Raw genomic sequence first — 57,671 nt, forward strand, 5'->3', positions numbered from 1 at the left:
GTTTCTTATCCTAGTTAACGTCATCTTGCTAATTGTTGGTCTCTTCCTTGAAGGGATCGCCGCCATGCTGATATTGCTACCGATCTTACATCCTATTGCAATGAGCTTAGGCATAGACCCTGTCCATTTTGGTATTGTGGTGATTTTTAACCTGATGATTGGTCTAATAACGCCCCCGATGGGAATTTGTTTATTCGTTTCCAACTCCATTGCAAATGTCGGTATTGCAGCTATTTCAAGACAAATCATGCCGCTTTTCTTAGTAGAATTGGCTGTCTTGATATTGATTACCTTTGTGCCCACTACCGTTACGTTTCTACCTCAGCTACTCGGCTACTAAAAAACGCAAAACACTGGACAAAAAAAACGACGCACACCGCGTCGTTTTTTTTGTTCATTTAAAGGAGTGTGGCAAACGGCTTTATAGCTGAGACAAAACGTACTCAGCCGAGTCTCACTTTATATTCTCCTGGGTTATCTAACCACAATTGCTGAACGATGCCATTTGATACCAACATGGCATAACGACGACTACGAATGCCCATTTTTGCAGCAGAAATATCCAACTCTAGCCCCATGGAACAGGTAAATTCAGCCAAGCCATCTGCGGCCATAATGAGATGCTCGGCATTATTCGCTTTGCCCCAGGCATTCATCACAAAAACATCATTGACAGAGAGACACACTATGTCGTCTATTCCTTTCTCTTTTAACGCATCATAATGCACGACGAAACCAGGCAAATGACTGGCACTACAAGTTGGAGTAAAAGCGCCCGGTACAGCAAACATCAACACGGTTTTACCCGCAAAAAATTCGCTCACATCCACGGTTTCAGGGCCTTCTTCTCCCATCACTTGAAACGTACCATGAGGCAACATATCACCCACAAGAATCGACATAGACTTTATCTCCTGAGAATTAAGATACCCCAATATTAACGCAACCTATCTCAAAAACACCATCAAACAATCTTAAATTGACTCAGTAAATCTTTCTGGTGAGACGCCAATGTCGATAATCCCTTGCTGTCTTTCTCACTCTGATCCGCTCCTAAAGAGGCTTGCTCAGACATTGCCGATATATCTAAGACATTTTGTTTGATCTCTTGCGCGACCGCCGATTGTTCTTCCGCAGCCGTTGCAATTTGGGTACTTAAATCTCGAATCTCCGCCATGCTACTTTGCAACTCAGCCAATGACACACCTACCGAACGCACATCCTCAACACTGGCGTTCGCACTTTGACGGCTGGTTTCCATACTATCGACTGTTTTGGTCACGCCTTGCTGCAATTGAATAATCACTTGCTGTATTTCTTCCGTCGATCTGTGCGTTCGTGTTGCCAAAGTACGCACTTCGTCGGCCACGACCGCAAAGCCTCGCCCCTGTTCTCCTGCACGTGCAGCCTCAATCGCGGCATTAAGCGCCAATAGATTGGTTTGCTCCGCAATTTCCTGAATGACATCCAAAATCCGATCAATACTTTTGGAATGTTCATCAAGCTGATTCACCACAGTCGTAGACGCTTCTATCTGTTCAAGAAGGCATTCCATCTGGGTGATACTTGCGTCCATCTGATCACGATTCTGATTGGCTCTTTGATCTACTGACTGTATTTGATGCAAAATTACTTCCGAGCTTTTCGCGACTTGATCTACTGTGGCCACCATTTCTGACATCGACGACGCGACTTCTGTTGTTCTTCCATTTTGAGTCACCATTAAACGTTTTGACTCGCTCGCTAGGCGGACATTGTTATCCGCTGACTCCGCCACTTCATTAGAAGCCTGATCAATTTCAGTCATGACGCTTTTTAACTTAGCCACAAGGCTATTAACCCAAGCAGATAATTCACCAAACTCATCCTTTGTTTTTACTGAGCTACGCTGGGTGAAATCGCCATCCGACACTTTCCCTAGCACTCTCATAACCTCTTTTAATGGCAAACGGATACTGCGGCTCACCCAGAGAGCCACCAGCACAGCAATCACAATAGAAATCATCAAAACAATGCTGATAATCAAGGTCGACAGCGATGCGGCGTCAGTGGCTTCAGCTTTGGCGTTATTACCCATTAAAGATGCTTCAGATAGCAATGTCTGTACAGACACATTTACCAACTCCATGCTGTCTGACAATTGTTTGGCTAATACTTCAGATTCTTGAGTTAGGCGTGCGTTTTCGTAAAATTTTGCAACGACACCATCATCCGCCATCACACGGTTTTCTATCTCACTGATTAAGCTATTGATGTTCTCGTCATTCAAATACGACTGTTTATCCTTCAAACTAGTAATAATCGACGCCATGGCATCACGTAATTCCTGCATTTTAGCCAAGTTACGCACATCAAAATAATCATTTATTGATACTTGTAGGCTTTCTATCTGACTGTGCATATAAGAAGCCGCAAACTGAATTTCAGAGGTATCTCCATCTGACACAAGAAGAGCAAGATCTTCCGCGGCAAAATTAATTGCGTCTTTCAGATCAAGTTTTTCATCCGGCACTACCGCCTGAAGCTCCAACATCGTCTTATGGTTCGAAAACGCCACATCGGTGTAACCAAAAAACCGCGCCACTTCGACATTAATACTTTCAAGCACTTGTTTCATTTCAGGAAATGCACGCAATTGCACAGACAATTGCTGTGAAATATCACCAAATTCCTGTTTATGTTTCAAAAAACGTGCGGATAAAGCCTCCAAAGAGTCCGGTTTTTTACTCAATAAATACTGTAAAACGGCTGCGTTCGCTAAACTTACATCCTCTTTAAGAGTATTACTAATGGACGAAATATCAGCGACTTCTCCGGTCACAACATTTAATCTGTCTTCAATCTTCTGAATCCCGAAAAAACCCGATGCAGCGATCAACAATAGAAGTAACAACAAAACACCAAAGCCAAATAAAATCCTTTGAATAACGGACAACGACATAATCGACCCCTAATAAAAGCCTACTCTAGATTATCTAACATGTTCAATATTGACCAAGTATACAGGAATACCATAACACTTTATTTACAATTCGCGACACTCACCAAACACCAAACCACAACCAACTAACTTCGTTGAATCAGCATAGATTTCTTTCAACCTACCAATCTGGTAAATTAACCATCTCTTTATCAATTCGACCCACGCTTTATGGATTGCCCCTTATACGAAAAAATTGCCAACCAAATTGAACAACAAGTTCATGAGGGGATTTTCTTACCGGGCGCCAAAATTCCTTCTGTGCGAAAATCCAGCAAACAAATGGACGTTAGCGTTGCTACCGTACTACAAGCCTATAGTTTGCTGGAGGATAGAGGGGTTATAAAAGCACGCCCTCAAAAAGGCTATTTTGTTCAAGAGAATCAGCTTCAGCAGCTTGAGTCTGCAAAAATCGAACCGACTAAGAACGATGGCTCCATACACGCCTTATTACGACGTTTATTACACGTATCACAAGACGACAGTATCATTCAGTTTGGCGCCGCTATTCCCAAAAGCCCGTTTCTTCCTATACGTCAATTACAACGCTCGGTGGGGCGTCTGATGCGTTTAGAAGCCCGAAATATGCGCCGCTTATGAGTTCACTCCAGGATCATTAAGCCTCCGCCGCCAAATCGCCATTCGCATGTTAGACAGCGGCTGTCAGCTTCAACCTGACGACATTACTATTACACTAGGCTGTCAAAACGCCTTGATGCTGTCCTTGCAGGCGGTGGCAAAATCAGGGGACACCATTGCCATCGAAAGTCCCGCCTACCATGGCGTGTTGCAAATCCTCGAAGTGCTCAATTTAAAAGCCATAGAAATACCCTGCTCAGCGCAGCATGGTATCGATTTACATTTACTGGAAGAAGCCGCAAAAGAGTGGCAAATAAAAGCCTGCGTGGTGACACCAAATAACCAAAACCCAATAGGTGCAACACTCAATACGCAAGCCAGAAAGCGCCTTATTCAGCAATCTATTCAATACGGTTTTACACTTATTGAAGATGACGTGTATGGCGAACTAAGCTATAAGGACAAACGGGAGCGATCACTCAAAGCCGATGACACACATAATACCGTGATTTACTGCAGCTCTTTTTCCAAAAGCATTGCGCCAGGATTTCGTATTGGTTGGGTGGTTGGCGGTCAATTCCAAGCACAAATAGAACACTATGCTTATGTACAATCACTGGCGGTTCCAACATTGACTCAGATAGCCATTGCCAATTTCCTCGAAAACGGCGCCTATGATCGTCATTTGCGAAAAACACGACAGTCTTATCAGGACAATTTGGCTCGCTGCCAGGCTCTGATTCAAGAATATTTTCCTATCGGTACGCAAACCTCCACTCCAAACGGTGGTTTTCTGTTATGGATTACTTTACCCGATACTGTTGACGCCATGGCACTTCATGCCCAAGCATTGGCTAATGGTATTGGACTATTACCGGGACTAGCCTTCGGTTTAACCGCTCAATTCAGACACCATTTTCGCTTAAACTACGCACTAAGTTGGGACAATCAAACCGATGCTGCACTAAAAAAGCTAGGCCAACTTTGCCACCAACAACTCGATTCATATCCTTAACAAAAGCCACAAAATATATGACTCGATAGAACACGTTTTTGCATATAAGCAGAGGTTATGAACTTTCATTTAGGCATCTTAAAATTCATCTGTACAGACAGAGCAAAAAGCGTACAATTCGCATTCTTTTTTAAACACTCTGCCTTCTTGGCCGATAACATGAACATCTAAAATAGTAGCTGGCTTGTTGCGATGGAATTTGTTGCACATCCGAGAGACCTTCCATTAGAGATTACACTAATAGAAGATCAGCCTTTCCCTCCAATCTGTGAGGAAAGAGCTGGGTTTGTCGGTATTACTTATGTCACCCTTCGTCCTTTCGATTATGGACGCTCGGTAAGAATTACATTGGAAGAAATAGACCCAAACTTTTGTGTATCAGGTCGCATTGCTTGGTGTCGTCAAGAAGCTGACGGTTACCATATCGCCATTGAATTCCCTACTAAAGAAGAGTGCTACTGTGTTCGCATGATAGAGCAACTCTCGCAGATAGAACATTATCGACGCCAAGCAAAAATGGCAGGACGACGATTGAACTACAACGAAGCTGCTGCTGAATGGATACAAAAATTTGCTGCAAGTTTCCCCGCGTTCACCATTTAACTCTTCTTTCTACGAAGACACTATCCAAAATAAGTTACTATGAAAAACATACTTTCACAGCGTGATTTAGACATCATCACAGCGCAACTTGGACGTACTCCAAGCGGTATCAATGCCATCGCTCATTATTCACCTAACGGCACGCCACAAGTATTGGAAATGGAAACTTGGGTATTCGATCAACCCTTCCCGACCCTATATTGGTTGTCCAGCAAAGCCATCGATAAAGCCCTCGCCAAAATAGAAAGCCACGGCGTGGTAAAAGAGCTCGAACAACGCATCAAAGAGGATGAAAGCTTAAGAGAAGCACACTATGCCTCTCATCGAGACTACATTGCCAGACGTTGGGCCGTCATGAGTCTCAGAACACAAAGCTATTATTGAAGAAAAAGGCTTTAAGCCACTGTTCGACAAACTCGGCATTGGCGGTATTGCAAATTGGGATCAAGTTCGATGTCTACACATGCAATATGCCCATCATCTTGCTGGTGACAATGTAATCGGCCGAATTCTAGACGAAGAATATGGCATGAAATTGATTGCTGATGCGGAATAACAAAAAAGGGGCAAGCCGATAGGTTGCCCCTTTTTTGTCAATGTTAAAATAAGCAGTTAAAAACGCTTACTTTAGGCTTTTTAAGATAGCTCGAAGCTCTTCCGGTGTTGACACTTTTGGTAACACTTCACGAATACGATTAAAGGCAGCCTGAGCAACCGCCGCTCGTTGAGCATAAGTTGTCAACGCACCACCAGTCCAACCTGCCAATTTCACCATTTCATTTTTGAAGTTATTACCACCGACACCATGTCCACCAAGGGCCATCAAAGCGTCTTCAATTTCTAAATAGCTTGGACGAAGCCCCACCAAACTTCATAAAATCATCTTGCTGTACTTCGGCAAACTGTTTTGACATTCTCTAGACCTTATTTAGAAAAACACCTACCATTAAAGTTAGCGATATTTACTCGTCGACACAAGACAAAGCATGTATAAAATCGTAAAAATTATGCCCTCGTTCGCACACGATCCACCGCTTTTTGCCAACCTAGATACAATTTATCCCCTGTGCCTTCAGCCATAGTAGGTTCAAAACATTTATCCGCCTTCCACAAAGCCTCAACCTCATCCAAAGACTGATAAAGACCAACCTGCAACCCTGCCAAAAATGCCGCCCCCAACGCCGTGGTTTCGGTAACACAAGGACGCTCTACGGTAATTTCTAATAAGTCACTTAAGAACTGCACCATTACATCATTTATGACCATACCGCCATCGACACGCAAAGAACTAAACGTTGCTCCGTCCTGCGCCATAGCCCCAACAAGATCCTTGGTTTGATAACATACTGAACGTAGGCCAGCACTGACGATATCAGCAACGCTTGTATCTCGAGTTAACCCTATCATCGCACCACGTGCATCAGGATCCCAATAGGGAGCGCCTAGCCCTGTAAAAGCGGGTACGAGATACACCGAATCATCATTCAAAGCCTGCTTTGCCAAACTTTGCGTTTCTTTGGCATCGGCGAAAAGCTTCAAGCCATCCCGCAGCCACTGAATGGCCGCACCCGCTACAAAAATACTGCCTTCCAGGGCATAGGTTACTTTTCCATTTAAACGATACCCAACTGTAGTAAGCAATTTATGTTCTGAACGAATCGCCTTATCACCGGTGTTCAAGATCATGAAACACCCTGTACCGTATGTACTTTTCACCATACCCGGCGCAAAACACGCTTGACCAACCAAAGCCGCCTGCTGATCACCAGCCACACCATTTACAGGAATAGCGGCGCCTAACCAAGACGCATCAATAACACCAAAATCCGCGCTACAATCCATCACCTCGGGGAACAACACATCACCGATGCCCAATAATTCAATCAGTTCATCATCCCACTCTTGAGTATGGATGTTAAACGCCATCGTACGGGCCGCATTGGTTGCGTCCGTCTTATGGGATTGTCCATTCGTTAATCGCCATAATAAAAAACTGTCCACTGTACCAAATGCTAAACGCCCAGCCTGTGCTTTCTCACGAGCACCATCAACGTTATCCAATATCCAGCGAATTTTGGTAGCAGAAAAATAAGGATCGATCAGCAAGCCGGTTTTTTCCTGTACTTTTTCGCTCAAGCCTTGCTCGCTCAATGTTTGGCAAAAACCACTGGTACGTCTATCCTGCCAAACAATGGCATTATAAACTGGCTTTCCTGTGTCGATATCCCATAGGATCGTTGTTTCTCGCTGATTGGTGATGCCGATGGTTGCTATCGCTTGGGCATCGATCCCTGTATCCTTCAGCACAGATTGACACACAGATAGGGTAGATGACCAAATGTCTTCTGGATCATGCTCAACCCAACCATCGTTTGGAAATATTTGCGGGAACTCTTGCTGAGATTGGCCGACACGAGTGCCTTTTTCATCAAATAAAATAGCCCGAGAACTGGTGGTACCTTGATCAATTGCAAGAATATAATGGGTCATGGTGAATTCTCTTTGAAATCACAGCCACCCAAAAACTGAGCGACTTTAAATTAATTGTTGTTTTGTTTTTTGAACATGAATATTCAAATACGAATATTCTCTATTAAAAACCAATGCGCACTCGTTTAGCAAGCCTCGTTTAACAAGTAATGTCTTTTATCAGGAGAAGAAAACAATATGGGCCAACTCTCTCGCCAAGATAATATTGTCGCCATAGTAAAAGAAAAAGGCTATGTGACCATTGATGAATTGGCTAGCCAATTTGCCGTCACACCTCAGACAATTCGCCGCGATATTAACGAGTTAGCAAAAGCGGACCTCATACGCCGTCATCACGGTGGCGCCAGTTACGATTCCAGTACAACGAACGTAGCTTATGCAACACGACAAATTTTACAACTTCCGGCAAAAGAGCAAATTGCCAAGCGTATTGCGGCAGAAATCCCCAATAATGCTTCCCTTTTTATCAATATCGGAACCACAACAGAAACCGTGGCACGAGCCTTACTCAACCATCAAGGCTTACAAGTTATCACTAATAATCTCAATGTTGCGGCCATTTTAAGTGGAAAAGAAGACTTTACCGTGATTATTGCCGGCGGAACGGTACGTTCAAGAGACGGTGGTGTCATGGGAGAAGCGACAATCGACTTTATCAACCAGTTTCGTGTCGATTTCGGCATTATCGGCATCAGCGGGATTGATCCGAATGATGGCTCCTTGCTCGATTACGATTACCAAGAAGTACGCGTTGCGCAAAGTATTATTAATAATTCTCGCAACGTTTTCCTCGCCGCCGACAGCGCAAAGTTTGGCCGTAACGCGGTTGTTCGATTAGGTAACATCACACAAGTTGATCGACTTTTCACGGATGAAAATCCACCTAAAGCCATCATTAACCTTATGAAAGAACACAAAGTCCGCCTAGAGATCTGTACGCCCAAGTAACACTTGGGCGTCACGTATGTCGAAGAAATAGCCTATTAAACGCGACCTTTTCTTCTCTTCACACTTCCAAAAGCTCAAATATTCACCAAAACTTCACAAACCCTAGTTGTCATAATGCCCTTAGAGGTTTAATATCGAACACAAATGTTCACTTTCGAACATACACATTCGCATTTTAGATCGTGAGGCTTAGTATGAATCACTCCCATTTTGACCTATTTGTTGTTGGTGGCGGCATTAACGGCACAGGAATCGCTGCGGATGCCGCAGGACGAGGCCTAAATGTTGGCCTTTGCGAAATGGGAGACTTAGCTCATGCCACTTCATCATCAAGCAGTAAATTAATCCATGGCGGATTACGCTACCTTGAACATTATGAATTCCGTTTAGTAAAAGAAGCACTAACGGAGCGTGAAGTATTGCTGAAAGTCGCACCACATCTTGTGACCCCAATGCGCTTTCAAATGCCGCACCGCCCTCACCTCCGTCCAGCTTGGCTGATTCGTATTGGTTTATTCCTTTATGACAATCTTGGCAAACGCGAGACACTATTAGGTTCAAAAGGCGTCAAGTATGGTTCTGACAGTCCACTAAAAGACGATATTACACAAGGCTTCGAGTACTCAGACTGCTGGGTAGACGATGCTCGTTTGGTGGTTACCAATGCACTCAGTGCGCAACAAAACGGCGCGGCTATTTTTGCCCGTACTCGCTGTGTCGCAGCAAAGCGTGTTGATAATCAATGGCACATCAGCTTAGAAGATCAAATTACAAAAGAAACCCACGACATCACCGCAAAAGCATTGGTTAACGCGGCAGGACCATGGGTGTCATCCTTCATCGAAACCAAACTGGAACGAAAAGCGCCTTACGGCATTCGAATGATCAAGGGCAGCCACATTGTTGTGCCAAAACTTTATCAACATTCAAATGCTTTTATCATGCAAAACACCGACAAACGCATTGTCTTCGCCATCCCTTATCGCGAACAATACACCCTCTTAGGCACGACCGATGTTGAGTACAAAGGCGACCCAAATAAAGTCGCTATTTCTGAAGAAGAAACAAAATACATATTGAAAGTCGCCAATGACCATTTCAAAAAGACACTCACACCAAGCGATGTCATTTGGAGCTATTCTGGGGTGCGACCACTTTTAGAAGATGAGTCGTCAGACCCATCTGCCGTGACTCGCGATTACACCTTGCATCTTGATGATCAAAACCATCAAGCACCATTACTGAGTATTTTTGGTGGCAAAATCACCACCTACCGTAAATTGGCCTTGTCCGCAATGAACAAGCTGACACCTTATTTCGAAAATCTTGGTGGTGAATGGACACACAGTAAGCCACTACCAGGGGGAGACTTAGGCATGTCTCTGGATGCCTTCGGCATGAAGCTGCAGCGGGATTATCCTTTTATTGGTGCGCATCTTGCCCGTCGTTTTGCCAATAGCTATGGTACGTTAACTCATATACTGCTGAATAAAGCCAATTCTGAACAGGACCTTGGGCAAGATTTTGGCAATCAGCTATTCCAAGTCGAAGTGGATTATTTAATCAACCATGAATGGGCTCGTTCAGCACAAGATATTCTTTGGCGTCGCACCAAACTGGGTCTTGAATTCACATCAGACCAAGTCGCGACCCTTGAAAACTACATTCAAACAAAGATTTAACTCAACGTCATAGCACAAACCAAAATTACGACTGATTTGCCCACCTAAATGATTGTCTAGGTGGGCTTTTTTTGCTCTACTAAAAAGCACAGCTCACCTCTTCTACAGGAATAAACACACAATGGACTTTGCCTTTTTTGATATCTCTATCTGGATTTACCTAGCTCTATTTGGTGCGGCATTCTTTGCAGGCGTCATCGATGCTATTGCAGGCGGTGGTGGCTTAATTACTGTGCCCGTTTTATTGGCGGCCGGACTTTCGCCAGCGGAAGCGCTTGCCACCAATAAATTACAAGGTTGTGCTGGCACCGTGTCTGCGTCGTACCATTTTATCAAAAAAGGCCAAGTGAAACTGGCTGATATGTGGTTACCAATCGCCATGACAGCTATAGGTGCCATTTGCGGTACATTACTGGTGTCTTACTTAGACAGCAGTTTATTGCTCAAAGCCGTGCCTATCATTCTGATTGCGGTCGCTATTTTCTTTTTCTTTTTGCCAAAAGTTCAACCCTATATTGCCAGTAAGTTTTCTCTGACTCATGTGCAATTTGCCTTAATTATTGGCACCAGTATTGGCTTTTATGATGGATTGATCGGTCCTGGTACTGGCGCCTTCTTTTCAACAGCGTATTTGTGTCTAATGGGGCTTACGGTTGTCTCAGCAACTGCCCATACAAAAGTACTCAATGCCACCAGCAATTTAGCCTCTCTTGCGATGTTTGCTTTCAGTGGGCACATTATTTGGGCGCTGGGTATCGTCATGGGCATGGGGCAATGGGTTGGCGCGCAGATTGGTTCTCGCCTAGTCATCACCAAAGGGGCAAAATTAATTCGCCCTATGGTCATCATTATGTGTTTGGCTATTTCTATTAAACTACTATTGGATAACTAATCTTCAAAGTTCACTCGGTGTTGTCAACGCATCTTCCGATGAGTATTGGTAACACTGAGTGACCAACCAACTAAGCAACTGCTGAACGGGTTCGCGCTGGCGTTGTATTTCTGGACAAACAAACAAATAAGCATGACCTTCATCGAGAGCCTCTGAAAACGGTCTCACCAATCTTCCCTGCTGAATATCATCCATGACCAAGGGTGTCCGTCCTAAAGCTACACCTTGTCCAGCAATCGCCGCTTGCACGGCAAGATCACCACGGTTAAAGCTAATGCCACGCGAAGGCTTAACCCCTTTTGCATTCACCAATTGCAACCACTTCTCCCATTCGGCATAAGGGCTGGAAAAGCGCCACTCTGAGTCATCGTTTAACAATGGCACATGAGCAAGTTGACTCGCTTCCGTCAATACTCGTAACTCAGCAAAAGCCGGACTACAAACGGGAAACACTTTGTCCTTCATTAAAGGAACAATATAGCCCTTGGAACTGTGAACATGACTGTGCACGATCGCTACATCTATTCTGTCACGCTGGAAGTTAACCTCCCTATCATTGGCCTGAATCCTTAGCTGCAAATCAGGATACGCTTCTTGCAAACTGCCTAGTCGGGGAATCAACCACTTGGTGGCAAAAGAGGGCATGACAGAGACAGTCAAAATATTAGACGTTTCTTCCTCTTGCAGCTCTAACACCAAATCATTAATTTCATTAAAACTATGGTTTAACTGAACAGCCAAACGGGCTTCCCGCTACTGTCAACTCTAAGCGCCGATGATAACGAACAAACAAAGTGAGCTTTAAACGCTCTTCGAGCTGTCGAATTTGTTGACTAACCGCGCCCTGCGTAAGATGCATCTCTTGGGCAGCTTTGGTAAAACTCAAATGACGAGCCGCAATGGCAAACGTGCCGAATCCAGCTAAAGGCAAAGATTTCATAAAACCACCACCATAAGACAATGTCAGCTACTGCAAAACATCCAAAAAATACTTAACTAAAAAAACAAAAAATATCTGAGCAATAAATATAAACCTTATAAAACATATGCTTAAATTAAAATAAAGTAATGATCAAGCCACATTCATCAACAAACCACATCGTGATCTCTATTTTGCATTAATTCAGCTAATCCAACAAATCAATTTATATCGTTTGTAACAGACAAGCAAAACGATAGAATTACTGTATCTCTTAGGTTGAACAGCGGCCTAATATTTACCGATACAGCCCTAACTGTATCTTATCTAAAAGTAGTCCCACAGCTTACTTTTAGATGAATATCAGCATTCCCCACAGGATGATGTTATTCGCAACTGCTAGTTACTTTTTTTGAAACCGGACGCTTGTCCGGTTTTTTTGCCACATTTAGACCATTACGTCATAATCTACCAGCAAAAAAAACGGCGCCCCGAAGGTCGCCGTCAACTAACACACGTAAATGTGTCCGATCATTCATTAAGCTGCTTTTGCCTTATCCTCACGCAATTGAGCTTGCATAAAATTTGCTTGTGCAAGTTTCTCCATGAGACGCACTACCTGACAGCTGTAACCATATTCATTATCGTACCAAACATAAAGAATAGCTTGATTACCACGTACCTTAGTCGATAAAGAATCGACAATCCCCGCCTGCTGAGAGCCAATGAAATCAGAGCTAACAGCATCCGCACAATCACTGTAACCAATTTGCCCGGTTAGCTCGGCACGAGTGGAGGCCGCTTTCAGTAGCTGATTGATCTCTTCAACCGAAGAGGCTGTTTTTAGATTCAAACTTAATACAGCAATCGAGACGTTAATAACAGGAACACGAATCGCACTACCGCTCAATTTACCTTCTAGAGAAGGGATGGCTTTTGACACAGCTTTCGCTGCGCCAGTTTCTGTCATAACCATGTTCATACCCGCAGCACGACCACGACGATCGCCTTTATGGATATTATCAATTAGGTTTTGGTCATTGGTGTAAGCATGAACCGTTTCTACGTGACCAGACTCAATTCCAAAGGCTTTCTCAAGTACAGACAAAATAGGCGTAATCGCATTCGTCGTACAAGATGCAGCAGATACAATGCGATCAGCATCAGTGATATCACTATCGTTCACACCAAATACAACGTTCTTCATTTCTTTACCAGGAGCCGTCAATACAACACGCTCAATACCTGGACGGTTCAAATGAACACTCAAACCGTCATGGTCACGCCAGCGGCCAGTGTTATCAACCAACAAAGCATTATTAATTCCATAAGCTTGGTAATCCACTTCTGCAGGGTCAGAAGCATAAATCACCTTCACCGATGAACCATTAATAATCAAGGCTTGATTCTCTTCGTCAACCTTAACCAATCCGTCGTAAACACCGTGGACAGAATCGTATTTCAACAAGCTAGCACGCTTAGACAAATCGTTGTCGCACGCTTTACGTACCACAATGGCCGCCAATGACATACCTGGAGTAGTGTGACCAAGAGTGCACATACGACGAGCCAACAAACGACCAATACGACCAAATCCGTATAAAACTACTGGAGTTTCAGTACCGTCGTTTGACTGAGCAGCCAATACAGCGTCAACATCCGCTTCAGCGATTAAAGACTCAAGCTCAACTACTGTATGAGCGACATCACTGGCTAACACTTGCTCTAACACTTGATAAACTTGAGCAAGGTCTAGCTCTGGATGCTGGTCAAAAGCCGCCATCAATCCAGTGACAGAATCCGCCATGAGTGTGTTGCCTGCCAACTGAACTTTTACCGCTTTTTCACGGCCAAGTTTACCCAAAAGAGGAATCATAGATTCTGCTTGCGAAAGTGTTTGTAACCAAGTGCTTGTCATTTTCTGCCCCCGAAAAAAGACTCTGTTGTATCAATATGGGCGCAGTCTAACGGCACTTCAGAACAAAAACAAATTGTAATAAGGCAACAAAAAACCTTTAAAATCTTATATTTAGCGTGATTTTTTATAGAAATAACGAAATAACCAGAAAGGTCTAGAAACTTTACTACATAATCATAAAATAAAACGCCACATCAGCCTAAACCGTTCGGTTATGTTGTAATTTGGCAACGAAAACTGACAGGAAATTTCATGAATTATTTTACAAATGACGCTTTCTCTCGGCCAAAATCCCTAAAACACAGAAACAACCGATCACCAAAGCAGGTCGATAGACAAACTCCACCTGCGTAATTCCCCAATACACCAATGGCTGGCTCCATAAGGTTAACAGTCCATAACCAAAGGTACACATCAAAATAAACGCACTCACCCTAGCAATGAATACCCAAGAGGCAACCAACCGCTTAAGGTAAGCATTCACCTTATCCCCATATATCACCAAACATGTTGCCACGAACGCGAGAGAGATATCCTGAAGATGGGGCTGAATAAAATGCGCCACCCGTAAATTAAGATCCACAATAAACATAAACAACCACTATTTTTTACGAGATAAGGCTTCGACATCAATTTGACCAGAACGCGTCACTTCGCGGGGATGCTCATCAACATACAGAATAGACACATCAAATGTACTGTTATGCAGTTCAATCAAGGTGCCATCTTTGAACAACCAAGTTGAACGACCAATTCCCTTGTTTAGATACCCGCCACTAGGCGCACCGTATTTTTTTTCCAATAAATCACCTAATGCTTTGCGCTTTTCATTGCTTTCGACAACACCAGATAACAAGGCTTGGCTAACATAACCAGACGAATTGGAATAAATAGTCGCATTGGTCACACCGAAAATACCTTCCGGCCCCAAACTATAGCTGACCACACCTTCTTTATAAGAGGGATAACTACGCAACCCCATGGTAGTAAGTTGCTTTTCTAAACGCTCCAAACTCAAATCATTTAAAGACAAACCAAACAACTCTGCGATGCTAGAAGCACGAGAGGTCATGTCATTTGACGTATTTGCCGACACACTGGCCACAGAGAACAAAGCAAGCACACTAGCAACGCAAAACGACAAGGAAATTCTTCGCATTCCTTCTTTCCTTTACGATATGAAAATTTAGTTTTACAGGCAAAAAACACGTAACCTGATATATAATACAACAGTATAAACGCCTCTAGTTCAAGGCGGACAAAAACTTTATTTACTGAGGTAATACATGGCTCTTGTTATTGGCATTACAGGCGTATCCGGCAGCGGAAAAAGCCGACTTTGTTCTCTATTAGCAGAAGGTCAAGATGACAAAATCACCGTTTTGTGCCAAGACAGTTTCTACAATGGATGCGGCAGCATTGACCCAGATGTGTATAACTTTGACGATTTAAGTTCGTTAGATCTTGAAAGCCTCACTTTAGCCATTCATAACTGCAAAAATCGCCAGCAGCCTAATGAAATTCCGGTTTACGACCATTCTCAGCACAAGCGAGTGGGCTACCGAAATTTGGACCCTACACATGTTGTGCTAGTGGAAGGTCACATGATGTTCCAAGATCCGGGTATTCGTGACGCGGTTGATTACCTTCTATACGTCGACACAGACATGGACATAGCCATTGTGCGCCGCCTAAAGCGAGACATCGCAGAACGTGGCCGCGACGTCAACGAAGTCACCAGTCGATACATGCGCCATGTGCGCCAAGCGTCATTAAAAACCTTAGAGATCCGCAGCAAAGCGGACTTTATTATCCCCAATAACAAAAGTTTTACCAATGCGGCCAACTTATTACGAAGCCATATTGATTTCTTACTAAAAAGAAAAAGGCGCCAAATAGGCGCCTTTTTCTATACAGAGACTAAGAAAGCCGCTGTGATTACTTTTTAATGTCGTCGAAAAAACGTTTCACACCATCAAACCAGCTTTTTTGCTTAGGCGAGTGATTGGTGCCCTCACCCATGCTTTCAGCCAATTCGGTAAGCAGTTCTTTTTGACGAGACGTCAGGTTTACTGGTGTTTCAACCACAGCCTTACAAATTAGATCACCAACTGGACCGCCACGTACAGGTTTCACGCCCTTATTACGAAGACGGAATAGTTTTCCTGATTGACACTCAGCCGTCACCTTCAAGCGTACGCGTCCATCAAGTGTCGGTACATCAATTTCACCGCCCAATGCCGCCGTTGTGAAACTAATAGGCACTTCACAGTAAAGATTCGCACCATCGCGTTCAAAAATACTATGAGGCTTCACGGACACTTGAACAAACAAATCACCTGCAGGACCGCCATGCGTACCCGCTTCGCCTTCGCCAGACAAACGAATACGGTCACCCGTATCGACACCGGCTGGAATTTTGACATTCAATGTTTTGTATTCTTGTACGCGGCCTTGACCATGACAATCTGAACATGGATCAGAAATAACCTGACCGGCACCATGACATTCTGGACAAGTTTGTTGAACAGAGAAAAAACCTTGTGACATACGTACTTGACCCGCACCACCACAGGTACCACACGTCTTAGGCGTTGAGCCTTTTTTCGCACCTGAACCATCACAGGTTTTACAATTTACTAGGGTTGGAATGCGTATTTTTCTTCGCACCCCCACACCGCTTGCTCAAGATCCAGCTCAAGAGTGTAACGTAAATCGGAGCCTCGGCGCGTTCGGCTTTGTCCACCACCGCCACCAAAAATATCACCAAATACATCACCAAAAATATCACTAAAACCGCCCGCGCCTGCGCCACCGCCATAGCCACCAGCTTGGCCATTCACGCCATCGTGACCAAAACGATCATAGGCTGCACGCTTGTCATCGGAAGACAAGATTTCGTAAGCCTCAGCAAGTTCTTTGAACTTTTCAAGTGCTTCTGGGTTATCTGGATTCTTGTCTGGGTGGTACTTATTCGCCAAAGAACGATAAGCTTTTTTAATATCTTTCTTATCCGCGCCTTTGGCCACCCCAAGAACGTCGTAATAGTCTCTTTTGCTCATCGCAGCAATTCCTGAATTTAAAAGCCTGAATTAAAAAGCCTGAATTAAAAAATCTACATCTAAAAAACACCAAACTCATATTGTGCAAATAGCAAAGCACGGTCAAAAACCGTGCCTGCCATACACAGCCCCACTAACGAGGGCAAAATAAGAGCTTAACGCTTATTTTTTATCTTCTTTTACTTCTTCAAACTCAGCATCAACAGCATCGTCTTGAGACTTAGCTTGCTCGCCTGTTGCAGATTGAGCACCCGCTTCAGCATCGGCGTACATCTTCTGAGCCAAAGTGCCAGACGCCTGAGTCAACGCATTGGTTTTCTCTTCAATCTTCTCTTTGTCATTAGATGTCAACGCTTCTTCAAGCTCAGTAATCGCCGTTTCAATCGCCGCTTTCTCTTCAGCAGACGCCTTATCACCGGCATCCGCTAATGTTTTACGCGTCGCATGGATCATGCCGTCGGCAGTGTTACGAACTTGTACAAGCTCTTCAAACTTACGGTCTTCTTCTGCATTCGCTTCGGCATCACGAACCATTTTTTCAACTTCTTCATCGCTCAAACCAGAAGACGATTTGATCACGATAGATTGCTCTTTACCGGTCGCTTTGTCTTTCGCAGACACGCTCAAGATACCGTTCGCATCGATGTCGAAGCTTACTTCGATCTGTGGCACACCACGTGGAGCAGGTGGAATGTCAGCCAAGTCGAAACGACCTAGAGATTTGTTCTGCGACGCTTGTTTACGCTCACCTTGCAATGCATGAATCGTTACCGCATTTTGGTTGTCTTCTGCTGTAGAGAAAGTTTGTGATTTCTTCGTTGGGATCGTCGTGTTTTTCTCGATCAACGTCGTCATCACACCACCCATTGTCTCGATACCTAGAGATAATGGTGTTACGTCTAGAAGAAGAACGTCTTTCACGTCACCAGAAAGTACCGCACCTTGGATAGAGGCACCGATCGCAACCGCTTCGTCAGGGTTCACGTCTTTACGTGGCTCTTTACCGAAGAATTCAGATACCTTCGCTTGTACCAATGGCATACGTGTTTGACCACCAACCAAGATTACTTCATTGATATCAGCCGCCGTTAGATCAGCGTCTTTCAATGCTTGACGGCAAGGCTCAAGCGATTTCAACACAAGCTCTTCAACCAAAGACTCCAACTTAGAACGCGTCAATTTCACGTTCAAGTGTTTAGGACCTGTCGCATCGGCCGTGATGTAAGGCAAGTTCACTTCTGTTTGAGAAGAAGAAGACAACTCAACTTTCGCTTTCTCACCCGCTTCTTTCAAACGTTGTAGCGCTAGTGGATCGTTGTGAAGATCGATACCAGACGATTTTTTAAATTCTGCAGCCAAGTACTCGATAACACGCATATCGAAGTCTTCACCACCTAGGAAAGTATCACCGTTTGTAGACAATACTTCGAATTGCTTCTCGCCATCTACGTCAGCGATCTCGATGATAGAGATATCGAATGTACCACCACCAAGGTCATAAACCGCGATAGTAGAGTCGCCAGTGCTCTTGTCTAGGCCATAAGCCAACGCCGCCGCTGTTGGCTCGTTGATAATACGTTTAACTTCTAGACCTGCGATTTTACCCGCGTCTTTGGTTGCTTGACGTTGAGAGTCATTGAAGTAAGCAGGCACAGTGATAACCGCTTCAGTCACTTTCTCACCCAAGTAGTCTTCCGCTGTTTTCTTCATTTTCTTCAAAACTTCAGCAGAGATTTGTGGTGGCGCTTTCTTGTCGCCTTTCACTTCTACCCACGCATCGCCGTTATCTGCAGCAATAATTTTGTAAGGCACCATAGAGATGTCTTTTTGAACCACGTCGTCTTTAAATTTACGACCGATCAAACGCTTAACCGCAAACAAAGTATTTGTTGGGTTGGTAACCGCTTGACGTTTAGCTGATTGACCGACAAGCACTTCACCATCTTCGGCAAAAGCCACGATGGAAGGTGTGGTGCGATCGCCTTCCGCGTTTTCAATAACGCGCGCTTTCTCGCCGTCCAACACAGCAACACAAGAGTTCGTTGTACCTAAGTCAATACCAATGATTCTACCCATGGTTTGTATCTCCAATAAATTCGTTTATGACGATGATAATTCTGTATTTGGGTACGCTTAAATGTATTTCAAGCGTCCGGTGTCAAAAAAATGACAGTAAATTAAGCTGCACTTGAAACAACGACCATAGCAGGACGCAACAAGCGGCCATTAATGGTGTAACCCTTCTGAACAACGTCCATGACGGTATTCGCTTCTAGTTCAGGGTTTGGCACCATAGTGATGGCTTGGTGTAACTCTGGGTTAAAGGGTTCACCATGTGGATCAACCACTTTCACTTCAAAGCGAGCCAATGTTTCAAGCAAATCTTTTAGCGTCAGCTCAACACCTTCACGAACAGGGTCAGATTCACCTGTATCTGGTGCAGACGCCAGTGCGCGCTCAAGATTGTCTGCCACGTTCACAATCGATTTAGCAAACTTTTCTAAACCAAACTTGTGCGCTTTTTCGACATCTTGTTCAGCACGACGACGTACGTTTTGCGCGTCAGCATGGGCACGAAGTGCCGCTTCTTTATACTGAGCGACTTCTTCTAGCGCTTTTGCAAGCTCATCATTTTCAGTAACTTCTTCTAAAGTCTCTACTTCAGGCTCTAAAATCTCTTCTACTGTGTCGTTCTGTGTTTCGCTTTTCAAATCTTGCTCCGCTTCTAGATTAGGATCTTTTTGCTGCTCACTCATTCTTCAACTCCAAATAACAGAAACAATTCTTTGTCTGTGCCACTTATATGGGGACAGCTTTTTCGCTTTCAACAGTCAAAGCCGCATTAATTTTATGGGAATTAAATTTACGAACAGCACTTGTCAAAAAACAACCAAGTACTGTATAAATAACCATATAAATATATTTTTCTTTGGAGCACTCTATGCTGACCAGCATCGCTATTTCCAACTTCGCCATCGTTGAATCTTTAGAACTGGAATTCAAAAAAGGCATGACTGTGATTTCAGGTGAAACCGGTGCCGGTAAATCCATCATGGTGGATGCTTTATCGCTTTGCCTCGGCGATCGTACCGATGCGGCTGTCGTTCGACATGGTGAAAAAAAGCGGATATTAGCGCCAGCTTTGACATACAACAGTACCCGCATGTACAAAAATGGCTGGAAGAAAGAGACCTAGAACACGACCAACATTGTATTTTGCGTCGTGTGATCAGCAAAGAAGGTCGCTCTAAAGCGTACATAAACGGTCGCCCTTGCACATTGAACGACTTAAAAGAAGTCGGCAGTCAACTGGTCGATATCCATGGTCAACATGAGCACCAGTCTCTTCTGAAAAAGAACGCCCAAAGACAACAGCTTGATGAATATGGTCGCCTTACCGAGTTAAGCAAACAAGTCAGCCAACAGTATTCAATATGGCGACAGCTGAAAGAAGAGCCTCTCTGCACAACAAAATAGATCCGCAGAGCAAGATGCTAAAATCCAGCTTTTGTCTTATCAGGCTCAAGAACTACAACAGCTTGATTTAAAAGAAGGCGAAATCGAAGAATTAGAAAACGAGCAGGCCTTTTTGTCGAACATTGCCGACTCTCAATACAAAGCGTACCAAGCCAGCGGCATTTTAATCGACAGTGACGAAGGCAATGTTTGCTCTTTATTACATCAAGCTATTAACAGTGCCAGCCAAATCCGCCCAGCCACCAAAGAACTGGAAAACGCACTGGAAATGATGAATGTGGCTTTGATACAAGCACAAGAAGCGGCAGACAGTTTGCATCATTACCAAGACACCTTAGAACAAAACCCTGAGCGTCTTGTAAATGTAGAGCAGCGTTTATCGGATATTTACGATACGGCTCGCAAACACAGAACCTTACCTGAGGGCTTGTTGGCCTTACGAGAAAGTGTCGAAGCAGAACTAGACAGCTTACAAAGCAGCGAAGAAAGCTTAGAGTCATTAAAAGAAAAAGAAGAGCAAGCCTATGAAAAGCTCACCGCACTTGCGACAACATTGACAGAGAAGCGCATTATTGCCAAAGACGAGCTAGCACAAAAAGTCGAAGAACAGATACACGGGCTTGGCATGCCCCACGCACGCTTTTTTATTCAGTGCCAACCCCTTAATCAAGTATCAGCCAATGGTTTTGAGGACATTGAATACATGATTGCCTCTAACCCTGGCCAACCAGCACAGCCGTTACGAAAAGTCGCTTCGGGTGGTGAGCTGTCACGTATCAGCTTGGGAATTCAAGTAGTGACCGCACACACATCGATTATTCCGACCTTGGTTTTTGATGAGGTAGACGTTGGCATCAGCGGCGGCATCGCCGAGGTGGTAGGTCGTATGCTGCGCTCTGTTGGCAAACGTGGCCAAGTCTTTTGTGTGACTCACTTGGCGCAAGTGGCCGCACAAGGCAATCAGCATCTACGAGTCAGCAAACTGGTTGAAGACGAAGCAACCTCTTCTCAAGTCGAGTTACTCAAAGATCAGCACCGCACTCAAGAGATCGCTCGCTTGTTAGGCGGACTCGAACTCACTGAGCAAACACTCGCTCACGCCCGTGAAATGCTTGGCAATGTCCAATTGCAATAACCCACTCAATAAAAAGGGCCTAAACTCGTCGTTTAAGCCCTTCTATGTATCACCCAAAGGTCATATGAACGATTATTTTTTCTTTGGACGCACGTAAATAATCAAGCTATGGTCCTCAATATCAAAACCATGCTCTTCTGCAATTTCGCGTTGACGCTTTTCGATAATAGGATCAACAAATTCAATCACCTTGCCGCTGTCTAGACAAATCATATGATCATGATGATCGCCTTTCGCCAACTCAAACACAGCCGTACCAGCCTCAAAGTGATGGCGTTGTACTAATCCTGCAGTTTCAAACTGGGTTAGCACTCGATAAACCGTCGCTAAACCTACGTCTTCACCTTGATCTAGTAAAGTGCGATACACATCATCAGCACTCATATGACGGTCGCCCGCACCTTCAAGAATTTGTAAAATTTTCACTCGTGGTAGAGTTACCTTGAGTCCCGCTTTCTTTAGCTCTTGATTTTCGCTAGTCATGAGTCATTCTCTATTCGATCTTGTTGATAATTACTTTATCATTAGCACACCAGAGTAAGGATAATACAAATGAAAAAATCAGTTTTAATATTATGCGCAGCGCTTTCACTCGGCGCATGCAGTTTATTTCCACCACCTTACAAGGTTCCAGTAACACAAGGAAACCTTGTCACCAAGGAACAGCTATCACAGTTACAAATTGGCATGTCTGAATCTCAGGTCACTTATCTATTGGGCAACCCAATGCTAAGAGACACCTTTAAACCAAACGAATGGCATTACCTATACACAACACTATACGCAACGCCAGACACCAAACAAAGTGATGCAGACGACCTGGTGCTAATTTTTAGCGATGGCGTCTTAACACAAATCAAAAACAACTAATCCTTAGTTGTTTTTTGCTGCACGGTTGGCCCTAGCTTGTTTTGGGTCAACCTTCAGCTCACGATACAGCTCAACTCGCTCGCCTTCTTTTAACACTTGCTCTTCTGCGTTTCTTACCGCTTTACCAAAAATCCCCACCTTCACCGTTTCTACATCCACATCCGGAAAAAAAACTTGGATATTAGAACGACGAACCGCATCGCGCACTGTGCAACCTTCTTCAACCTCTAAAGTGATAATTTTCTGCTTTTCAGGTAGAGCATACGCTACTTCCACTCTCATCTTATTCACCGTACACCACTTTGGCCCGCTTGCTAAAAGAATCCACCATGGTGTTGGCAATTTGACTAAACACCCCACCAAAGGCAAATTTCAGCATGCCGCTCAGTTCAAAATTAATACTCAGCATAATTTTACAGCTTGTCGGAGACAACTCTGTGAACGTCCATACCCCATGCAAACGTTTAAATGGCCCTTTCACCAAAGTCATCTCTATTCGACTGTAATTTTCCAAAAAGTTCTTGGTTGTGAAAGATTGTCTTACCGGCCCTTTTCCCACTTCCAAAGAAGCCACGATTTCTGTTGGCGTTTTTGAAATGAGAGTAGAGTCCCAAGCAACCCGGTAAAAACTCAGGATAACCATCGATATCATTCACCAGTGCAAACATTTGCTCACAACTGTAATTCACATGCGCGAATCGCTCTATATGGCTCAAATTACACTCCTATCCAGCCAGCAAGAGTAATCACTATCATTGCTGGAATACTTATGTATTTCAATGTCTTATACCACCATTGAAAGTGATTTGCTTGCTTTGTAATCATCTCATTTTGCAGCATAGGACGAGGAATAAACCACGCCACCAAAACGGACAACAAAATCGCCCCAACAGGCAAAAGAATCAGGGATGTAAATTTATCCAATAATTCAAACAGATTTAGTCCAAACATCAGCTTGCTGTCCCAATGATTAAGAGACAACAACACGGCAATGCCCACAAACCAAACCGCCATGCCCATTAATAACGCCGCTTTTAAACGGGCAATGTAAAATTTTTCATGCAACCAAGCGACAAACAGTTCCAACATGGAAATCGCCGAGGTTAACGCCGCCACCACAAGCAATAAAAAGAACACCCCTGCAAAAAACTGCCCGCCTAACAAATTACCAAAAATGATCGGCAAAGACACAAACGTCAAACTTGAGTCCGCCTGAACATCAATATCAAACGAGAAAACCAACGGAAAAATCACCAGCCCAGCTAAAAGAGCCACCAACAAATCCACGCCCACCACAATGCTACAGGCTCGAGCAATGGACATACGTTTACTCATATAGGCGCCATAAGCAAACATGGCTCCCATGCCAACACTTAAACTAAACAACGCCAAACCGACAGCGGCCAATACCACATCAAAGGTAATATTCTGCCAAGACCAGCGGAACATAAAGTTCAATGCCTCGCTCATATTGCCGATCATCATCGAATAACACGCCAGTAATAACAGTGTTACCACCAACACGGGCAATAAAATGCGTACTACAGCGGACAAACCGCGCGTCACCGATTGGCCAACGGTCAATACCACCAATACCATAAAGACCGAATGCCACAATAACATTTCACTGGGCGTCGCTAACAGTTCATTGAACATGCTAGACGCGCCCACCTGAGTAATATTATCAAATCCCCCCGTGATAGCTCGGTCCAAATAAGCAATAGACCAGCCAGCAATCACACTATAAAACGTCAAAATCAAAAAACCTGTGATCCCCGCTAACCAAGGCACCAACACCCAAGCAGGGTGCACAATGCGGCGTTCACTTAAATCATTTACCGTATCAATAGGATTTGAACGCACTGTTCGGCCAAGCGCCACTTCTGCGATCAGTACCGGCAAACCCACCAGCAGTAGACACAGGCAATACACTACCAAAAAAGCGCCGCCACCGTTTTCACCAAGCACATAGGGAAACTTCCAAATGTTGCCTAATCCCACAGCAGATCCGCTGGCCGCAAAAATAAATATCCATGGACTTGACCAGATACCTTGTAAACATCGACTTTCAGGCATAAATTTAGGCTCTAAATACACAAGATGTGTTTTAAGGATAGGAACAAAATACGAACATAAGCAACGTACGTGACACCTAACCAGACAAATTTAGTTAACAGGTACGAATTTTCCAACATTCAGGCGCATACCTCAAGAAAAGCATAGGTTTTTGCCTCTATCGACCGTATAATTTCCAACTATGAGTAAAGTAAAGAAAAAATCCAGCAGCACGGGCACCATCGCGCTTAACAAACGTGCAAAATACGACTACTTTGTCGACCAGAAGTTCGAAGCCGGTTTGGTTTTATCTGGTTGGGAAGTAAAAAGCCTGCGCGAAGGCAAAGCCCAATTAGTAGACTCCTTCGTCATCATCCACCAAAACGAAGCGTGGCTTGTCGGTGCGCGTATTACGCCACTGCTTAGTGCCTCAACGCATGTTGTTTGTGAACCTTTGCGCCAACGTAAATTACTGTTGAACCGCAAAGAGCTTGATAGGATCATCCAAGTCACCGAGCAAAAAGGCAAAACCTGTGCGGCCATGGCACTGTACTGGAAAGCCAACAAAATCAAATGCGAAATCGCTTTGGTAACAGGTAAAAAAGAACACGACAAACGTGATACTGAACGTGATCGTGATTGGTCAAGAGACAAAGAACGATTAATGAAACACAGTGCCTAGTCTGACCCATTCATAAAGGTTATTTAACCGTGTAGTGAATAGGAACAAACTAAGCATTTCAGCGTTATCTCTAGCGTAAGCCAATAGTTTGCGTTAAACTAACGTTACTTTTTGGGGGCGACATGGTTTCGACGTCGGTTACAAACCCAAAGGTGCATGTCGAGAGTGATACGTGATCTCGTTAATCCCCCGTATCAATTTAATAGTCGCAAACGACGAAAACTACGCTTTAGCAGCCTAAACCGCTGCTAGTGTGCTGCCCTCAGGTTGCTTGTAGCCAGAGATTCTGCAGTATCATAAATTACAAGATGCTAACTGATGCCCCGCCTAGGGATAAGGTTATAAGATTAAGTAGGCTCGCCATTAACACCCTGTCCTTCGGGCGGTTCGTGGTCAAATAATAGAAGTGACTATGCATGTAGAGCCGATGGCAGAGGACTGACGGACGGGGGTTCGACCCCCCCGCCTCCACCAATTAAAGGCTTGATTTTAAAAGGGTTTGCACTTTTTAAGATGAAGTCGACACACAAACGACACACTGTTTGTGAGTCATATAAAAAACCACCTTCGGGTGGTTTTTTATTGCCTTAAATTTACCACTCCCACCTCTTTCTACCAAAATCACCCCATTCAGCGAACCATCCCCTCCTTATCACTTAACGAAAATAGCGACTCCTCTAGAGAAAACCTTTACACTTTTCAATTAGCAAAGAGTAACAGCGGTGTACCTCATCCCCTAGGATGGAGACTTATTTGTAAAACGAGTGCAAAAACAGCTAGACGGCTTGGTTGCTATCACCTCAGACAACAAGAACGACTGAGACATGACATGCCAACTCAGGACTTGAGCAAACTTAAAATAGTTGGCCGCGTTGTGTAGTCTGGCAATACGATGATTTAGGAGAGGAAGGAAAAATGAAAAAAATAATTACCTTCATAACTGATAATTTCACTTTATCGGGAGCACTTTTTGCTGTTTATTTTTTTATAATTCATAAATATTTTGATATAAGCCTAGAAGACCTTAAAAGCATCGAAATTAAGGATGTTGGAGGATTTTTAGGCGGGATTTTTTCCCCACTTGCATTTCTAATGTTGATAATTGGATATATAAAAGAACATAAAAATTCTGAATTTACAAAAAATTGGCTTATACAGGAACGAATATCTCAACAATTATCCATACAACCAGATTTTAACTTTAGGTCTGTAAGATTTAACTATTCAGGCGAAAACTACACCAATGACACCTTTTCATCAACACCTGTCAATGAAAAAGAATTATTACACTTAGACATTCAAAACATTGGAGAAGAAGCAACCAGATTAAAATTTACAGTAAACAACAACAAATATGAATTACCTATATTAAAAAAAGATCAAATTCATAAATTTTCAATTGATCTCCCTGCTATAGAAATACATAAAAGTGAAAAATTTAACGCCACTTTATTAAGTAGAAAAAGTAATAAAATAGAATTGAAAATCAGCTATACCGACAAAGATAAAATAATTAGAGAGGTAATCTATTCTTGTGAAATATTAAAAGAGGAGGATAACCTATCACGCCATATAGTTAATATAACAGAGACATCTCCCGCAATAATTAGGACATTAAGAAATGTCAATTAAAAAATAACTAATGGCTAAGAAGTCCGCTTTCGTGTGAATGGTCGTGGCAGTCGCGAGCATAAGCGAGTCTTTCCCACTAAGGCCGAGTGTGAGCGGCCCCAGCGTTACACTATCGCCCAGCTTGAAACCCAAGCGGATGTAAAGCCGTAGTTCGAAAAACATAAGGACATGCACAGCCTGTCTAAATTGGCTAAGCTATTGGACGCAAACACGGCCATTTTTTACGCGACGGCAAACGTCGGAAAAGAAAACTGCTAATGAACTAACAAAAGGCCAAGCAGCCCACGCTTTTTTTCAAAAGGGTCGACACACATTCGCAAGTCATTTCATGATGAACGGCGGCAACATCTTGACCTTACAAAGGGTACTCGGCCATAGTGACATAAAAAAGACCATGTGCTGCGCACGCCTAGCGCCCGATTTTTTAGAAGAAGCTACAAGATTGAATCCACTTGCAGCAAAAAACGAGTCCTGAACGAATGGCGAAAAGAACAACAGACCAACCTCAATGGAACGAGATAGGGCTAGAAGATTTACGAAGTCTGCCACCCGAGCATAGGCTACACAGCCCCGAAGTAATAGAAGAGGCAGAAAGCCTTGATGAGGCTATAAATATCTTAATGCGTGAATTTGGGTTGCTGCATGAGAGCGATATAAAGCAACTTGAAACACCTATAGGACTAATTGATATAGAGGCTAAGCATTTAGGCCATATAGTCGAAAAACGAATGGATGCACGAGAACGCTATATTCATTATGCCTTAGCAACAATCAGTGACCCTTTTGAGGTATGGCGCTCTCAATATGATAACGACACAGTCAAACTACAGTTTATTGGAACCTACACAAGCCGATATCAAATGCTTGTTGTTGTCGCTCAACACGAGACACATACACTATGGAACTTCATGCAGATAGACGCGAAACGTCTCAATAAACACAGGTCGGGAGAAATAATTTACCAAAGAAAAAGGGTAACAGAATGAACTGTTACCCTTTAAAATATGCGCCCTAATTATCCATGGGCAATGGAGAAAGGTCCCACCCTGACACAGACACTTACTTATCTATGGGGTCCTTCCACAAGTTATAGGCAGTAAGGCCAACTTGCTTCTCGCTTTCACTACAAATACTAGTTTATACATAAACTAAAGTAAACCAATTCTTAGTTTATACGTGAACTAAAGAACATCATAAAAGACACACAACAGACACACCGAACTACTAAAAAATATATTATAAATCAATGCTTTATTTATTTCACAAGTGTTTTATACAGGGTTCGCCCCTCATTTCTACCACTTAAGTGGTTGATTTATCAGAAAAGCATAAGTCAAAGAGTGTAGACACCACAGAGTATCTACAAAAATTAAAGATGTGATGTGTTAGGCAAGATTTGTCGACCTAAAGGCACAACCCACAAGGCCGACAAAAGTCGCTTAGCGACAACTTCAACAGTTTTTTCAATATCGTGGGATATTTGGCTCGCTCTTGTACAGCCGTCATTCTCTGATGAAACGCTAAGCCAGCGCCCTGCCACTCAGCTATTAAATGGCGACATTTATTCAATTGCGACGCAATAGTAAGTTTTTTGAAAAACGTATGAAAAGAGACGGACACACCTCGGCTTTGCGTGTTATCTATGCTTTCATATTGATCGGATAATTTTTTCTGATAAGCAGTGGGGAATACTCTTATGAAATGGTTTGCTGTGTTTGTGCTGTTTTCAGCGCTGTTATCTGGTTGCTCGTCCAGTGTTAAGCTGTCAGGCCACAATGTGAGCAATGTGAGTTCAAACATTAACATTGATAGCTCTGCAACGATTGCGGTACTCCCCGACCCAAATGGCGATGCGCTGACGAATGAACGCTACCTTCCCGATATTGTTGCGGCTTTCAAGGAGCGCGGTTTTACCAATGTATCCGAGTCCCCCAGCGATCCGGATTATAAACTAGTGGTAAACTTTACCTCTGAGGCGAAGGTAGAATCGACGCAAGTGCCAGTGTTTAACAATGAACACAATCTGCCTTACACCATCTGCCATAAAGAACCAGGGTCTGACACGCGCACGTGTTTCACTCGTTATCGCAATTTTATGGAACCAATTGTCAGTGGCTACAAAACAGTAGAAAGCCAAACCAATGTTTATAGCTTTCATTACACGCTCACCGATAGACAAAATAAGTTGCTGTTGGATTCCACCAATACCGTGGTTCATGCCAGCTGTTCAAAATGGAAAATGTTTGAATTTTTAGCCAAAGATGCCATTGCTCGCGCCAATTTTAACAATCCTGTCGACACGCCTTATGCCGTAGAAATGCAGGAAGACTACAGCTGCGAATAAGCCTCGCGGCGCTTTTCAGGGCTGACATGGTGTTCAGCCCTGCTCTATTCCGCCTTGTTTTACTCAAACCTAGTAGCGTTGTACTACGTCTGCTTACATCTAAATCGCATTACTAATACCTTGTTTATAAAAAAACGTTATCACCTTTTACGCTTATTTTTGCGTATAGATCTATACTCTGTATAAGCCACTTTGTTTGGGCGTGGCTGTATCAGGAGTTTTTCCAAATCCATTATGCTCACTCTGTGAGGCAAGGGGGAATCCATGATCAATCATGTTTGGGGTCTTATTCATCATCCAGATAAAGAATGGCGCGCGATTAATGAGGAACATGAATCCGTCAGCCATATGTATTTTCATCATGTACTTTGGATGGCGGCCATTCCGGTCGTCAGTACCTTTATAGGTACCACTCAATTTGGCTGGACGTTTGGTGGTGATGAAGCCATTAAAGTGTCTTTGATGGACGGTCTTGGTCTGGGCGTATTGTTTTATGCGCTTATTTTAGTGGCGGTCGCCATGGTTGGTAGCTTAATCCATTGGATGGCGCGTAATCATTCTAGCCGTCCACCTCGTCAAGAATGCATTGTGTTTGCGGGGTACATTGCAACACCGATGTTTTTAAGTGGGATATTTGCCATTTATCCTATCATTTGGTTGTGTTTATTAGCCTGTGTGATTGGGGTCGCGTATACCGGCTATCTTTTATACCGTGGTACGCCAAGCTTTTTAGGCATTAGTCATAAACAAGGCTTTATTCTTTCTAGTACGACGTTGGGCATAGGGGTTTTGGTGCTCGAGGCTTTGCTCGCTGCCGTTGTGTTGTTGTGGAGCCTTGGCTCAGAACACAGCATTGTGTGGAAATTCTTCTAACCTAATTGAGTCAGACAGTGTAAGCCCTTATCCATTTAAACCCGCCATCAGAGGCGGGTTTTCTTTACCTAAAATAATTACGTGTCAGTGGATTACATTTTTCTACAGATACTTACGCTTCTCTTGATCCGCCCCATGCCAACCGTTTGACTCTTTCTATATACTGCCCCAAATACATTAACAAAACAGTCTAATGCCGACGGAGTAGGATAGATGTTCTTTTCTTCCACCTTAAAACAACGAATTCACACTTTAGAACAACAACTTGAACACGAAAAAAGAGTACATAAAGAACATATATCGGCCATGGAAGACCAGCTTGTCAGTCTGCGCAAAAAAGCCTCTGAACAAGTCGGCCAGCATGACAGTGGACAAGAGCTAATTCGTTACCAACTTCGTGGTGGTGACATGCTGAATTCAATTCGCTTTGGTTTGGCAGAGAGTGCAGAAAGCCTGATTCATGAACGCCAAGAAATCAAACAACTCGACAGTATGTTTGATCAGACAAGAAGCGCATTGGTACGACTCAGTGAGCGAGCCTCTTTAATCAATCAGCAAGCCAGCGCCAGTATGGAGGCCACTCAGGTGCTCGATACAACCGCCAAAGGCATTAGCCAATTAGTATCCAGTATTCAAGAAATATCTGATCAAACCAATTTACTTGCGTTAAATGCCGCAATAGAAGCGGCTCGCGCTGGCTCCGCAGGGCGTGGTTTTGCCGTGGTGGCCGATGAAGTCCGCAATCTTGCCAGCAAGACGCACTCTGCCAGTGAACAGGTTGAGAGTTTGGTTCGCCAAGTGATTAGTCAAACCGAACAAATTAAAACCATGGTGGAACAAAATCAGCAAAGTGCCATGGAAGTGGCGACCTCATCGTCTCAGATTGATGCGGTTGTAGAAAATGTTATAGAGCGCTCTGATCACATGCAACAGGTGATTAAAACCGCGGCCACGCACTCTTTTTTAAATACCGTGAAACTGGATCATGCAGTTTGGAAAAATGATGTCTACAATCGAATTGATAAGAAGAAATTTACCGAAGAAGTAAACATGCACACAGAATGCCGACTTGGAAATTGGTACTATAAAGGCTATGGACATAAACATTATCAACATTCAAAAAGCTTCAAAGCCATTGAAAAACCACATCAGGCCGTACATGAGTCTGGTCGTGCGGCATTAAAAGCGGCCGCTGCGGGTAATACAAAGGACATGTTGCAAATGCTCGATAGAATGGAAGTAGCGAGTTTAGAGGTTGTAGTCAATATTGAAACATTGATGGCAGAAGTGACTCACGCGCGGTAAAAACGACTATATAGTCTTGATCCACTCTATAACCAAGCAACTCGCGGAACTTTTTACGCCAGTTGCTTTCTTATGCTTGTCTGTTTTTGTCACATACGCGTGATAATTTCTTTTACTGTAAGGAGTTTTAGGCTATTGATTACATTAGTAAAAGGCTATGCTTGTTAAGTCCATTCTCTGGGCCATACCAAAAACCATACGTAGAGACCGATTGTTAGGACAACACCATGCTTGTACAGCTCATTTTTATTCGATTTCCATTCGCTAGAAAGGAGTTTTCATCTTGAACTCACTTATCTGGTTGCCGTTTTTGCCTTTATTAGGCACGTTAATTCCTCTTATTACCGCTCGCTTTAGTCGCACCGCTTGTGCCTTTATGACGGCAGCGTTGCCTGCTTTAACTTTGTTCTTAGTGCTATCGCATGCTGGAGAGATTTTTCAGAGTGAGCGTTTTCAAGCGGTCGTGCCATGGATTCCTGCAATTGGATTGGAACTCGCTTTTCGCTTAGATGGTCTGGCCCTGCTGTTTGCGATTTTGATTTTAGGCATTGGTCTTTTGGTCATATTGTATGCCCGTTATTACTTATCAGCGAAGGACTCCATCGGCAAATTTTATGCGTACCTGATCTTATTTATGTTTGCCATGCTCGGCGTGGTGCTGTCAGATAATTTGATTCAACTTTGGTTTTTCTGGGAATTAACCAGTATCAGCTCCTTTTTGCTCATCAGCTTCTGGGGGCATAAAGCGGAAGCCAGAAAAGGGGCAAGAATGGCGCTCACTGTCACGGGTGCGGGCGGTTTGGCACTCTTAGCAGGTTTGTTGATTCTTGGTAATACGGTTGGCAGCTTTAGCCTACAGGACGTTTTAGACAGCGGTGAGTTAATCAAGGCCAGTACGAATTATCCGGTTATTGTGGTACTGGTATTGCTTGGCGCATTTACAAAGTCCGCTCAATTCCCGTTTCACTTCTGGCTGCCAAATGCCATGGCAGCGCCAACACCAGTGAGTGCTTATTTGCATTCGGCGACCATGGTAAAAGCCGGTATTTTCTTAATGGCGCGTTTTTACCCTGCGTTGGCGGACACCAATTTATGGTTCCTAATCGTCAGCCTGACAGGCTTAATTACCTTCTTAGTTGGCGCCTATATCGCATTGTTCCAACATGATTTGAAAGGTCTTTTGGCGAACTCGACCATCAGTCATTTAGGGTTAATCACCTTGCTGTTGGGCATGGGAACAGACCTCGCCGCTGTGGCCGCTATTTTCCATATCATTAACCACGCTATTTTCAAGGCATCCTTATTTATGGCGGCAGGTATCATTGACCATGAATCTGGCTCTCGCGATATGCGTCAGTTAAACGGTCTGTGGAAATACATGCCTTATACGGCGACATTGGCGATGGTCGCGTCAGCCTCTATGGCTGGTGTGCCATTGATGAACGGTTTCTTGTCTAAAGAGATGTTCTTCACCGAGACTCTACACCAAGCGTCCCTAGGTTCTTTATCTTGGTTCATTCCAGTGCTGGCAACATTAGGCGGTGTGTTTGCGGTGGCGTATTCCACTCGCTTTATTCATGACGTGTTCTTTAATGGTGAACCAATCAACTTACCTAAAACGCCCCATGAACCACCACGCTACATGCGTGTGCCGGTCGAGATTTTGGTGGCCCTATGCTTAGTTGTGGGTATTTTTCCAAGTTTAGTGGTGGGCGATCTGTTATTTGCCGCGGCTAATGCCACGCTGAATGGCCCAGCGCCAACCTATAGCTTGGCGATTTGGCATGGCTTTAACTTCCCCCTATTGATGAGCGTGATTGCCTTGATTGGCGGTCTTTTCATGTACTACAACCGTTCACACTTATTTAAGTTTCAAGCGCAGTTTCCAACCAGTGATCCTAAGCTAGTCTTTGAAGGCATTGTTCAGTCATTGGTGGTTAAAGCGCAGCGTGTCATTACTATGACTGAAAACGGTTCTTTGCAGCGCTATGTGTTCTTTACTTTAGGGTTTGCGGTGATCATGACGGCGTCTTCATTAATGAAGCTTAATGCTACGGCAGGGCAGCGTCCTGAAATCCCAGTAGATGCGTTGTCTATCACCTGCGCGGTATTGTTGTGTATTTCTGCTTTGGCAACGGTGATCTGGCACAGAAGACGGGTCGTGGCCTTGCTGACACTATCCGTTGTAGGTTTGATCGTGTCTCTGGCGTTTGCTCAGTTCTCTGCGCCGGATTTGGCTCTGACGCAGTTATCTGTTGAAGTCGTGACGGTGATTCTATTGATTTTGGCACTGTTCTTCTTGCCCCAAAAGACCCCGAAAGAGTCTTCTCCGCGTCGTGTCGTGCGTGATTTAAGTCTGGCCTCTTTAATTGGTGGCGTGATTGGTACTATCAGTTATGCGTTGATGACACGTCCTCTCGATACCATTTCGACCTTTTTTACAGAAAACAGTAAAACCGGTGGTGGTGGTACCAACGTGGTCAACGTGATATTGGTGGATTTCCGTGGTTTCGACACGCTTGGAGAAATTACCGTTTTAGGGATTGCAGCACTCGGTATTTATAAGCTCATTGCCAAAATGCGTTTATTCATGCCCGCCACAGACGATAATGGTTTGCCGTGGTCAGAAGATAGGCATCCCATTTTGTTAACCGTGATTTCTCAAAGTTTATTGCCTTTAGCATTATTAGTATCCGCCTATATTTTCTTACGTGGACACAATATGCCTGGCGGCGGTTTCATTGCAGGCCTGATCACGTCTGTTGCCATTATCCAACAATACATCGCCCACGGTGTCGAATGGATCAAGACTCGCATTAAACTAGATTATCAAATCATGATTGGTTCGGGGATTGGTATCGCCACGCTAAGCGGCTTGGGGAGCTGGATCTTTGGGCACACTTTCTTGTCATCCTGGTTCGATTATTTCTACTTGCCAGTGATTGGCAAATTTGAGCTAGCCAGTGCCATGATATTTGATCTTGGTGTTTTCCTTACTGTGGTGGGGGCGACTATGTTGATTCTTGCAAATCTTGGTCAATTAACCACCAGTGAGCGTCCTATTCAAAAGGAGCATGATTAATGGAAGGTATGTACGCATTTTGCGTTGGTTTATTAACCGCTTGCGGCATTTTTCTGGCCTTAAGAGGCCGTACTTTTTCCGTGGTTATTGGTTTAACCCTGTTATCTTATGCGGTGAATTTATTTTTATTCGCCAGCGGTAGATTAAAACTGAATGCCGCGGCTGTACTTGGGCAATCAGAACAATACAGTGACCCTCTTCCACAAGCTCTGGTGCTAACGGCGATTGTTATCGGCTTTGCCATGACCGCTTTTGTGGTAATTTTAGCCATGCGCGCCAGAGCCGATTTAGGCAATGACCATGTTGACGGTACTATCCCTGAGCAACCAAATAGTACGACGCAAAAATCCGGAGGGAACCAATAAATGCAACATTTAAGCATTTTTCCCATTCTGATCCCTTTGTTGTTTGGCACTATTATGTTGCTGCCACCCATTTCTCGTGACATTCATGCGCAACGTGTCACCTCCATCATTGGAACCTTGTTTTTACTGATTTCTTGCGCCTTTTTGCTTTATCAAATTAATAACCAAGGCGTACAGCTCTATGCTTTAGGTGGCTGGCAGGCGCCTTTTGGTATTGCTCTAGTGGCCGATAAAGTGTCTGGATTACTGGTATTGCTAACAGCATTCTTAGCGTTTGCTGTCATGCTGTATGCGGTTGCAGGACAAGATAAGGGGGGCGCTTATTTTCACCCCTTGTTTATGTTCCAAGTCATGGGCATTAACGGTGCTTTTTTAACCGGCGATATTTTTAACTTATTCGTCTTTTTTGAAGTCCTATTAATCGCCTCTTACGCTCTATTAATTCATGCTGGCGGTAAGCAAAAGACCCAAGCCGCTTTACACTATGTGATTCTCAACCTTGTTGGTTCCAGTTTATTTCTATTCGGACTTGGTATTTTGTATGGCACGCTTGGCACGCTCAATATGGCAGACATGGCCATTAAGGTTGGTCAGCTACAAGGGGAAACCGCAACATTGGCAAAAACAGGCGCCTTGTTACTGTTAGTGGTGTTTGGTTTAAAAGCCGCCATGCTGCCCATGCATTTTTGGCTGCCTAAAACCTACGCCAGTGCGAGTGCGCCAGTCGCTGCACTTTTCGCTATTATGACCAAGGTTGGGGTTTACAGTATTTTCCGTGTTTATACTGTTATTTTTGGCGAACACGCTGGAGAACTCGCAAATATTGCCACGCCTTGGCTATGGCCTCTCGCGTTGTTAACCATCACGATTGGCAGCATTGGTGTGCTAGCCAGCCCAGGTATTAAAACGCTCAGTGCGAATTTGGTTATCGTTTCCAGCGGTAGTTTACTCGCTTGTGCAGCAATCAACTCCGAAGCCGCCACGTCTGCTGCATTGTATTATATGGTGCACAGCACATTGGCGTCAGCTGGACTGTTTTTACTCGCTGACATTATGGCTCGTCAGCGTGGTAAAGCGGAAGACCGATTCGTCCGTTCTCGTCCATTTGTGCAGCCGAGATTGCTTGGTTTTGCTTTCGCTATTCTCGCCTTAGCCTTGGTAGGTATGCCACCTCTATCCGGTTTTGTAGGAAAAATTATGATACTGCAAGCGACTCAGTCGACAGCACAAACCATGTGGGTATGGCCGTTGATTTTGCTGGGCAGTTTAGCTGCGTTAGTCACTTTCTCCAGAGCTGGTACCACGCTGTTCTGGCGCCACAATGGCACGGTATTAGCCGAAGCAGAACCAGCTAAACCGATGGAAATTGCCAGTATTGCTCTTTTATTACTGGCTGCTCCGGTTTTAGTATTGTTTGGCGGCGCAGTGAGCGAGTTTACACTACAAGCAGCGCATTATCTGCATGACATTCAGTCTTCTGCCTATGGATTACTACCAGGAGTCACGCCATGAAATTATTCCCAATGCCATTTCATAGCCTATTACTTTTTGTGGTCTGGTTGTTATTGAATAATTCCATCAGTGCCGGTCACATAGTACTGGCTACCTTCTTTGCCATTACAATACCTTGGCTTGTTACAGGAATGCGGGATGAACACCCTAAGATTCTTAAGCCTTGGTTGGCTATTCGTTATGTGCTGATGGTCATGAAGGACATTTTGACCGCCAACGTAGAAGTCGCTTTGCTGATTATTGGACCAGTCAAAAAGTTAAAACCTGGCTTTGTCGCCATCCCAATCGAGGTCGACTCTGATCTAGGCATTACCATTTTAGCGAGCACTGTTTCACTCACGCCAGGTACTGTCAGCGCAGAAGTATCGAAAGACAGAGCGTGGCTTTATGTTCATGCCCTTCATTTAGAAAATGAAGCAGAGCTGATTGAATCCGTTAAGCAACGTTATGAAAGGCCAATCAAGGAGATTTTCGGATGTTAAGTTATACCATCATTATTGTGGCCATTTGTATTTGCATCGCTTTGATTCTGAATTTATGGCGCTTATTACAAGGGCCAACAGCATCAGATCGCATTTTGGCATTGGACACCATGTACATCAATGCCATTGCTCTGATTCTGTTATACGGAATACACGTGAAAAGTGCGCTTTACTTTGAGGCAGCGGTATTAATCGCCATGCTTGGATTCGTCAGTACCGCTGCACTTTGTAAATACTTACTTCGCGGCGACATCATAGAATAAGGACAAGTTATGCCTTTTTATCTCGAAATTATTATTTGCGTATCCTTACTAACTGGCGGTGCTTTTTTGTTAATCGGTTCTTATGGGCTGGTGCGTTTACCTGATATTTATATGCGTTTGCACAGCCCAACGAAAGCATCCACCCTTGGTATTACGGGAGTGTTGGTAGCATCAATGATTTTTCAAAGCCACCTAAAAGGGTTTCTTTCGATTCAAGAACTCTTGATCACGCTGTTTTTGTTAATCACCGCACCGGTTGCTGCCAACATGATTGCCAAAACGGCGCTACATTTTCGCACTAAACCTATCGATAAAACGCAAGGCCAGGAGCTAATGGAGACGATTCGAGATCGAAAATCGACTAAGCCTCCACACACTCCTCGCTAAGTAATAAAGCGACTTCATTACTTTTCATTGGCTTATAGAAATAATAGCCTTGAAAAATCTCGCAACCTAATGACTGTAGCATATCGGCTTGCTGAGCGGTCTCAACACCCTCAGCAACGATCCCGAGTTCCAAACTTCGTGCCAGGTGAATAATCGTTTCACAGATTTTGGCGTCTTCTGTGTGACTATCACACTCTTCCACAAATGATTGATCAATCTTCAAAATATCTAAAGGAAGACGTTTTAGATAACTCAAGGAAGAATACCCCGTGCCGAAATCATCCACCGATATTTTAATATCTAAGGCTTTAAGTTCAGCCATCACCGCAATGCAACGCTTAATATCTTGTAATAACACACCTTCAGTAATTTCAACTTCCAACAGATTGCCTGCCAAATCGTATTGCGCTAACTTTTCTGAAACATAAGCAACTAGTGAATCTGAAACCAAATGCCGTCCAGAAAGGTTAACCGATATGGGAAGATTCACCAGCCCCTGGTCACGCCATATTTTTTGTTGCTGTAACGCTTGGTCAATTACCCATTCGTCAATCTTAACAATTAGGTTAGATTCTTCTGCAATAGGAATAAAGTCAGCAGGTGAAATGACCCCCTTGATCGGGTGATTCCAACGAATTAGCGCCTCTAGACCAAGAATATGACCTTTCTCCATCAATACTTTCGGCTGATAAACTAGGGAGAATTGGTCATAGGCAAGCGCTTCATTGATTTCTTTTTCAAAACCAAATTTTTTCGTCACGACATTGGCCATCTCTGGGGTGAAAAACTGCGCATTATCACGCCCTTTTTCTTTTGCCCAGTACATAGCAATATCCGCTTGTTGAATCAGCTTATCAGCATCCAAACTGTGCTCTTTGGTATAGGAAATGCCAATACTCGTTGGAATAGTGAAGTACTGTTCATTTAAATGAACAGGGACTCGCATGACTTCTAAGATTTGCTGAGCACGTTTGGCCAAGCGGCTCTCCGTTACATTATCAGTCATCATGAAAACAAACTCGTCACCGCCCCAACGAGCAATCACATCAAATTGATCCGATACAGCAATCAAACGTCTGGCTACTTCACACAGTAATTCATCGCCCGCTTTATGACCTAGGGTATCGTTGATAATCTTAAAATTATCCAAATCTAAGAACAGCAAACCAACCGATGTTTTTTGTTTGGTTGCAAACAACAAAGCACTAACAAGAGAATCCATGAGATACGTACGATTGTACAAACTGGTTAATGGGTCACTGTAGGCCAGAAATTTTAAGCGCTCTTGCAGTTTAACGTGGCGCGTCATATCTCTAATATGAAGTGTGTACTCACTTTCTTGTGAGGCATCTGTATTAGCTTTTGTAATGGCAATCTCTGCCGGAAAATCATTGTTAGGACTACGTTGCAGACGAAATGGATTGCGTCGATTTAAAATCAAACCATTGGACGTCGAGAAGCCAGAATTTAGACTTTCAAAAATCTTTTTCCTATCCGCTTCAAGAATAAACAGACCAATAAAGCTTTTTCCTTCCACTTGTTTTTTAAGGCAACCAAAAGTGCGCTCCGCAGCGGGATTGAACTCCATGACGGAACCAAAACGATTAATGGTAACAATACAATCCATGGACGAATTCAGAATTGCAGACTTGCGCATTTCACTTTCTTGAAAACGCATGAGAGCATCATCCCGTTGCGCAATTTCGCTATTAACACGATGAATTACCTGATTATATTTACGGGCGATTTGCCCTACTTCGGTAAAAGGCTCTTCCGGTACAGGGGTAGAAAAATCCGCATTATTCTGTTGGTATTGCATGGAGGTTAGCAAGTCAAACAGCTCAGTCGTAGCACGGTGTTCAGCGACATTTAGACCTTGCTCTTCCTGCTCTTTGCTGGCACGGAGTGACATGAATCGATTGAGTATCCACATAGCGGCATAACCCACCACAAAACAATACAAGCCAATCACTACAATACCCAAAGCCTGTATGCCAAACTGATCTAAAGCACTCAGACCATTATCAATCCTGTCAGTTTGACCAAATAAGGCCACACTCAACGTTCCCCAGATCCCCGCGAACAAATGTGCAGGCACTACATCAAGTGCATCATCAAGACGCCAACGCGCCATCAACAAACTGCCGTAATACACGATGACCCCAGATACACCACCGATAATGACAGACGCGCCAGGTGAAACAACATGACAAGAGGCCGTAATCCCCACCAAACCCGCAATGGTGCCATTTAACACAAACCCCACTTCGACATAACCGTCGCGCCAGTAATTAATTGACGCCGCCACCAAACCACCCCAAGCAGCCGAAATAAATGTGTTCAAGATGATTAGCGGCACATCGTTATTTAATGAAAGCGTACTACCACCATTAAAACCAATCCAACCAAACCATATCAATAGAGTCCCTAATGCTGACAAGGGGAGGTTATTTCCTGGTGGTAAACGAATCCCTTCTTCAAAACGTCCTATACGAGGACCAATAATCATAATGGCCGCTAACGCCACCCAGCCACCGACAGAATGCACCACGGTAGAACCTGCAAAATCGATAAAACCTAGCGCTTCAAGCCAACCAAGAGGCCCTTCTGAGGGATAAACACCAGACCACACCCAATGCCCAACAATAGGATAAATCAACGCACTGAGTACAAGGGTAATGGCTAAATAACCGATAAAAGTCATGCGTTCTGCTACGGCACCAGAGGTTAAGGTTGCCGCTGTTCCACAAAACATCATTTGAAAAATAAAGAAACTAATTTGCCAAGGTGAGTGTTCTGCATCAAAAAAGAAGTCACTGACACCAAACAGTCCAGCCACAGAATCACCAAACATGATGCCAAAACCAAATAGCCAGAAAATAGCAGTCGAGATAATAAAGTCTGATATATTCTTTGCCGCAACGTTGATGCTATTTTTACTGCGAATGCGACCGCTTTCCAAACACAGAAATCCAGCTTGCATCATGAAAACAAACGCAGAAGCAATCAATAACCAGTAAAATTCTGCCATATCCACCCCATGCGGTGACTACCGCACCAAAAAGATTCACGCCAAACAACATGGTGCAAAACCGCGCACAATACCGCGCGTAACGCGGACATACAAAGGTATATTACGAAGCATTCGCACCAAACAAGCATACAAATATAAAAAGTAGGCGGCGATAAAGACCTACCTCTGATCATTCAATAGTTAAGCCAACTATGGCGCCTTTTTTATTTCGCCTGTAAAAAAAGGCAACTCTGTGTGAGTTGCCTTTAAAACATAATATTAATAGTCAATCATTAGCTATTAAGTGTAAGAACATTGGTTTTACTAATGCGATGACGATAAATTTCACGCAAATATTTGATCGCATTTTTCACGTTATCAATGTCCAAGCGAATATCATTGATCGAGACAAAACGCTGATTGTTGTCGATTAGCTCACGGTATTTTTTCTCATACATTGGCTTAATCGCATACCAATTTGTGTCTAGGATTTTCGCTGGGTTCTCATACGTGTTGAAAAACTTGTCAACTAACGCTTCATCAAAATCCGTCTCTTGGATCATTTTAATAATTTCTTTGTCTATTTCATCCGTGTAACGGTAATCGTCACGGGCAAAACAACGCTTCATGTAAGCGACCATTAAGGTTAAAAAATCATCACTCAGACAAGGGCTTTTTGCGATAAGCGTGGTTAATGACAAGTTAGCCGATGCACCAATAACCAGAGCATAACGTTTTAATGTTGTATTAGGACATAAGCGGTTCAGGTGCATTTTGAGACGATTTAATGCCGTGAAAGATAATTTGTAATCTCGCGGCAAAGAAATAATCGACACAATAGACGAACAGTTTTTAAAGAAATGCAGATGATTCAACGTGGTCGCATCGTAACCGCTTTTTCGATAGTTCTTAATCGCTTCACGGTATCGCTCGGATTCAACCGGCAATACACTTACCCCTTCAATCGCTGACGTGTCACTGTTAAAGTGTGGCAGCTCAATGGAACGACAAAATAGATCGTCAATATCCACACTGTCTTGCCGCGTACTTTCATTTACAACACTTTCTGCATAGGCAACAGCAACAGGACCCGCCAAGCTCATGAATAAGTCGTTTGCATCCAGACGAATAGTCTCAGCAATATCAATACCAGCGCGACGGAAGTAATCTTCATCGTAATCCGTTGTGACGGCTTGAGCGGTTAAGATATTGAAGATTTGTTGAGAGATATACTGGTTGGCGTACTTTTCCATGGTGTTAACATCAATACTGTCTGCATCGCCACCATCTTCCTCTTCTGCATAACGCATGATGTCATTAGAGATTAACATCATAGAGTTCCATGGACGAATGCGCTCCATGACGTCCGCAGGCACTTCATCTTCTTCACGCTCTTCGTTGTACGAAAAATTCCATTCTTCCGATATGTATTTCGTTAGCAAACGTCCGGCGTTAATATGTAGCGCCTCTGAGATTTCAACATTTTTTCCAGATATGTTCGGTAAAATACAAATACCTGATGTGAAAATTGGCTCAAACACAAAGCTATGACGTTTATCCGCCATTTTGCTTTGATCGGATCGGTAGTCGAAAGTCTTACTCAGATAGGAAAACTGTTGTGCTAGACCAAACTCAGACGCCATGCCTGACCCTGTTCCACCACCTGCACTGAAAATATAAAAGTATAGACGTGATTGGTTGGCTTTGATGCCACACGAATCCACCAAATAGGAATGCATCTGTTTCCAATTTTCGTTGCGGAAGGTAGTGGCATCTTTATTCAAGATAATTTTGGCAAGATACTGCCCTAAAATTGGCGCATTACCGGCACCACCAGCATGCACTTCAGACAGATCCATAATCTGCAGCTTGGTATACTCTTCTAAAAACTTAGCCCTGCCTTCTTGATTAGAAAAACGAATTCGCCCTTCTATATCCTTATCCAAATCCCCCAATAAAACGATTGGCTCAATCAAGAAAACAGGTTTAAAACCATCTTTGCCTTCTAACGGCAAATGTTTACGAATCCAACGCATGGGACGGAATTCGCTTTCATTTTCCAGTATTTCTTGGCTTTCTACTTCTCGCATATAGTTGGTTCTTGCATCGTATACCAACGACGCTACATCCAGTGCGATATTTGAACCACATCGCCCTAGACCAATAAGGCAAACAGATGGAAACACCTGTTCATTTACGCCTTCGTCATCCGCTGCTTGTGGGTGTATTCGATTACGAACAACATCTAGATTCTCTAAAATTTGTTCTAGGTTTGTCTCAGTGAAATAAAGATGTTCTATTGGAAGATTTTCTTGGCTCATGCGGCATCCTTTTTGAAGCAAACGACTGACAACAGATAATCATTCGCGCGATTTACGCGATAAAGCAGACCTTATACTGTTAAATGCATTATTGTTCTTTAGTCATCAAATTGATAACAATGTGCAAACAATATCATCCTTGTATGGCAATGACACTAATATGGTGAATGAGAAGATAAAATAAATCTAAATTGATGCAGATCTATCGTCATACGAGCATAGTAATGGATAAAAACACATGACCCCGCTATTTCTAGCTTATGTATGGAATAATATCGCAACAAAAATACACATTGATTGTTTTTTATACTATCCTTAAAGCGCATCTTTTGACTATTATCAGGTGGCTGTTTTGTCAGTATCCTCCATCTCAAACAATCGTTTTTATTTGCCTGTGCAATTCGCTCAAACAGACAGTAACGTGCGCACGGATGTTCAACGACAACAGGATAATGTTCAGTTATCGGACAGTGCTAAACAACAGTTGATGTCATCACAGCTCAATACTTTAACCGATAAAAACGAAGAAAAAGAGCAGGAAGGAAAAGAGTCGGTCCAAGTGTCTTCGAGCATTGGGCGACTCTCTCGCATTACAGGATTACAACGAGAAGAAGTCGCCGCGTTGTATCGATCAATTGATAAATTAACTTGATCATAATGTGACTCAGGTTAATGTTAACTGAAGGTTAGGCTGTATCCATCGACCAATAAAGACTCAGCTTCGCGTTGTAGGTTAGCAAGTGTCAAGGGGCGGTTATTCAACCACTCCGGTAAAAATTCAGCATGCAAACTTTTTTCACTCGCTTTTAAAGTGAAGATAGGCATATCACCCTCTTTTCTATCATGATGCAGCAATATTGAAAGCCTTAACAATATAGACAATCGATCTAAATCTTGCTGATCACTTTTGGTAAAGCGGTAATCTAAAGATTGAGTGAACTTACGGCGATGTCGTAGAATTAAATTGGCCAGCGCCTGTTGCTCTTGTTGAGAAAAACCTGGCATATCAGATTCACTAATAATGTAAGCACCATGTTTATGGTAGCGGCTATGCGAAATACCTGCTCCCACTTCATGAAGTAGCCCAGACCAACGCAATAGGTCTTCACTGGAAATGCTATTCAGATTCCAATCGTCTTTCACTTGAGCTAATGCCGATAACGCGGTATGCGTAACCAGTTTCGCTTGCTCTGTATCAATGTGGTACTGATTCAACATGTAGTTAACGGTACGTTCACGAATATCGGTCTCAGCGTAACGACCCATAATGTCGTAAAGCACACCCTCTCTTAACGCACCGTTAGAAAAGTCCATCTGCTTGATATCAAAACATTCAAACACCGCCGTTAAAATCGCAATACCAGCCGCGAATGTCGCTTTACGTTCAGGCTTAAGACCAGGCAAGTCGAGCTTATCAATATGCCCTGCGGAAAATAATGCTTTTTGAATTTGTTTTAGATTTTTTAAGGTGATGCCTTTCTTGCTCCAATTGTTTTCCTTAACAATGTTAAAAGCCGCTTTCACTGTCCCCGAAGAGCCAATAGCCACATCCCATGTCTCATCAAGGTAATCATCTTGGATACTTAAAAGTTCTAAGCGAGCCGCCGTTACCGCTTTCTGGAAGTTAGACTTATTAATCGAGCCATCATCAAAAAAGCGCTGTTTAAAACTTACGCAGCCCATATGAAGGCTTTCCGTTAATATTGGTTCAAGCTGTTTACCAATAATAAATTCCGTACTACCGCCTCCAATATCCACGACCAGCCGTTTTGCATCACCATGATCCATGGTTCTTGATACGCCAACATAAATCAGACGAGCCTCTTCTCGACCCGCGATGATTTCTACTGGATGGCTCATTATGTCCATGGCCTTACCAATGAAATCGTATCGATTTTTGGCGACCCTTAGCGCATTCGTACCAACCACGCGAACAGATCCGGGCGGTAGGTCTTCGATCACTTGTGCAAACTGAGCTAAACAATCTAAGCCTCGTTGCTGCGACGCATCATCTAAGCGCCCATTCACTAGGCCAGCTGCCAGCTGAACTTTTTCACCAAACTCACCGGTGATTCGTAACTGCCCATGAGTCACTTGAGCGATCACCATATGAAAACTGTTTGAGCTCCAAGTCTATAGCCGCAATTTTTTCAAACGGAAAATCATGAGATTGTTGCAAAAAAAGTGATTGCATTCAGAAAGCCTTATCTTGCAGAAGTCTTAATTAAGGCAAGAGTATATCAGTTCCGTGCCTATGTCATTGGCAACATGGCAGCAAAAAGCCTAGAGTTTTTTATGAATTTTTTACGAAAAATGCCCAATTTTTCCGAAAAGCAAGAGGCATTAAGTACTTAACATGAAAATTGCCCCCTTTTGAAAGCACAAAAATCCTGAGTTTGATCAAAAAATTACCAGAAATTGTTTTTTTCCTGAGTTTCACTATAGACCTCGCCTTTAAGTCGAACTATAGTATGGATGGTCTCGATAGTGACAAAGCAACAAGCAAGTCACCTCTAGATCCCAATCAAATTGTTTCGCGCTGTATTGGCTTTGCCCTATCCGGGCTGATCTAAACCAAAACAAAAGTTTTATAACCGCGTTGTTTTGTGTTTTTTTATGCCGAATAGCTGATACATTGTAAGATACTTCCAGACACACATTATTGTTACTTATTGATTAACTCTAATTCCGTCAATATTCCTCAAATGAGCTAATACAAAACCCGTTTATGAACCTTACCGACTTAAAACAGAAATCAGTACACGAACTTTTAGACATCGCATCAGAGATGGGCCTAGAAAATATGGCTCGCTCCCGTAAACAAGATGTTATTTTCTCGATCCTAAAGCGTCATGCAAAAGGCGGGGAAGACATATACGGCGACGGTATCTTAGAGATTCTTCAAGATGGCTTTGGCTTTTTACGTTCACCTGATAGTTCATACTTAGCAGGTCCTGACGATATCTATGTATCGCCAAGCCAAATTAGACGCTTTAACCTACGAACTGGGGATACTATCTCCGGGAAAATCCGCCCTCCAAAGGATGGTGAACGTTACTTTGCGCTACTAAAAGTCAACGAAATCAACTTTGATAAACCTGAAAGCGTTCGCAATAAAATCCTTTTTGAAAACCTTACTCCTCTTTTCCCAGATGAACGCCTATTGATGGAAGCCGGCAATGGCTCCACCGAAGACGTTACTTCACGCATCATTGATCTTGTTGCGCCAATGGGTAAAGGTCAGCGTGCTTTGGTTGTATCTCCGCCAAAAGCGGGTAAAACCTTCATGCTGCAGAATATTGCCAACGCTATTACCCGTAATAACCCTGAATGTCACCTCATCGTATTACTGATCGATGAACGTCCTGAAGAAGTAACCGAGATGTCTCGTACCGTTCGAGGTGAAGTGGTTGCTTCTACGTTTGATGAGCCACCAGCACGCCATGTTCAAGTGGCTGAAATGGTAATCGAAAAAGCAAAACGCCTCGTTGAACACAAACGCGATGTTGTTATCCTACTAGACTCCATTACTCGTTTAGCACGTGCCTACAACACAGTCATCCCTTCATCAGGCAAAGTATTAACTGGTGGTGTTGACGCAAATGCATTAGAGCGTCCAAAGCGTTTCTTTGGGGCGGCACGTAACATCGAAGAAGGCGGTAGTTTGACTATTATCGCAACGGCGCTTGTTGATACAGGCTCCAAAATGGACGAAGTTATCTTTGAAGAATTCAAAGGTACTGGTAACTCCGAATTGCATCTAGACCGTAAAATTGCAGAAAAACGAACATTCCCTGCAATCAATATTCGTCGCTCAGGTACTCGTCGTGAAGACTTGTTAACCTCAGAAGATGAACTACAACGTATGTGGATTCTTCGTAAACTATTGAATCCTATGGAAGATGTAGCAGCAACTGAGTTCTTGATTGATCGCCTCAAAGTCACTCAAACAAACGATGAGTTCTTTGAGTCAATGAAAGGCAAAAATAAATAGGCAGATCACTCTGCCTGATAAAAACCACTTCATGAAGTGGTTTTTTTTACTTGCATGATCAATATAGTGCATCATCAATGTCCACGGACTTTCTTGATAAGTAAGTGCGACACAGATTGGAGTAATTTAAATGAAAGAGATGAGCGCATCGGTAAAGGCTGTTGAATTAATTAATCAGAATGTATACCGAGTCAGCCTAGAAGCCGATGATCTGACCTTCATAGCAGGTCAGTATTTAATGGTCGTATTGCCAACAGGTGAAAAAGTTCCTTATTCCATTGGCAGTGCACCACACGAACTCCCGAATTTGACACTGTACATTTTAGTATCGGATCCGACATCACTCGCTAGCAAGGTCGTAGAATACATTCAATCCAATACCAGCATTGTAATCAAAGCTCCAGGCGGTGACTGCCACTTACAAAATGGGGTATTAGACACCCATCCAGAGCATATTTTACTCATCGCTGGCGGGACAGGCTTTGCTCAAATCAAAAGCCTATACAGCGAATTAGTAGAGCAGAACTTTACCGGAAAGGTATCCTTTTACTGGGGATTAAGAACCGCTGAAGATGTGTTCGCCCAAGACTGGTTAGAAGAGGCACACAAATACACGCCCTTCACGTTAGATGTCATCGTTAACGAGGCAAGTGATCAGTGGCATGGAAGAAATGGTTGGTTATACGAAGCCGTATTAGCAGACCACCCCGATTTAAGCCAAAGTGTGGCGTTTATCAGTGGATCTGTTGGCATGGTATACGGGACATTTGATCATCTAGAGCTCAAAGGACTAAGCAAAGAGCGTTGTTTTTCTGATGTATTTGCTTACGCTCCACACCCAACAAAACCCGCACTTTAAGCCTATAGCATTCATCTACTTTACCTATCTAGATGAATTTGAATATAGGCAAAAAAAGAGAGGTCTAATAATGACCTCTCTTTTTTATACTCAAATATATCACGCTATACGACTAAAACTATTTTGAGCAAACCGTTTGCCATAATGACGTTATGTTTGCTTGATCGCTCGTGGTGACACCTTCAGCATCAAGCGTTTCTTGTAGAATCGTAGTAAAGTCTTGATCAAACGCCTCTTTGCCCTCACCTTCAGCGCTACTATGCAGCCCCAAAAGCCCAAGAAGATATGCGCAATAAAAAAGCTGATCTCCCTCTTCTGCGTGATGTTCCATGTCTCGTAATCTGTCACACAGTTGGTCTGCGCGCTCAGCAAAAGTCATTGTCATATTCAATCTCTGTATTGATGTATTTTTCAAGATTTAAGCCAAGAAAGCTAAGGCTTATGCCCGCTTTCTAAAGGCCATTATTGACTTACATTAAGGCTTTAAATTGAGCGTTTCTAACGTCCGTGCACGAATAGAAAGCAGCAAATCCGTATTCTCTATTAGAGACTCACCGTAAGATGGCACCATAGTTTTTAGTTTGGCTTGCCAATCTGCCGATTTAACTTGCTCTGGGAAGCAGCGCTCTATAATACCGATCATAGTATTTACTGTCGTTGAAGCGCCAGGAGAAGCGCCTAACAAAGCAGCAAGAGAACCGTCTTCGGTCGTAATAGCTTCGGTTCCAAACTCTAATTTGCCACCCGTTTTTGCGTCTTTTTTGATAATTTGAACACGCTGCCCAGCGTAAGCCAGTTCCCAGTCTTCATCTTTCGCATCTGGAAAAAACTGACGCAACGAGTTACAACGATCTTTATGAGATTGCATCACTTCGCTGATTAAATAACGTGTTAGGTCCATGTTATTTTTACCCACACTTAGCATTGGCTTAATGTTGTCGAAGCGAACGCTTTTAGGAAGGTCAAAAAATGGTTCCCGTTTTCAGGAATTTTGTTGTGAAGCCAGCAAACGGACCAAATAAAATGGCTTTTTTACCATCAATAATACGTGTGTCTAGATGCGGTACAGACATTGGTGGCGCTCCGATTGGTGCCGCCCCATAAACTTTGGCAAAATGCTGTTCCACGATGTCTGGTTTTTCACAGACTAACCATTGACCACTGACGGGAAAACCACCAAAACCCTTACCTTCTTTGACATCGGCCATTTGCAATAAAGGCAAAGCACCACCGCCAGCACCCAAAAAAACAAACTTAGCATCAACGGTTTTACGAGCGCCATTTTGCTCGATTTCAACGTCCCATCTTCCGTCTGCTCTTTTGCTTAAATCCTTCACTTCGCAATTTAAGCTCAGCTCAAAATTATCCAGCCCTTGTAAATGCTTACTCATGTTTCGAGCAATCGCACCAAAATTCACATCCGCACCATGCTCAACTCGAGTTGCAGCAAGGGGCACCGTCACCCTCACGATTATTCATTATAAGAGGCATCCATTCTCTCATTTTTTCACGGTCTTCCGTGTATTGCATTTCTCTAAAAGCGGGATGTGCACTCATGGCCGCATGACGCGCTTTAAGCATTTTTACATTACGTTCTCCCCATACAAAGCTCTGGTGAGGCACGCGATGAATAAACTCTTGAGGCGCAGGCATAAGCCCCTGTTCGACTAAGTAAGACCAGAATTGAAGACTGATTTCAAAAGCCGCATTGATGGTTACAGCTTTGTCGATATTGACAGAACCGTCTTTATTTTCAGAGGTATAGTTGAGTTCGCAATATGCTGCATGGCCTGTCCCAGCGTTATTCCAGCCATCCGTACTTTCTTTTGCGACACTGCCCAACCGCTCTACCATCAACATGGTCATGCTGGGATCTAATTGCTTGAGTAACACTCCTAAGGTGGTGCTCATAGCACCGCCTCCGACTAGTAAAACGTCTACAGAATTTGAGGTCATATGATTTCGCCGTGTCATAGCCAATTGTGAATTTGAGAGTGATGCAGAAAAAGGGCTTTTGGCCAGTAACCACAAGAGCTTGCTACTTTACTTTCTTCACCCTCTCCTCAGAACGCCTTTGCTCGTATGCCGAAAGTACATAGAAAATCAGCTTAATAAGGGATTCTGAGCAGGTGTAATTCAATTATACGGATTTTAAAAGTAATGTCTTGAGACCTTAGTATAAGATTGTAGATATATTCACATTTAAATGATCAAGATACCGCTCATTTAATTGACTTTAGCAGCAAGAAAAGCGATGTTAGCAACATTAATAAAAAACATGCTTCGATTTTGCTACTATATTTAAATAATAATATTCAGTATAAATATACTAAATTCTCTTATAGAGATGCTGGGGAGTATGACAATGAAAGCACAAGATATCATGGTAAAAAATGTCATCTGTGTCGAAATGGATGAACGCTTACCCAACATCAGAAAAATCATGGAAACAAATGGTTTTCACCATATTCCTGTGACAGAGAAAGGCAAATTAGTCGGTATTATTTCTGACCGAGACCTGTTGCGCCTCATTAGCCCGTTTATTAACAAAGTCTCCGAACAACCAAGAGATTTAGACACCTTAAACCGTGCAGCCCATCAGGCAATGACTCGTCAGCCAATCACCGTTAAAGCAGACACATCCATAGAGGACATCATCGCTTGGTTTAAACGCGTGGATATTTCTTGTCTACCAGTCGTTGACGATGAACATAATGTGATTGGTATTATATCGTGGCGTGACCTTATCAATCACGCCACGTTTAAATCATAATGTTCTTCAGACTAATGAGTTTTGGCTTGGTCACCTAGAAAGTCGGCCAAGTCATTTTCTGAAAACTCGTACTTTTCAGCGCAAAATTGACAATCAACTTTCACACTACCTTGCTCTATTAGTAACTCGCGTATCTCTGCTGAACCTAAAGACATAACGGCTTCTAGAGTACGCTGACGAGAACACGAACAACCAAACTGCATTGCTTTAATATCATACAAGCGAACTTCTTCTTCGTGGTAGAGACGGTGCAGTAGTTCACTGGTTTCAAGGCCAAGCAATTCCTCTTCTTTCACCGTTGAAGCCAAATGTGTTAAACGATCCCAAGCATCTTCATCGCCTTCTTTTGCTTGCTCTTCTGGCAAGCGTTGTAAGAACAAGCCACCACACTGTGCACCATTCGCCGCTAACCACACTCGACTTGGCAACTGCTCAGACTGAGAAAAGTACTGTTCAAGGCATTCAGACAAGGTATCGCCAATGATCTCAACTATGCCCTGATAACGCTGCCCATTACGAGGCTGGATGGTAATGGCTAAATACCCCCCTTCAAGTACCTCTTTTAGAGAAATGCTCTCTGGCACCTCTTGGCTTTCGTCCCACTGAGCAATACCACGAAGATTTTGATGTTCGTCACACTCGGTCATCAGGGTAGATAAGAAACCATTACCTTTGGCTTGAATCGATAACACGCCATCTATTTTGACAATATCTCTCAGAAGCGCGATAGCAGCGACAAACTCTCCGAGAAGTTTTTCTAGCGATAATGGATATTCCTTACGTTTTATAATTTCTTGATAAGCGTCGTTGAGCAACACTCGTTCACCACGAACGTTACTATTATCGAAAGAAAAGCGCTGGATTTCATTGATGGTTACATTGTTCACAAAGCACACCTTTCCCAAGCCATAAGCCTGAGCAAAAAATTCAAATAAGTATTATCGTCATTTTACCCTTGAGACGCTCAATCATCCACTTTAAAACCGTCATTAACTGGGGATATGTACGGAGAATATTCACACTTGCTATTTCGTTTCATCAGGCAGCACTCTAAAATGTTATGCATTGCACTTTCTATTAGAAAGACGATGGAAACGATCAACATCACTTCTCATTAAGAGAGATAAGAGATAATCAGTTTTTATGATCCAATTTACGCAAGTTAGTTTACAGCGCGGCACTCAGTTTTTACTTGAAGAAGCCGACCTCACCATCTTTGAGGGTCAAAAAGTTGGCCTCATCGGTGCCAATGGCGCAGGCAAATCTTCTTTATTCGCCATGATAAAAGGCGAGCTACATGCAGACACTGGTGAAGTCATTTTACCAGGGCAACGACGCATTGCCTTCATGGCTCAGGAAGTAGAAGAAACACAACGCAGTGCCTTGGATTATTGTCTCGATGGTGATGACAAACTAAAGAGATCGAAAAAAATATCATTGAGGCGCAAGCTAATGGTGACGATCACGCTCACGCAGTTTGGTTAGGAGAATATGAAAACGCTCATGGCTATACCGCACAATCGCGCGGCGAGACACTTCTACAAGGTTTAGGCTTTAAAATGACAGACATGAAAAGACCCGTGTCTGATTTTTCCGGTGGCTGGAAAATTCGTCTTAACCTCGCCAAAGCCCTGATGTGTCCTTCTGATGTATTGCTACTGGATGAGCCAACCAACCACTTGGATTTAGACGCGGTAATGTGGCTGGAAAACTGGCTACGCCAGTACCCAGGAACCTTACTACTCATCTCTCATGATCGCGATTTCCTAGATGGCATCTGTAGTCATATTGTTCACCTGTATCAAAAACAACTGGTTTTGTACAAAGGCAACTACTCGGATTACGAGCGCCAACGTGCTGAACACTTAGCACAACAACAAGCTAACTATGAAAAACAACAAGAAAAACGATTCCACCTACAACAATACGTAGATCGCTTTCGCTTCAAAGCAGACAAAGCAAAGCAAGCACAAAGTCGCTTAAAAATGCTCGAAAAAATGGAAATCATTGGCCCTGCTCATATCGATTCACAATTTGAGTTCACGATTCCCGTAGCTGAAAAAACGTCACAATTATTGGTCAATTTATCTCAAGCAGACTTGGGCTATATCTCTGCATCTGGCGTGAAAACGGTGCAACTCGGCAACACCAATTTCGCACTTAGAGATGGTCAACGCATTGGCCTACTTGGCCCTAACGGTGCAGGCAAATCGACACTCATAAAATCCATCGTTGGTGAAATCAGCATTCTAGCAGGTGATCGTATCCTAGGAGAAAACCTGAAAATTGGTTATTTCTCTCAGCATCAACTTAGCGCACTTGATCTCGAAGCCTCACCATTACTGCATATTCAACGACTCACTCCGAAAGTGCTTGAAAGTGATATTCGACGCTATCTAGGCGGCTTTGGATTTACCGGCGACGATGCGCTTCGTGCTGTAAAAGGCTTTTCAGGCGGTGAAAAAGCACGCTTAGCCTTATCTTTAATTTCTTGGACAAAACCTAATTTGTTAGTACTCGATGAGCCAACCAACCATTTGGACATCGAAATGCGCCAAGCATTAACGGAAGCCTTGCAAGAATTTCCAGGCTCCATTTTATTGGTATCCCACGATAGACATTTGCTAAACAGTACCGTCGACGAATTTTACCTTGTTGCTGACAACAAAATACAAGCCTTTGATGGCGATCTTCCAACTTATCATGCATGGTTACAAGCGAGACAAGCTGACGCTGCGCAGCTTGAAAGAAATGAATTAGCTGGCGATAAAATAGACCGAGTTGATCGCAAAGAAGAGCGTCGTAAAGCCGCAGAAATGCGTGAAAAATTACGCCCCCTTCGCAAGCAAATAGAAAAGTACGAAAAAGCGATTCAAACAGCTCAAGAGCATCTCGATCGTATTGCGGCAGCGATGGCCGACTCCAGTCTCTATGAAACCGAGCAAAGAAGCAAATTACAAAGCTTGTTGAGTGATGAGGCGAAATGGAAAAAAGCCCAAGCCGAAAGTGAAGAAGCTTGGTTCGAAGCACAAGAAGAGCTTGAACAAGCCGAAGCGCAATTAGTGTAAACACTAACCGCAAACAAACGAGCATAAACAAAGACAAAATGCTAAAAATCCGTAAAGCTTTGCCTCAATACAAAGCTTTTCACCTACGACTGTCTTAATATTGTAACAATACTAAAGTACATTTATTGAGAGCGAAAAGGAGAGATATTGGATGACATTTCCATACACTCGTATGCGTCGCATGCGTAAAAATGATTTTTCTCGTCGCCTGATGCGTGAGCATCGCCTTACAGCGGACGATTTAATCTACCCAATGTTTATTCTTGAAGGCAAGAATGTGCGAGAAGCCATTCCTTCTATGCCAAATATTGAGCGCCTTTCTATCGACTTACTATTAGAAGAAGCCAAAGAACTTGTCGAATTAGGCATCCCTACCATTGCACTCTTTCCCGTCATTGACAGTGATAAAAAATCTTTGCTCGCCGAAGAGTCATACAACCCAAATGGCTTAGTCCAACGAGCGGTTCGCGCTTTGAAAGAAGCTTTTCCAGAGCTAGGTGTGCTTACTGACGTTGCTTTGGATCCTTACACCACTCATGGACAAGATGGCATTATTGATGATTCTGGCTACGTATTAAATGACATCACCGTCGATACATTAGTCAAACAAGCCCTTTCGCACGCCAAAGCAGGTGCCGACATAGTGGCGCCATCCGACATGATGGACGGACGTATTGGTGAAATTCGCGATGAACTAGAAGCGGAAGGCTTTGTTAATACCTTGATCATGGCGTACGCTGCTAAATACGCTTCGGCTTACTACGGTCCATTCCGTGACGCAATTGGCTCCAGTGGTAACCTTGGCAAAGGCAACAAATTCACTTACCAAATTGACCCCGCTAACTCGAACGAAGCGATCCGTGAAGTGATGCTTGACATAGAAGAAGGCGCAGATATGGTCATGGTAAAACCTGGCATGCCTTATTTAGATATCGTACGCCGAGTAAAAACAGAACTTGAAGTACCCACCTTTGCTTACCAAGTAAGTGGTGAGTACGCCATGCACATGGCCGCCTTTCAAAATGGCTGGCTAGATAAAAATACAGTAATGATGGAATCACTCCTTGCATTCAAACGCGCAGGTGCTGATGGAATCCTGACTTACTTTGCGAAAGATGCAGCACGCCTACTGAAAACCAAAAGCTAATAACTTTTAACAGAATAAATACATAGAATCGGTGACCAGCAGGCTGCGTTGGTGTAATTTGTTATCATATGCCTACATACTGTAGGCAAAGGAACATTGATACCAACAACACAATAAAACGGTATTTAGAGAGAATCAAAGCGCATGTCTGAGCAGTCGGTGAACGAGATAGATAAAAAAGATCCCATTCCAACTCCACCTTTAGAATTGGATGCAGAACTTGTTTTGAAATCCCATTCCGGAACAACCACAAGATCCAACTAAAGCCTCAATCGAAGAGCGCTTACCTGAAGAGATCGATCTTGCGGATCCTGAACTCTATTTCAACCGTGAATTGAGTCATTTACAATTTAACGCCCGTGTTCTTGAACAAGCCATGGACGAAAATCATCCAATCTTAAATAGATTGATGTTTCTATGTATCTTCAGCTCGAACATGGACGAATTTTTCGAAATTCGTGTAGCAGGTCTTAAAAGCCAATTAGAATATAGCCGTGAAAAAAACGGCCCTGATGGCATGCACCCGAAAAAAGTACTGTCTTTGATTAGCGAACATGCTCACAAACTAGTACGCCGTCAGTACCGTATTCTCAACGATATTATTTTTCCTAAACTGGCTAATGAGAACGTTAAGTTTATTCGCCGTAGCGTCTGGAATGAAAAACAAGCTGCTTGGGTAAAACGTTATTTCCGCGATAATGTGTTACCTATCATTAGCCCAATTGGGCTTGATCCAGCACACCCTTTCCCAAGACTCGCAAACAAAACCTTTAACTTTGTTGTGGAACTTGAAGGCCGTGATGCTTTTGGCCGTGAAAATGGACTTGCTATTGTCCCAGCACCTAGCTCGTTACCTCGTTTAGTAAAACTGCCAGATGACGTTTGTGAAGGCGGTGATAACCTTGTCTTTCTTTCATCGATTATTCACGCCCATGCTGATCAACTATTCCCCGGCATGACGGTAAAAGGCTGCTTCCAATTCCGCCTTACCCGTAACGCCGATCTAGAAGTAGACTCCGATGACATTGGTGTCGATCTAGCTGGTGCCTTACGAACAGAATTACAAAGTCGTCATTACGGTAGTTCAGTTCGATTAGAAATCGCTGAAAACTGCCCTCTGCACATTGTCGACTCATTGCTTAAGCAGTTTGAGCTAGAGCAACAAGATTTATATCGAATAGATGGGCCGGTAAATCTTAGCCGACTCATGGCCGTGCTAGAACTGGTTGATAGACCAGATCTAATGTACCCTCCTTTTTCACCAGGCTTGCCTAGAAAATTGGCCAGCTCAGGGGGATTATTCGAGGCCATTCGTCAACGCGACTATCTATTGATGCACCCGTTTGAAAGTTTTTCGCCCGTTATCGACTTACTAAGCGAAGCCGCGAAAGACCCAAGTGTTGTTGCTATCCGTCAGACACTATATAGAACCGGCTCTCGTTCACCTATTGCCAATGCATTGGTTGAAGCCGCACGAAATGGCAAAGAAGTAACAGTTGTCATTGAGTTAAGAGCTCGTTTCGATGAGGCTGAGAACTTAGCCTTAGCAAGTCGTCTACAAGACGCTGGTGCCATTGTTGTTTACGGCGTTGTTCGACATAAAACCCATGCAAAAATGATTCTAATCGTTCGTAGAGAGGGGGCAGAACTAACTCGCTATGTTCATCTAGGCACAGGCAACTATCACGCAGGAAATGCAAGACTCTATACTGACTACAGCTTTATGACGTCGGATAAAGAAATAGGCGATGACGTACATCGTGTTTTCCAGCAGCTCACCGGAATGAGTAAAGAGCTAAAGGTGAAGAAGCTACTACACGCTCCTTTTACTCTGAGAGATCGTTTACTTGATATGATCAATCGCGAGGCAGAAAACGCTTTAAAAGGCGAGCCGTCTCGAATCATTATCAAGGTGAACTCTTTGACTGAACAAAAACTTATTCAGTCATTATACAAAGCATCTCAAGCTGGAGTGAAAATTGACCTAATAGTCCGAGGCATTTGCACCTTGCGGCGGGGTATAAAGGGCATATCCTCTAATATTCGAGTACGAAGCATTATAGGTCGATTTCTCGAACATACACGCGTCTATTACTTCTTCAACGACCGCAATCCACAAGTGTATCTGTCCAGCGCAGATGGCATGGATAGAAACTTGAATAACCGTATTGAGGTCGCCTTCCCATTACAGGATTACAAGCAGACCCGTCGTGTTAAGAAAGAATTAGAATACTATCTAGCAGACAATACACAAAGCTGGATTCTGCAAAGTGATGGCTCTTACCAGCTATCTAAACCAAGAAAAGGTGAATACCGTAGTGCTCAACGGGCCTTGCTAAGTGAATTAGCGGACAACACACGATAAAAAACCTGAACTATACACAAAGCCCAGCAACAAGCTGGGCTTTTTTGTGCATAAAAATAACGCTTATCCCCAGAGTAGAGCCAAGCTGTAAGTCTTCAGGCCGTCAAAAAAGCTCGCGACAACACATCACGTCTTGTCGGGCTAAAGCCACGACCTACAAAAACCAATCACATGTAGGTAGGTCTTTAGGCCGTCAAAAAAGCTCGCGACAACACATCACGTCTTGTCGGGCTAAAGCCTTAAGGATCCCCACATTTATTTCTAGCACTTGGTTTCCAATAGAAGAAGGTCTAACGCCTCAAATAACATTTTTTCTGTTATTTCATAACGGGAGGTTTTCAGGATCCTTTTGGCTAAATAGCAATAAGACAATACTCGCCTCGTTGTTATCGTATTTGATTGGAAATGACGATGATAACCTTGCATCTCTGCCGCTTTCCCAATGACGTAAAGGCACCATTGAGCAAGTAAGGCAATTAACAGAAGGGTTTGTAATCGCTCAATAGATTGGCTTCGGCTACGTTTTAGTCCTAGCCCATAATATTCGTTCTTCGTGTCTCGGAATGCTTCTTCGATAGT

The 57,671-nt window shown here is 43.4% G+C and carries 53 protein-coding genes, 1 other RNA gene and 3 pseudogenes (2 of these 57 only partly in view); 33 read left to right on the plus strand and 24 right to left on the minus strand.

The genetic code is table 11. From position 1 onward, the window contains the following. Positions 1-340 carry the end of a TRAP transporter large permease gene (locus ONZ52_RS06770; RefSeq protein ID WP_265217925.1) on the plus strand. Its footprint begins 929 nt before the window's first position, so 340 of the gene's 1,269 nt are visible here — the last part of the coding sequence; its start codon lies beyond the left edge, outside the window; its stop codon occupies positions 338-340. Positions 341-443: 103 nt separating this feature from the next. Here ONZ52_RS06770 and ONZ52_RS06775 read toward each other — a convergent pair whose 3' ends face one another. Then, entirely contained in the window at positions 444-902 is a 459-nt protein-coding gene (locus ONZ52_RS06775) for a peroxiredoxin (protein ID WP_265217926.1), read from the minus strand. Positions 903-964: 62 nt separating this feature from the next. Further along, positions 965-2,941 (minus strand): methyl-accepting chemotaxis protein, encoded by a 1,977-nt coding sequence (locus tag ONZ52_RS06780; protein ID WP_265217927.1) that lies wholly within the window; start codon positions 2,939-2,941, stop codon positions 965-967. 210 nt (positions 2,942-3,151) lie between these two features. On the opposite strand from ONZ52_RS06780, the gene ONZ52_RS06785 reads away from it, so the two are divergent. The 4 genes from ONZ52_RS06785 (at position 3,152) to ONZ52_RS06800 (ending at position 5,561) form a co-directional block, all read left to right on the plus strand. Further along, complete coding sequence (locus tag ONZ52_RS06785; RefSeq protein ID WP_265217928.1) at positions 3,152-3,580, plus strand: GntR family transcriptional regulator; 429 nt, start codon at positions 3,152-3,154, stop codon at positions 3,578-3,580. 46 nt (positions 3,581-3,626) lie between these two features. Continuing rightward, positions 3,627-4,574 (plus strand): aminotransferase-like domain-containing protein, encoded by a 948-nt coding sequence (locus ONZ52_RS06790; RefSeq protein ID WP_265217929.1) that lies wholly within the window; start codon positions 3,627-3,629, stop codon positions 4,572-4,574. Positions 4,575-4,766: 192 nt separating this feature from the next. After that, a complete protein-coding gene (locus ONZ52_RS06795) occupies positions 4,767-5,177 on the plus strand; it encodes an energy transducer TonB (RefSeq protein WP_265217930.1) in 411 nt (136 codons plus the stop codon). 39 nt (positions 5,178-5,216) lie between these two features. Next, positions 5,217-5,561 carry a DUF501 domain-containing protein gene (locus ONZ52_RS06800; protein ID WP_321160273.1) on the plus strand — a complete coding sequence of 115 codons (345 nt, stop codon included), beginning with the start codon at positions 5,217-5,219 and terminating at the stop codon, positions 5,559-5,561. A 238-nt stretch (positions 5,562-5,799) separates the two neighbouring features. Here the strand turns inward: ONZ52_RS06800 and ONZ52_RS06805 are convergent, their stop codons facing one another. Together ONZ52_RS06805 and glpK are read right to left on the minus strand one after the other, a co-directional pair. After that, a complete protein-coding gene (locus ONZ52_RS06805; RefSeq protein ID WP_265217931.1) occupies positions 5,800-6,042 on the minus strand; it encodes a hypothetical protein in 243 nt (80 codons plus the stop codon). Between the two features lie 140 nt (positions 6,043-6,182). Then, positions 6,183-7,667, minus strand: coding sequence for a glycerol kinase GlpK (gene glpK / locus ONZ52_RS06810; protein WP_265217932.1), 1,485 nt, complete (start codon positions 7,665-7,667; stop codon positions 6,183-6,185). Between the two features lie 177 nt (positions 7,668-7,844). Between glpK and ONZ52_RS06815 the strand changes: the two genes are divergently transcribed. The 3 genes from ONZ52_RS06815 (at position 7,845) to ONZ52_RS06825 (ending at position 11,189) form a co-directional block, all read left to right on the plus strand. Further along, positions 7,845-8,615, plus strand: coding sequence for a DeoR/GlpR family transcriptional regulator (locus ONZ52_RS06815; RefSeq protein ID WP_265217933.1), 771 nt, complete (start codon positions 7,845-7,847; stop codon positions 8,613-8,615). A gap of 194 nt (positions 8,616-8,809) precedes the next feature. After that, complete coding sequence (gene glpD / locus ONZ52_RS06820; RefSeq protein WP_265217934.1) at positions 8,810-10,297, plus strand: glycerol-3-phosphate dehydrogenase; 1,488 nt, start codon at positions 8,810-8,812, stop codon at positions 10,295-10,297. 121 nt (positions 10,298-10,418) lie between these two features. Continuing rightward, positions 10,419-11,189, plus strand: coding sequence for a TSUP family transporter (locus tag ONZ52_RS06825; RefSeq protein WP_265217935.1), 771 nt, complete (start codon positions 10,419-10,421; stop codon positions 11,187-11,189). Positions 11,190-11,192: 3 nt separating this feature from the next. Here the strand turns inward: ONZ52_RS06825 and ONZ52_RS06830 are convergent, their stop codons facing one another. The 5 genes from ONZ52_RS06830 to ONZ52_RS06850 form a co-directional block, all read right to left on the minus strand. Continuing rightward, positions 11,193-11,930 (minus strand): LysR substrate-binding domain-containing protein, encoded by a 738-nt coding sequence (locus ONZ52_RS06830; protein WP_265217936.1) that lies wholly within the window; start codon positions 11,928-11,930, stop codon positions 11,193-11,195. Then, positions 11,908-12,129, minus strand: coding sequence for a LysR family transcriptional regulator (locus ONZ52_RS06835; RefSeq protein WP_265217937.1), 222 nt, complete (start codon positions 12,127-12,129; stop codon positions 11,908-11,910). Before ONZ52_RS06835 ends, ONZ52_RS06830 begins: the two co-directional genes overlap by 23 nt. A 517-nt stretch (positions 12,130-12,646) precedes the next feature. Beyond that, the gene (locus tag ONZ52_RS06840) at positions 12,647-14,026 is read right to left on the minus strand and encodes a glyceraldehyde-3-phosphate dehydrogenase (protein ID WP_265217938.1); all 1,380 of its coding nucleotides are present in this window, start codon (positions 14,024-14,026) and stop codon (positions 12,647-12,649) included. Between the two features lie 262 nt (positions 14,027-14,288). Continuing rightward, complete coding sequence (locus ONZ52_RS06845) at positions 14,289-14,618, minus strand: DUF3392 domain-containing protein (protein ID WP_265217939.1); 330 nt, start codon at positions 14,616-14,618, stop codon at positions 14,289-14,291. 9 nt (positions 14,619-14,627) lie between these two features. Further along, positions 14,628-15,185, minus strand: coding sequence for a uridine kinase (locus tag ONZ52_RS06850; protein WP_265217940.1), 558 nt, complete (start codon positions 15,183-15,185; stop codon positions 14,628-14,630). 127 nt (positions 15,186-15,312) lie between these two features. On the opposite strand from ONZ52_RS06850, the gene ONZ52_RS06855 reads away from it, so the two are divergent. Further along, positions 15,313-15,975 carry a uridine kinase family protein gene (locus tag ONZ52_RS06855; RefSeq protein WP_265217941.1) on the plus strand — a complete coding sequence of 221 codons (663 nt, stop codon included), beginning with the start codon at positions 15,313-15,315 and terminating at the stop codon, positions 15,973-15,975. Here the strand turns inward: ONZ52_RS06855 and dnaJ are convergent. The 3 genes and pseudogenes from dnaJ to grpE form a co-directional block, all read right to left on the minus strand. Next, positions 15,965-17,088, minus strand: a pseudogene (gene dnaJ, locus ONZ52_RS06860) (molecular chaperone DnaJ). The gene ONZ52_RS06855 and the pseudogene dnaJ sit on opposite strands and share 11 nt — an antisense overlap. A 162-nt stretch (positions 17,089-17,250) precedes the next feature. After that, the gene (gene dnaK, locus ONZ52_RS06865) at positions 17,251-19,164 is read right to left on the minus strand and encodes a molecular chaperone DnaK (protein ID WP_265217942.1); all 1,914 of its coding nucleotides are present in this window, start codon (positions 19,162-19,164) and stop codon (positions 17,251-17,253) included. 101 nt (positions 19,165-19,265) lie between these two features. Further along, on the minus strand, positions 19,266-19,844 hold the full coding sequence (gene grpE / locus ONZ52_RS06870) for a nucleotide exchange factor GrpE (RefSeq protein WP_265217943.1): 579 nt from the start codon (positions 19,842-19,844) through the stop codon (positions 19,266-19,268). 185 nt (positions 19,845-20,029) lie between these two features. On the opposite strand from grpE, the gene ONZ52_RS24650 reads away from it, so the two are divergent. Genes ONZ52_RS24650 through ONZ52_RS06875 form a run of 3 tightly spaced genes read left to right on the plus strand, consistent with a single transcriptional unit; the run spans position 20,030 to position 21,700 of the window. After that, positions 20,030-20,284 (plus strand): AAA family ATPase, encoded by a 255-nt coding sequence (locus ONZ52_RS24650; RefSeq protein ID WP_321160274.1) that lies wholly within the window; start codon positions 20,030-20,032, stop codon positions 20,282-20,284. Positions 20,285-20,304: 20 nt separating this feature from the next. Then, positions 20,305-20,565, plus strand: coding sequence for a hypothetical protein (locus tag ONZ52_RS24655; RefSeq protein WP_321160275.1), 261 nt, complete (start codon positions 20,305-20,307; stop codon positions 20,563-20,565). Positions 20,566-20,596: 31 nt separating this feature from the next. Further along, positions 20,597-21,700, plus strand: coding sequence for a DNA repair protein RecN (locus ONZ52_RS06875; protein ID WP_321160276.1), 1,104 nt, complete (start codon positions 20,597-20,599; stop codon positions 21,698-21,700). Positions 21,701-21,772: 72 nt separating this feature from the next. Here ONZ52_RS06875 and fur read toward each other — a convergent pair whose 3' ends face one another. Continuing rightward, positions 21,773-22,183: a ferric iron uptake transcriptional regulator gene (fur, locus tag ONZ52_RS06880; protein WP_111607180.1), complete on the minus strand. Its 411-nt coding sequence runs from the start codon at positions 22,181-22,183 to the stop codon at positions 21,773-21,775. A 69-nt stretch (positions 22,184-22,252) separates the two neighbouring features. On the opposite strand from fur, the gene ONZ52_RS06885 reads away from it, so the two are divergent. Next, the gene (locus ONZ52_RS06885; protein ID WP_265217944.1) at positions 22,253-22,570 is read left to right on the plus strand and encodes an outer membrane protein assembly factor BamE; all 318 of its coding nucleotides are present in this window, start codon (positions 22,253-22,255) and stop codon (positions 22,568-22,570) included. Positions 22,571-22,573: 3 nt separating this feature from the next. Here the strand turns inward: ONZ52_RS06885 and ONZ52_RS06890 are convergent, their stop codons facing one another. The 4 genes from ONZ52_RS06890 to ONZ52_RS06905 are packed head-to-tail and all read right to left on the minus strand — an operon-like array spanning position 22,574 to position 24,646. Next, positions 22,574-22,852, minus strand: a complete 279-nt coding sequence (locus tag ONZ52_RS06890) for an RnfH family protein (protein ID WP_265217945.1) — start codon at positions 22,850-22,852, stop codon at positions 22,574-22,576. A 1-nt stretch (position 22,853) separates the two neighbouring features. Next, positions 22,854-23,144: a type II toxin-antitoxin system RatA family toxin gene (locus ONZ52_RS06895; RefSeq protein WP_265217946.1), complete on the minus strand. Its 291-nt coding sequence runs from the start codon at positions 23,142-23,144 to the stop codon at positions 22,854-22,856. Continuing rightward, positions 23,035-23,286, minus strand: coding sequence for a type II toxin-antitoxin system RatA family toxin (locus ONZ52_RS06900; RefSeq protein ID WP_265217947.1), 252 nt, complete (start codon positions 23,284-23,286; stop codon positions 23,035-23,037). Before ONZ52_RS06900 ends, ONZ52_RS06895 begins: the two co-directional genes overlap by 110 nt. A gap of 1 nt (position 23,287) precedes the next feature. Further along, positions 23,288-24,646 carry a sodium-dependent transporter gene (locus ONZ52_RS06905; protein ID WP_265217948.1) on the minus strand — a complete coding sequence of 453 codons (1,359 nt, stop codon included), beginning with the start codon at positions 24,644-24,646 and terminating at the stop codon, positions 23,288-23,290. A 181-nt stretch (positions 24,647-24,827) separates the two neighbouring features. Here ONZ52_RS06905 and smpB point away from each other — a divergent pair, with 181 nt between their 5' ends. The 13 genes from smpB to ONZ52_RS06975 all read left to right on the plus strand — a co-directional run bounded on the left by smpB (position 24,828) and on the right by ONZ52_RS06975 (position 37,552). Then, positions 24,828-25,307 carry an SsrA-binding protein SmpB gene (gene smpB, locus ONZ52_RS06910; protein WP_111607185.1) on the plus strand — a complete coding sequence of 160 codons (480 nt, stop codon included), beginning with the start codon at positions 24,828-24,830 and terminating at the stop codon, positions 25,305-25,307. A gap of 113 nt (positions 25,308-25,420) precedes the next feature. Then, positions 25,421-25,781: a transfer-messenger RNA gene (gene ssrA / locus ONZ52_RS06915) on the plus strand. Positions 25,782-26,222: 441 nt separating this feature from the next. Continuing rightward, positions 26,223-26,939 (plus strand): hypothetical protein, encoded by a 717-nt coding sequence (locus tag ONZ52_RS06920; protein ID WP_265217949.1) that lies wholly within the window; start codon positions 26,223-26,225, stop codon positions 26,937-26,939. A 479-nt stretch (positions 26,940-27,418) separates the two neighbouring features. After that, positions 27,419-27,925 (plus strand): PBECR2 nuclease fold domain-containing protein, encoded by a 507-nt coding sequence (locus tag ONZ52_RS06930; protein ID WP_265217950.1) that lies wholly within the window; start codon positions 27,419-27,421, stop codon positions 27,923-27,925. 710 nt (positions 27,926-28,635) lie between these two features. Beyond that, positions 28,636-29,283: a hypothetical protein gene (locus ONZ52_RS06935; protein ID WP_265217951.1), complete on the plus strand. Its 648-nt coding sequence runs from the start codon at positions 28,636-28,638 to the stop codon at positions 29,281-29,283. A 264-nt stretch (positions 29,284-29,547) separates the two neighbouring features. Further along, positions 29,548-30,156, plus strand: coding sequence for a Yip1 family protein (locus ONZ52_RS06940; RefSeq protein WP_265217952.1), 609 nt, complete (start codon positions 29,548-29,550; stop codon positions 30,154-30,156). Positions 30,157-30,369: 213 nt separating this feature from the next. Beyond that, positions 30,370-31,461: a methyl-accepting chemotaxis protein gene (locus ONZ52_RS06945; protein WP_265217953.1), complete on the plus strand. Its 1,092-nt coding sequence runs from the start codon at positions 30,370-30,372 to the stop codon at positions 31,459-31,461. Positions 31,462-31,744: 283 nt separating this feature from the next. Further along, complete coding sequence (locus ONZ52_RS06950) at positions 31,745-34,543, plus strand: monovalent cation/H+ antiporter subunit A (protein WP_265217954.1); 2,799 nt, start codon at positions 31,745-31,747, stop codon at positions 34,541-34,543. Beyond that, a complete protein-coding gene (locus ONZ52_RS06955) occupies positions 34,543-34,908 on the plus strand; it encodes a Na+/H+ antiporter subunit C (RefSeq protein ID WP_265217955.1) in 366 nt (121 codons plus the stop codon). Before ONZ52_RS06950 ends, ONZ52_RS06955 begins: the two co-directional genes overlap by 1 nt. Beyond that, positions 34,909-36,420: a monovalent cation/H+ antiporter subunit D gene (locus ONZ52_RS06960; protein WP_265217956.1), complete on the plus strand. Its 1,512-nt coding sequence runs from the start codon at positions 34,909-34,911 to the stop codon at positions 36,418-36,420. Continuing rightward, on the plus strand, positions 36,417-36,902 hold the full coding sequence (locus ONZ52_RS06965; RefSeq protein WP_265217957.1) for a Na+/H+ antiporter subunit E: 486 nt from the start codon (positions 36,417-36,419) through the stop codon (positions 36,900-36,902). Before ONZ52_RS06960 ends, ONZ52_RS06965 begins: the two co-directional genes overlap by 4 nt. Further along, entirely contained in the window at positions 36,896-37,165 is a 270-nt protein-coding gene (locus ONZ52_RS06970) for a K+/H+ antiporter subunit F (RefSeq protein WP_111606806.1), read from the plus strand. Before ONZ52_RS06965 ends, ONZ52_RS06970 begins: the two co-directional genes overlap by 7 nt. Positions 37,166-37,174: 9 nt before the next feature. Continuing rightward, positions 37,175-37,552, plus strand: a complete 378-nt coding sequence (locus ONZ52_RS06975) for a Na+/H+ antiporter subunit G (RefSeq protein WP_111606805.1) — start codon at positions 37,175-37,177, stop codon at positions 37,550-37,552. Here the strand turns inward: ONZ52_RS06975 and amt are convergent. Together amt and ONZ52_RS06985 are read right to left on the minus strand one after the other, a co-directional pair. After that, the gene (gene amt / locus ONZ52_RS06980) at positions 37,527-40,583 is read right to left on the minus strand and encodes an ammonium transporter (RefSeq protein WP_265217958.1); all 3,057 of its coding nucleotides are present in this window, start codon (positions 40,581-40,583) and stop codon (positions 37,527-37,529) included. The genes ONZ52_RS06975 and amt overlap by 26 nt on opposite strands. A gap of 275 nt (positions 40,584-40,858) precedes the next feature. After that, positions 40,859-42,886: a hypothetical protein gene (locus tag ONZ52_RS06985; protein WP_265217959.1), complete on the minus strand. Its 2,028-nt coding sequence runs from the start codon at positions 42,884-42,886 to the stop codon at positions 40,859-40,861. Positions 42,887-43,238: 352 nt separating this feature from the next. Here ONZ52_RS06985 and ONZ52_RS06990 point away from each other — a divergent pair, with 352 nt between their 5' ends. Next, positions 43,239-43,538 (plus strand): hypothetical protein, encoded by a 300-nt coding sequence (locus ONZ52_RS06990; protein WP_265217960.1) that lies wholly within the window; start codon positions 43,239-43,241, stop codon positions 43,536-43,538. A 23-nt stretch (positions 43,539-43,561) separates the two neighbouring features. Here the strand turns inward: ONZ52_RS06990 and ONZ52_RS06995 are convergent, their stop codons facing one another. Next, positions 43,562-44,995, minus strand: coding sequence for a Ppx/GppA phosphatase family protein (locus ONZ52_RS06995; protein WP_321160277.1), 1,434 nt, complete (start codon positions 44,993-44,995; stop codon positions 43,562-43,564). Positions 44,996-45,614: 619 nt separating this feature from the next. On the opposite strand from ONZ52_RS06995, the gene rho reads away from it, so the two are divergent. Together rho and ONZ52_RS07005 are read left to right on the plus strand one after the other, a co-directional pair. Further along, entirely contained in the window at positions 45,615-46,880 is a 1,266-nt protein-coding gene (gene rho, locus ONZ52_RS07000) for a transcription termination factor Rho (RefSeq protein WP_111637652.1), read from the plus strand. 130 nt (positions 46,881-47,010) lie between these two features. Next, positions 47,011-47,739: an NAD(P)H-flavin reductase gene (locus tag ONZ52_RS07005; RefSeq protein ID WP_265217961.1), complete on the plus strand. Its 729-nt coding sequence runs from the start codon at positions 47,011-47,013 to the stop codon at positions 47,737-47,739. A gap of 118 nt (positions 47,740-47,857) precedes the next feature. Here the strand turns inward: ONZ52_RS07005 and ONZ52_RS07010 are convergent, their stop codons facing one another. After that, positions 47,858-48,124 carry a YfcL family protein gene (locus ONZ52_RS07010; RefSeq protein WP_265217962.1) on the minus strand — a complete coding sequence of 89 codons (267 nt, stop codon included), beginning with the start codon at positions 48,122-48,124 and terminating at the stop codon, positions 47,858-47,860. Positions 48,125-48,214: 90 nt separating this feature from the next. After that, positions 48,215-49,695, minus strand: a pseudogene (mqo, locus tag ONZ52_RS07015) (malate dehydrogenase (quinone)). A 409-nt stretch (positions 49,696-50,104) separates the two neighbouring features. Between mqo and ONZ52_RS07020 the strand changes: the two are divergent. Then, the gene (locus ONZ52_RS07020) at positions 50,105-50,512 is read left to right on the plus strand and encodes a CBS domain-containing protein (RefSeq protein WP_265217963.1); all 408 of its coding nucleotides are present in this window, start codon (positions 50,105-50,107) and stop codon (positions 50,510-50,512) included. Positions 50,513-50,523: 11 nt separating this feature from the next. On the opposite strand, the gene hslO is transcribed toward ONZ52_RS07020, so the two are convergent. Further along, positions 50,524-51,399, minus strand: a complete 876-nt coding sequence (gene hslO, locus ONZ52_RS07025) for an Hsp33 family molecular chaperone HslO (RefSeq protein ID WP_265217964.1) — start codon at positions 51,397-51,399, stop codon at positions 50,524-50,526. 256 nt (positions 51,400-51,655) lie between these two features. On the opposite strand from hslO, the pseudogene ONZ52_RS07030 reads away from it, so the two are divergent. From ONZ52_RS07030 to ppk1, 3 genes and pseudogenes are all read left to right on the plus strand, one after another. Next, positions 51,656-53,580: pseudogene (locus ONZ52_RS07030) on the plus strand (ABC-F family ATP-binding cassette domain-containing protein). A 151-nt stretch (positions 53,581-53,731) separates the two neighbouring features. After that, positions 53,732-54,727 (plus strand): porphobilinogen synthase, encoded by a 996-nt coding sequence (hemB, locus tag ONZ52_RS07035; RefSeq protein WP_265217965.1) that lies wholly within the window; start codon positions 53,732-53,734, stop codon positions 54,725-54,727. Between the two features lie 235 nt (positions 54,728-54,962). Further along, positions 54,963-57,092 carry a polyphosphate kinase 1 gene (gene ppk1 / locus ONZ52_RS07040; protein ID WP_428981166.1) on the plus strand — a complete coding sequence of 710 codons (2,130 nt, stop codon included), beginning with the start codon at positions 54,963-54,965 and terminating at the stop codon, positions 57,090-57,092. A 261-nt stretch (positions 57,093-57,353) separates the two neighbouring features. On the opposite strand, the gene ONZ52_RS07045 is transcribed toward ppk1, so the two are convergent. After that, on the minus strand, positions 57,354-57,671 hold the 3' portion of the coding sequence (locus ONZ52_RS07045) for an IS4 family transposase (RefSeq protein ID WP_261599300.1). 852 nt of this gene lie beyond the right edge of the window; the window shows 318 of its 1,170 coding nt (coding positions 853-1,170); its start codon lies beyond the right edge, outside the window; the stop codon is at positions 57,354-57,356.

It is taken from the genome of Marinomonas rhodophyticola, from assembly GCF_026113935.1.
GTDB lineage: Bacteria > Pseudomonadota > Gammaproteobacteria > Pseudomonadales > Marinomonadaceae > Marinomonas > Marinomonas rhodophyticola.

Coding starts and splice junctions, on each gene's coding strand:
- ONZ52_RS06775 (WP_265217926.1), bottom strand. CDS start 902: ATGTCGATTCTTGTGGGTGATATGTTGCCTCATGGTACGTTTCAAGTG.
- ONZ52_RS06780 (WP_265217927.1), bottom strand. CDS start 2,941: ATGTCGTTGTCCGTTATTCAAAGGATTTTATTTGGCTTTGGTGTTTTG.
- ONZ52_RS06785 (WP_265217928.1), top strand. CDS start 3,152: ATGGATTGCCCCTTATACGAAAAAATTGCCAACCAAATTGAACAACAA.
- ONZ52_RS06790 (WP_265217929.1), top strand. CDS start 3,627: ATGTTAGACAGCGGCTGTCAGCTTCAACCTGACGACATTACTATTACA.
- ONZ52_RS06795 (WP_265217930.1), top strand. CDS start 4,767: ATGGAATTTGTTGCACATCCGAGAGACCTTCCATTAGAGATTACACTA.
- ONZ52_RS06800 (WP_321160273.1), top strand. CDS start 5,217: ATGAAAAACATACTTTCACAGCGTGATTTAGACATCATCACAGCGCAA.
- glpK (WP_265217932.1), bottom strand. CDS start 7,667: ATGACCCATTATATTCTTGCAATTGATCAAGGTACCACCAGTTCTCGG.
- ONZ52_RS06815 (WP_265217933.1), top strand. CDS start 7,845: ATGGGCCAACTCTCTCGCCAAGATAATATTGTCGCCATAGTAAAAGAA.
- glpD (WP_265217934.1), top strand. CDS start 8,810: ATGAATCACTCCCATTTTGACCTATTTGTTGTTGGTGGCGGCATTAAC.
- ONZ52_RS06825 (WP_265217935.1), top strand. CDS start 10,419: ATGGACTTTGCCTTTTTTGATATCTCTATCTGGATTTACCTAGCTCTA.
- ONZ52_RS06835 (WP_265217937.1), bottom strand. CDS start 12,129: ATGAAATCTTTGCCTTTAGCTGGATTCGGCACGTTTGCCATTGCGGCT.
- ONZ52_RS06840 (WP_265217938.1), bottom strand. CDS start 14,026: ATGACAAGCACTTGGTTACAAACACTTTCGCAAGCAGAATCTATGATT.
- ONZ52_RS06845 (WP_265217939.1), bottom strand. CDS start 14,618: ATGTTTATTGTGGATCTTAATTTACGGGTGGCGCATTTTATTCAGCCC.
- ONZ52_RS06850 (WP_265217940.1), bottom strand. CDS start 15,185: ATGCGAAGAATTTCCTTGTCGTTTTGCGTTGCTAGTGTGCTTGCTTTG.
- ONZ52_RS06855 (WP_265217941.1), top strand. CDS start 15,313: ATGGCTCTTGTTATTGGCATTACAGGCGTATCCGGCAGCGGAAAAAGC.
- dnaK (WP_265217942.1), bottom strand. CDS start 19,164: ATGGGTAGAATCATTGGTATTGACTTAGGTACAACGAACTCTTGTGTT.
- grpE (WP_265217943.1), bottom strand. CDS start 19,844: ATGAGTGAGCAGCAAAAAGATCCTAATCTAGAAGCGGAGCAAGATTTG.
- ONZ52_RS24650 (WP_321160274.1), top strand. CDS start 20,030: ATGCTGACCAGCATCGCTATTTCCAACTTCGCCATCGTTGAATCTTTA.
- fur (WP_111607180.1), bottom strand. CDS start 22,183: ATGACTAGCGAAAATCAAGAGCTAAAGAAAGCGGGACTCAAGGTAACT.
- ONZ52_RS06885 (WP_265217944.1), top strand. CDS start 22,253: ATGAAAAAATCAGTTTTAATATTATGCGCAGCGCTTTCACTCGGCGCA.
- ONZ52_RS06890 (WP_265217945.1), bottom strand. CDS start 22,852: ATGAGAGTGGAAGTAGCGTATGCTCTACCTGAAAAGCAGAAAATTATC.
- ONZ52_RS06905 (WP_265217948.1), bottom strand. CDS start 24,646: ATGCCTGAAAGTCGATGTTTACAAGGTATCTGGTCAAGTCCATGGATA.
- smpB (WP_111607185.1), top strand. CDS start 24,828: ATGAGTAAAGTAAAGAAAAAATCCAGCAGCACGGGCACCATCGCGCTT.
- ONZ52_RS06920 (WP_265217949.1), top strand. CDS start 26,223: ATGAAAAAAATAATTACCTTCATAACTGATAATTTCACTTTATCGGGA.
- ONZ52_RS06930 (WP_265217950.1), top strand. CDS start 27,419: ATGGCGAAAAGAACAACAGACCAACCTCAATGGAACGAGATAGGGCTA.
- ONZ52_RS06935 (WP_265217951.1), top strand. CDS start 28,636: ATGAAATGGTTTGCTGTGTTTGTGCTGTTTTCAGCGCTGTTATCTGGT.
- ONZ52_RS06940 (WP_265217952.1), top strand. CDS start 29,548: ATGATCAATCATGTTTGGGGTCTTATTCATCATCCAGATAAAGAATGG.
- ONZ52_RS06945 (WP_265217953.1), top strand. CDS start 30,370: ATGTTCTTTTCTTCCACCTTAAAACAACGAATTCACACTTTAGAACAA.
- ONZ52_RS06955 (WP_265217955.1), top strand. CDS start 34,543: ATGGAAGGTATGTACGCATTTTGCGTTGGTTTATTAACCGCTTGCGGC.
- ONZ52_RS06960 (WP_265217956.1), top strand. CDS start 34,909: ATGCAACATTTAAGCATTTTTCCCATTCTGATCCCTTTGTTGTTTGGC.
- ONZ52_RS06965 (WP_265217957.1), top strand. CDS start 36,417: ATGAAATTATTCCCAATGCCATTTCATAGCCTATTACTTTTTGTGGTC.
- ONZ52_RS06970 (WP_111606806.1), top strand. CDS start 36,896: ATGTTAAGTTATACCATCATTATTGTGGCCATTTGTATTTGCATCGCT.
- ONZ52_RS06975 (WP_111606805.1), top strand. CDS start 37,175: ATGCCTTTTTATCTCGAAATTATTATTTGCGTATCCTTACTAACTGGC.
- amt (WP_265217958.1), bottom strand. CDS start 40,583: ATGGCAGAATTTTACTGGTTATTGATTGCTTCTGCGTTTGTTTTCATG.
- ONZ52_RS06985 (WP_265217959.1), bottom strand. CDS start 42,886: ATGAGCCAAGAAAATCTTCCAATAGAACATCTTTATTTCACTGAGACA.
- ONZ52_RS06995 (WP_321160277.1), bottom strand. CDS start 44,995: ATGGTGATCGCTCAAGTGACTCATGGGCAGTTACGAATCACCGGTGAG.
- rho (WP_111637652.1), top strand. CDS start 45,615: ATGAACCTTACCGACTTAAAACAGAAATCAGTACACGAACTTTTAGAC.
- ONZ52_RS07005 (WP_265217961.1), top strand. CDS start 47,011: ATGAAAGAGATGAGCGCATCGGTAAAGGCTGTTGAATTAATTAATCAG.
- ONZ52_RS07010 (WP_265217962.1), bottom strand. CDS start 48,124: ATGACAATGACTTTTGCTGAGCGCGCAGACCAACTGTGTGACAGATTA.
- ONZ52_RS07020 (WP_265217963.1), top strand. CDS start 50,105: ATGAAAGCACAAGATATCATGGTAAAAAATGTCATCTGTGTCGAAATG.
- hemB (WP_265217965.1), top strand. CDS start 53,732: ATGACATTTCCATACACTCGTATGCGTCGCATGCGTAAAAATGATTTT.